We start from the raw sequence: 43,139 nt of genomic DNA, 5'->3' as shown, positions 1-43,139 counted from the left end.
CCCTGGTTGCTGCGTCCCCTGCGCTTCGCTCCGGGGCAACCTGCGGTGCTCGGTCCAGACGGGGTCAAAAACAACTCGCCTGCGGCTCAAACAAGTTTTTGCCCTGATCCGTCTGGCCCTCCGCTCCTCGGCGCATCCACAAGGGGTGGAGACAGGAATACTGAACAGCCAACAGCCCAAGACAAAACCCGAATACCTGAAGAAACAAGGACACGCCATGGCGTGTCCTTGTTTGTATTTGTCTTCTGTATTCCTGTATTCGGTTCCCGATCCCGATTGCCCCTTGTGGATGCGCCGAGGAGCGCAGGTTCAGGCGGATCAGGGCTGGCGTTGTCTGAGCGTAGCGAGTTTAGCCAGACCCCGCCTGAACCGAGCACCGCAGGTTGCCCGCAGCGAAGCGTAGGGACGCAGGAACCAGGGTCGCCTTTTCTTTGGTGACTTTCTTTTGGCGAAGCAAAAGAAAGTTACTGGCCGCCGGGCCACTCCCGGCCAGCCACCCTCAGCAGAGGGCAAGGGCGCGGGGAGCCGGCGCAAGACCCGACCCTACAAATCCGTCCGCAATTTCCAGATCTCCGGAAACAGCACCACGTCCAGCATCTTGCGCAGGTAGCTGACACCGCCGGTCCCGCCGGTGCCGCGCTTGAAGCCGATCACGCGCTCCACGGTGGTGACGTGCCGGAATCGCCAGAGCCGGAAGGCATCTTCCAGGTCGGTGAGTTCTTCGCCGAGCTGGTAGAGGTCCCAGTACTTTTTCGGGTCGCGGTAGACCACCAGCCAGGCCTGCTCGACTTCGTCGCTTTCGGCATAGCCCTGGGTCCAGTCGCGCTGGGTGTGGCTGGCGGGCACGGGTAGGCCGCGGCGGGCCAGCAGGCGCAGGGCTTCGTCGTAGAGCGACGGGGCTTCGTAGGCGGCTTGTACTTGCGCGAGCAGGTCGGGCCGGTGCGCGTGGGGTTTCAGCATGGCGGCGTTTTTGTTGCCGAGTGCGAATTCGATGCAGCGGTATTGCGCGCTTTGAAAACCGCTGGAGTTGGCGAGGTAAGGGCGTATCGCGCTGTACTCGGGCGGGGTCATGGTGGCCAGCACGTCCCAGGCGTGCACCAGCTGCTCCATGATGCGGCTCACGCGCGCCAGCATCTTGAAGGCGCCGCCGAGTTCGTCGCTGGCGATGTTGGCGATCGCGGCGCGCAACTCGTGCAGCATCAGTTTCATCCAGAGTTCGCTGGTCTGGTGCTGGATGATGAACAGCATCTCATTGTGGTCGGGCGAGAGCGGTTTCTGTGCGCCCAGGATGGCATCGAGCTGCAGGTAGTCGCCATAGCTCATGGACTTGCTGAAGTCGAGCTGCGCTTTTTCGTCGCGCACGATGTCTGCCGGCCGTTGTGTGTTCATGGATGATCTTTCACGGAAAAGCGATCTGGGTATTGAAACAAGCAGGGGCCGCGGAACCGGCTTTGCCGGGCCGCAGGCGTAGCGGCCCCTCTTGTGATGAAAGGGGCAGGGAGAAGCCGCAGGCTACACGCAGTGGACGACCGTGGGGGCCATGTCATCATGTGACCGCGTGCTTCCGGTTGAATTCGGCTTTCCGCCATTCGCTGGTTTCAAGGACCTGCTTCAAATGCTCGACGGCGTTCCAGACGTCTTCAAAGCCGATGTAGAGCGGCGTGAAGCCGAAGCGCAGGATGTCCAGGTGCTTGCCGGCTGCGCCGTCACCGGCGCGGAAGTCGCCGATCACGCCGCGCGCAATCAGCGCCTGCACGATGGCGTAAGCGCCTTCGGTTCTGGTGAGGCACACCTGCGAGCCGCGACTGGCATGTTCGCGCGGCGTCGCCAGGCCCAGGCCGTGGCCTGCGCAGCGTTCTTCGACGAGCTGGATAAACAGGTCGCTCAGCGCCAGCGATTTTTTGCGCAGGGCCTGCATGCCGCCCAGGGCTTCGGCGGCCAGCACGGTGTCCAGCCCGCACTCGAGGGCGGTCATGCTCAGGATGGGCTGGGTGCCGCACAGGTAGCGGGCGACGCCGGGGGCGGGGCGGTAGTCGGGCGTGAATTCAAAAGGCGCTGCATGGCCCCACCAGCCGGCCAGCGGTTGCCAGAAGCGGTCGGCGTGCTTGGGGTTGACCCAGACAAAGGCCGGCGCGCCGGGGCCGCCGTTGAGGTATTTGTAGCCGCAACCGATGGAGAAGTCGGCTTTCGCCGCATTCAGGTCCACCGGTACGGCGCCCGCGCTGTGCGCCAGGTCCCAGACGGTGAGCACGCCGGCGGCATGCGCGGCGGCGGTGACGACGGCCATGTCGTGCATGGCGCCGGTGCGGTAGTTGACGTGGGTCAGCATCAGCACGGCGACTTCGGCAGTGAGCGCTGCGGTGATCTCTTCAGGCTCGACGAGCTGCAGGCGAAAGCCGCGTTCGCGGCACAGGGCTTCGGCGATGTAGAGGTCGGTCGGGAAGTTGCTGCGCTCGCTGACGATGAGCTTGCGGTCGGGCGCGTCCTGGGCCGCGATGTGCAGTGCGGCGCTCAATACTTTGTAGAGGTTGATGGAGGTGCTGTCGGTGGCCACCACTTCGCCGGGGGATGCGCCTATCAGTTGCGCGATCTTGTTGCCCAGGCGCTGCGGCAGCTCAAACCAGCCCGCGCTGTTCCAGGAGCGGATCAGGCCCTGGCCCCATTCGGCCGTCACGGCTTGGGCAACGCGCGCGGCCGCGGTATTGGGCAGCACGCCCAGCGAATTGCCGTCAAGGTAGATCACGCCTTCGGGCAGCGTGAATTGCCGGCGCAGTTCGCGCAGCGGGTCTTGCGCGTCGAGGGCGCGGCAGTCTTGCAGAGTCGTCATGGTGGATTTCATATCAAGGGAGTTCGCGCAGGATTGCGCGCACGGGGGAGGCGTCGGCCTTGGTGAGTTTGAGCGGCAGGGCAATCAATTCGTAGTCGCCTTCGGCGACGTCGTCGAGCACCAGGTTTTCGAGCACGCGCAGGCCGTGGGCCAGCAACTGGTGGTGGCTGGGCAAGTCCTGGCTGGTCGATGGGTCCACGCTAGGGGTGTCAATGCCGATCAGCGTGATGTTTTTGCTGGCCAGCAGTTCCATGGTTTCCGGCGAGATGGCGGTGAAGGCGTCCCAGGCCTGGCTGGCCTTGCGAGACGTGCGCAGCAGCACGCGCGCCGGCAATGCGTTGAGCGCGTGGGCGACGTGCTCGGGCAGGACCAGAGGGCCGCAATCCATGCAGTGGATCACGCGGCAGGGGCCGAGGTAGGGGGCCAGGTCCAGGTCACCGATGCTGCTCTCGCCGTTGGCATAGTGCAGCGGCGCATCGGCATGCGCGCCGGTGTGCGGCGACAGCGTGATGCTGTTGACGTTGACCGGGCAATTCGGTGCCAGCGAAAAATGCAGTTGCTGCGAGTAGGCCGTGTCGCCGGGGAACACGGCGGCGTTTTCATCCACCGGGGGCGAGATGTCCCAGATCCTGAGCGAGGGTAATGCGCCGGGAGCGCGAATGCGGGCTGTCATGGTGCAAAGGTAGCACCGGCAAAAAAGGCGTGGTGTCGGTTATTTCCAACAATCTAAAAAATTGTTGAAACCTAAAGTATTTGAGGCGGCCTGCTGGTGGCGTAGGCCGGTCCGGCCGGCCGGTGCAATCCGCCGGGCTCGGGCACAATTCGAGCCTGCGGCGCGTGCGCTGCATCGATTTACCAAACCCTCCTGCAACCCTTCAAGAGAGACAAAGGCACACCATGAATCCCGACAACAAGTCCAACGGCAAAGTCGCACTCGTCACCGGCGCGGGCACCGGCATCGGCAAGGCCGTGGTGCTGGCCCTGCTGCGCGAGGGTTACAGCGTGGCACTGGTCGGGCGCCGTGCGGAGCCGCTCAATGAGGTCGCCAAGGAGTCGGGTACGGACCGCGCGTTCGCGCTGCCCACCGACGTGAGCAAGCCTGAGTCCGTGGCGGCGGCGTTTGCCGCAGTGAAAGAAAAGTTCGGCCGGCTTGACCTGCTGTTCAACAACGCCGGTGTGGGTGCGCCGCCCGTCAACCTTGAGGACATCACCTTCGAGCAGTGGACCAATGTGGTCAACATCAACCTGACGGGTTCCTTCCTCTGCGCGCAAGCGGCCATCCGGCTGATGAAGGACCAGTTGCCCCAGGGCGGCCGCATCATCAACAACGGCTCGATCTCGGCGCATGCGCCGCGGCCCAATTCGGCGCCTTACACCTCCACCAAGCACGCCATCACCGGCCTGACCAAATCGATCTCGCTGGACGGGCGCAAGTACAACATCGCCTGCGGCCAGATCGACATCGGCAACGCCATGACGGAGCTTGCGGCGCGCATGGCCAAGGGCGTCCCCCAGGCCAACGGCGAAATCGCCATTGAACCCATGATGGATGCGAAGGAAGTGGCCGAGGCGGTGGTGCACATGGCGTCGCTGCCGCTGTCGACCAACGTGCAGTTCATGACCATCATGGCGACGAAGATGCCGTTTGTGGGCCGCGGATAAGCGCGGGCTTCAGCCGGCCTTCACCACCCCGGCCTTGCGCGGCATCGCCATCGCCATCGCGTAATAGACCACGCCCCCGATCGCCACACCGAAGAACCAGCCGTAAATGCCCCACCAGGAGGGCAGCAGGCTGGTGAAGTTGGGCAGGATGCTGGAGAACAGCGCGCCCGCGGCGGTGGCGACCAGCGCGTTGACGTTCCAGCCGCCCTGGTAGCGGTATTCGCCGTCCTCGTGGTAGAGCGCCTCGACGTTCACCTCGCCCTTGGCGATCAGGTAGTAGTCGACCAGGATGATGCCCAGCAGCGGCCCCATGGTTGCGCCTATCGCACCCACAAAGGTGGCGGCGTTGCCTTCCCAGGGCGCAAAGGGGTAGAGCACCAGCGCGATGCCGGCCGCGATGTAGCCGCCGGTCTTGAAGCTGACCTTGCGTGGGAACACATTGGCAAAGTCAAACGCCGGTGAGACGAAGTTGGCCACCACGTTGATGCCCAGTGTGGCCACCGCGAAGGTCAGCGCGGCCAGCAGCGCCAGGAACCAGCTGTCGAACTTGGCGGAGATCTGCTCGGGGTGCAGCAGCACCTCGCCATAGACCTTGAAGGCGGCGATGGTGGTGACGCCGGCCACCAGCGAGAACAGCACCAGGTTGATGGGCAGGCCCCAGAGGTTGCCTTTTTTGACGGTGGACTTGTCCTTGGCGTAGCGCGAGAAGTCGCAGAAGTTGAGGTACAGCGCCGCGAAGTAGGTGATCCAGGTCGCGCCCACGGCCATCAGCGCCCAGAACGAGCCGGGCTCACCGGGCACGCCGGCGTCCTTGGTCTTGGCCAGCAGCACGTCCTGCGGGATGCCGTGGTCGAATGAAAAACCGCCGGCCTTCACGCACAGGCCAACGGCCAGCACCAGCATGGCGATCCAGACGGCGGGGCCGGCCCAGTCCTGGAATTTGCGCACTGTTTCCATGCCGTTCTGGATGATCAGCAGCTGCAGCGCCCAGACCACGACAAAACAGATCACCTCCAGCCCCGAGTGTCCCAGCAGGTGCGTCGATTTGTGGAAGGCCATGATGGCATCCGAGCGCGTGAGCAACGCCACGATGGCGCCCGAGGCGGCCGCCGTCTGCGCGCCGTACCAGAAGCAGGCGACCACCGCGCGCACCAGCGCCGGCAGGTTGGCGCCCCAGATGCCGAAGGAGGCGCGCGCCAGCACGGGGTAGGGCACGCCGGTTTTCACGCCGGCGTAGCCGACCAGGTTCATCAGGAAAAAAATCACCAGTGAACTCAGCCCGATAGCATTCAAAAAGTTGGTGAAGCTGCCGCACAGCAGGAACAGGCTGGCCGCGAGGTAGTAGCCCCAGAGGCTGTGCACGTCGGACGTCCAGACGTTGAAGATGCTGAAAGTGCCCCAGTTGCGCTCCTTGGCGGGCGCCAGGTCTTCGTTGTACAGATCGGGCGATGGGTTGCGAATGTCCACGTGTGATCTCCGGTACGGTGGGCGAGTGCCCCTGGCCAGGGCTCCCTCGGCGACGCCTGAAAGCGTCATGAAGGAGTGTTCAGTTTTGTATACAGGACTGTACTCAATGCTTGGAACTTCGATTTGCGGGTTTACCCGAGGTTCTGTGGTATGCGCGGTCAGGTTGAGGTCGCGGGTTCAATGCCGTCCTGCCGGGGCGTGCACGCTCACGCCGCCGGATGGGCGGCGGTTTTGTTTGGGCGGGGGATTTGGGCACCGCAAGGGGGCCCGAGGGGAAGGCTTAGCTAAGTTGCCCAAGCAGCAGGAACTCCATGAGTGCCTTCAGCGCGTGCATGCGGTTTTGGCTGCGGCACGCGGCCTGTGGCCGCTTCACGCGCGCGTTGCGCACATGAGCCTGCGCCGAAACAGGATGCCGGCGCTATCGCGCCGACGCTCGCGTGTTACGCGAGCTGCCCCAGCAGAAGGAACTCCATGAGTGCCTTCTGCGCGTGCATCCTGTTTTCTGCTTCATCCCAGACCACCGATTGCGGGCCGTCGATCACGTCGGCTTCGACTTCCTCGCCGCGGTGGGCGGGCAGGCAGTGCATGAAAAGTGCGTCCGGCTTGGCCGCGCGCATCATGTCGGTGTCCACGCACCAGTCGGCAAAGGCCTTCTTGCGCGCTTCGTTTTCGGCTTCATAACCCATGCTGGTCCAGACGTCGGTGGTGACCAGGTCGGCGCCGGCGCAGGCCTGCATCGGGTCCTTGAAGACCTTGTAGCTGTCGGCCGAGCGTATGCCGGCGATGGACTGGTCCACCTCGTAGCCGCCGGGCGTGCTCACGTGGACCTTGAAGCCCAGTATTTCGCTGGCCTGCAGCCAGGTGTTGGCCATGTTGTTGCCGTCGCCCACCCAGGCCACCGTCTTGCCCTTGATGGAGCCGCGGTGCTCGATGTAGGTGAAGATGTCTGCCAGGATCTGGCAGGGGTGGAATTCGTTGGTCAGGCCGTTGATGACCGGCACGCGCGAATGCTCGGCGAAGCGGTCTATCTTGGTCTGCTCGTAGGTGCGGATCATCACCAGGTCGACCATGCGGCTGATGACCTTGGCGCTGTCCTCAATCGGTTCGGCGCGGCCCAGCTGGCTGTCGCCGGTGGTCAGGTGCACCACGCTGCCGCCCAGCTGGTACATGCCGGCCTCGAAACTCACGCGTGTGCGGGTCGAAGCCTTCTCGAAAATCATCGCCATCGTGCGGTCGACCAGCGGCTGGTGTTTTTCGTAGGTCTTGAACTTCTTCTTGATGATGGCGGCGCGCTCGAAAAGATAAGCGTATTCGGCGGCGTTGAGGTCACTGAATTGCAGGTAATGCCGCACGGGCGCGGGCGTGGAGGGGATCGCAGTGCTCACGCGTTTTTCTCTTTCAAAAGCTGCTTGATCAAAGGCACCAGGATGGCCACCGCCTCGTCGGCCTCAGCCGTGGTCATGATCAGCGAGGGCACCATGCGGATCACGGTATCGGCGGTCACGCTCAGCAGCAGGCCGTTCTCGGCGGCGCGGCCCAGCAACTCGCCGCAGGGCACGGTCAGTTCAATGCCCAGCATCAGGCCGCGGCCGCGGATTTCTTTCAGGCCTTTTTCGCCGGCCAGTTCGCGCGTCAGCGCCGCGCGCAGGTGGTCGCCCACCTTCGCGGCATTGGCCAGCAGGCCTTCTTCTTCCATGATGCGCAGGGTTTCCACGCCGGCCCGCATGGCCAGCGGGTTGCCGCCGAAGGTGGTGCCGTGGTTGCCGGGGCCGAAGATGTGGGCGGCCTTGGGGCCGGCCACGACGGCGCCTATCGGCACGCCGGATCCCAGGCCCTTTGCCAGCGGCATCACGTCGGGCTTGATGCCCGCCCACTGGTGGGCAAACCACTTGCCGGTGCGGCCCATGCCGCACTGCACTTCGTCGATCATCAGCAGCCAGTCGCGCTCGTCGCAGAGCGCCCGCACCTCGCGCAGGTAGTCGTCCTTCATGCTGTTGATGCCGCCTTCGCCCTGGATGGCTTCAAAGAACACGGCGACCACGTTGGGGTTGTTGGCGGTGGCAGCTTTCAGTGCGTCCATGTTGTTGAGCGGCACGCGGATGAAGCCCTCAACCAGCGGGCCGAAGCCGGCCTGCACCTTGGGGTTGCCGGTGGCGCTCAGCGTGGCGATGCTGCGGCCGTGGAAGGCTTTTTCATAGACCACGATTTCCGGGCGCTCGATGCCCTTGTCGTGGCCGAACTTGCGCGCCAGCTTGAGCGCGGCCTCGTTGGCTTCCAGGCCGGTGGAGCAGAAAAATACGTTTTCCAGGCCCGACAGCTCCACCAGTTTGGCGGCCAGGGTTTCCTGCAGCGGCACATGGTAGTAATTGGAGCTGTGGATCAGTTTGGCGATCTGCTCCTGCAGGGCCGGCACCAGCTTGGGGTGGTTGTGCCCCAGGGTGTTGACGGCGATGCCGCCCAGCGCGTCGAGGTAGACCTTGCCGTTGACGTCCCAGACGCGGCAGCCCTGGCCGTGGTCCAGCGCGATGGGCAGGCGGCCGTAGGTGTTCATCACGTGGGGCGAGGCGGCTTCGATGTGCTTGGGCAGGGCTGCGGTCATGGAAAACTCCGGAACAAGGGCTGTGACAGTGCGGAAAATCCGAGGCCCGCAGCAGGTGATGCGGGCCTGGACTGATTTTAGGCGCAGACTTTGCGGGCTTTTGTGACGTTCCTGCATTACTGCGATGCAGGCGCCCGGCGTACCCCGGCAGTCCCGGGTGTTGAAAATTTACGGCCAAGTCTTATATAAGAGTCTGAGTTAAGCTAGAATCGTTGTGCGGTGCAGCATGGGTGAAATCCGATCCCTTTCCCACGTTGGCCATCGCAAAAAACCCTCCACCCGATGGTCTCCAACACCGCCAAAGAAGTCTTCATTCAGGGCATTACCCGCGACGGCAAAACCTTCCGGCCCAGCGACTGGGCCGACAGGCTTTGCGGGGTGATGAGCCATTTCCGCCCGGGCGGCCCTCAGCCCGGCAGCCACCTGAACTATTCCCCCTGGTGCGTGCCCACCGTCATCAACGGCGTGAAATGCGTGGTCGTCAACTCCGAACTGCGCGAGGCAGAGCCCATGGCCTGGGACTTCGCCATCAATTTCGCCAAAGACAATGACTTGCAGGTGGCCGAAGCCTGTTTAATCCCCGACCCTCCGCGCAAAGACTGAACAGTTTTTTGAAGCGCCAACAAAAAAGCCGTCTTTCGACGGCTTTTTTGCTTTGCTGCAGCGCACCCTACAAAACGGCGGACGGTATCTTCCTTGGGGAAAATGCCGCCCGGGCGATTTGCCTAATTGCTTAGGCGGCCTTTGCGGGGGCCAGTGCCAGGGCTTTCACCTTGGCGGACAGGCGGCTCTTGTCGCGCGCTGCCTTGTTCTTGTGGAAGATGCCCTTGTCGGCAACCGTGTCCACAATGCTTTGGGCCTTGGCGAACAGGTCCTTGGCTTTGTCTTTGTCACCGGCTGCAACGGCTTTTTCGACGTTTTTCACAGCGGTGCGGTATTTGGAGCGCAGCGAGGTGTTCGCGGCGTTGAGTTTGACGTCCTGGCGGACGCGTTTACGGCCTGATGCAAGGCGCGGGTTCTTTTTCTTGGGTTTGGCGGTAGCCATATATGTATTCCTTTAATCCTGGGGAGGAGTCTGTGGATGTTGCAGCAAAGCCCACGATTATATACCCCCACGGTCGCTCACTGCGTGTAGCTCCCTGCCCCCAGAGGGGGCCGCCCGCCTGCGGCCCGGCAAAGCCGGTTCCGCGTCTCTAACTTGGTTTTAGGCGGCTCGCTTCGCATCGCGTCTGATTTAGGCCGCCTTGGAGGCAAAACTTTATCGGGTTCTGGGCTTTTGGCCGCATAAACTCCCGGGGTGTCATTATTCAAAGCCGCCTCCACCGTATCCCTGCTGACGCTGGCCTCGCGCGTCACGGGCCTTGTCCGGGACCTGCTGATGGCCTCGGTCTTTGGCGTCAGCGCCATGACCGACGCCTTCAACGTTGCCTTCCGGATACCCAACCTGTTCCGGCGGGTACTCGGCGAGGGGGCTTTCAGCCAGGCTTTTGTGCCGGTGCTGGCGGCCTGCAAGGCGGAGCAAGGCGAGGAGGGTGCGAAGCAGCTGATCGACCACGTGGCGACACTTCTGACCTGGGCGCTGGTCGTGCTGTGCGTGGCGGGCGTGGCGGCTGCGCCGTTGATGGTGTGGGCCATGGCGAGCGGCCTGAAGCCGCAGGGCTACAACGCCGCCGTGGTGATGACCCGGTGGATGTTCCCCTATATCGGCTTCATGTCGCTGGTCGCGCTGGCCGGCGGCATCCTCAACACCTGGCGCAGGTTTGCCGTGCCCGCCGCCTCGCCCGTGCTGCTCAATGTGGCGTTGATAGGCTCCATCACCCTGGGCGCCCCCTGGTTTGCAAGGCATGGCATCGAGCCGATTTACGCCCAATGCGTGGGGGTCATGGTGGGTGGGATCCTGCAGTTGGGCCTGCAACTGCCGGCGCTGCGCAAGCTGGGCTTGCTGCCGCGGATAGGCGCCAGTTTCGCGGCCTTGCGCCAGTCCTGGAACGACCCGGGCACGCGCAAGGTGCTGGGCCTGATGTTGCCGGCCTTGCTGGGAGTCAGCGTCGCGCAGATATCGCTGCTCATCAACACCCAGATTGCCTCGCACCTGGCCACCGGCAGCGTGAGCTGGATCACTTATGCGGATCGTCTGATGGAGTTTCCCACCGCCATGCTGGGCGTCGCCCTGGGGGTGGTGCTGATGCCGCAACTGGCTGCGGCGCGCGGCAGCCAGGATGAAGAGCGCTATTCGGCCATGCTCGACTGGGGGCTGCGCCTGGTGGTCCTGCTGTCGGTGCCTTGCGCCGTGGCTTTGCTGGTTTTCGCGCAGCCCCTGGTGGCGGTGCTGTACCACTACGGCGCGTTCAGCGACCTCGACGTCCAGCGCACGACGGCCGCATTGAGCAACTATGGCGTGGGGCTGATGGGCATCGTGGCCGTGAAGGTGCTGGCCCCGGGCTTTTATGCCAGGCACGACATGCGCACGCCGATGCTGATCGCCGTGTGCGTGCTGGTGTTCACGCAGGTGCTGAATTTTTTCCTGGTGCCTTTGCTGCAGCACGCGGCCTTGACGCTCTCTATCGCCATCGGCGCGTTGATCAACGCCCTGTGGCTGTTGCTGGGGCTTTTGCGGCGCGGCAGTTACAAACCGCTGCCGGGCTGGGGCAAGTTTGCGCTGCAGGTGGGCGGCGCCAGCGCCTTGCTGGCGGCCTTTTTGCTGTGGGCCGCCGGGGCGGTGAACTGGGTCGGCCTGAAAGGACACTCCCTGGAGCGCATCGGCTGGCTGGCGCTGGTGTTGCTGGTATCGGCGCTGCTGTATTTCGCGGCGCTGTGGCTGTCCGGCCTCAAGGTGGCCAGGCTCCTGAGACATTGACGGGCGGCGTGCTCCGGGCACCGAGCGGCATTTCCCGGATGCCTTTTTGCGCCGGTTTGTGAGAAAGTAGGGGTCATGCAATTAAATCTGGCTGTACCGTCACCATTGCAATATTTCTCCAGCCTGGTGGAAAGCGACGAGCATTTTCCCCTGCTGGAAGCCGCCATCAGCCTGGCGCAGGACGAATACCCCGACCTGGACGTGCAGCAGGTGCTGGGCGACGTCGACCAGCTGCTGGCCCGCCTCAAGCGCCGCCTGCCGGCCGACGCGCCGGCGCTGCAGCGTCTGCGCGCGCTGAACCAGTTCTTTTTCCACGACCTGAACTTCGGCGGCAACGTCAATGACTACTACGACCCCGACAACAGCTACCTGAACGCCGTGCTGCGCACGCGCCGCGGCATCCCCATCACGCTGGCCGTGCTGTGGCTGGAACTGGCCCTGGGCCTGGGCCTCAATGCGCGCGGCGTGGCCTTTCCGGGCCACTTCATGGTCAAGGTCAACCTGCCCAAGGGCCAGGTGGTGATAGACCCCTTCAGCGGCCAGTCGCTGAGCCGCGAAGAGTTGTCCGAGCGGCTCGAACCTTTTCGCCAGCACGGCGGCAGCCCAGGCGACGAGTTCGAGGTGCCCATGGGCCTGTACCTGCAGTCGGCGCCGCCGCGCGAAATCATCAGCCGCATGCTGCGCAACCTCAAGGAAATCCACAAGACGCAGGAAGACTGGGCGCGGCTGATCCCGGTGCAGGACCGCCTCATCGTGCTGCAGCCCGAAGCCTGGATCGAGTACCGCGACCGCGGCCTGGCCTGGGCCGCCAACGGCGAGCCCGAACGCGCGGCGGCCGACCTGGAGATCTACCTGGCCAATGCCGACGACGCGCTCGACATCGATGCCATGGCCGAGCGCCTGGCCCAGCTACGCCGGGGCCGGCACTGAACGCTCAGGCGCTGCCTGGCTATCCACTTTGGGTTTTATCCGTCGCCTGAAGGCGAAGGAGGGCGGCGCTTCAGGTGCCGCGCTTGAGGAACTGCGGAATCTGCAAGCCGTCGGGCGAGTTCACATTGCGAGACATGGCCGGCGCACTGCTGACCTGTACCGGCCGGCCCACGGCGCGGGCCGTGCTCTGGGCGGACATGCGAGCACCATGCACCAATGATTCCTGCGCCGGCATCAGGCTGCCGGGCAGGGAGCTGCCCAGGCGTGATGCGGCTGCCTTTTGCGCGGGGGGCGGATTGAGCAGCCTGGCGCCCAGCGTCGCGGCGACCGAAGGCCGGGGCGCGATCGCCTGGGCCGGGGCCTTGGCCACCGTCCTGGCCTGCGCGCGCTCGGGGGCGTCGTTGGCCGCCTGCGGCGGGTACAGCGTGGGCCTGATCCAGTTGAGGATGGGTTGCCACTGCTGCAGGTCTTGCGCGGTGGTGCTGGCCGGCAGGTCAAAAATCGTCATCCCGCGCTCCAGGCTGCGCACATACAGCTGGGTTTCGCGCAGCGCGCCCAGGAAAGGCATGCCCAAGCCTTCCGACCAGTCTTCCAGGGTTTTGGCGGCGCTGGTGCGCCCGTCGATGCGCATGCCCACGGTGGCCAGGCGGCAGCGGCCGCTGGCTACGCGCGGCAAGGCCATCAAGTCGGCATGGCACTGCGCCGCCGACTCGCGGTCGAACATGGAATTGCACACCGGCATGATGATGGCGTCGGCGAACATCACGACGCGCGCAAGTTCGAAACCGTGCATGCCGCCGGGTGTGTCAAGCACCACGTGTGTGATGCCCGTGGGGACGCGCAACATGTTTTTCTGGTCGACGGCCCAGGGGGCGATGGCGGGGAGTTCGGCGGCGCGGCGCTTGAGCCAGCTGCGCGCCGATTGCTGGCGGTCCACGTCGCCCAGCATGACCGAGCTGCCATTGCGCGCGCACCACGCGGCGATGTGCGCGGCCAGTGTGCTTTTGCCACTGCCTCCCTTGCGGTTGACGACTGCGATGACCGGCATGAGTGCTCCAAAGACGGACCAGTGGAACAGTTTGATACAGAAGACACGAAAAGTCTAGTGGCGCCTTTCGGCATCGGTCTCAGCCGCTAGTGTTTTTGTAGCGGGGTGGAATATCGGTTGCGAAGGTGTGGGAGCCGTCCAACCCCATCAGGGAGCGAGGGCCTGCAGCCGCAGGGAGTTGCGCCATGCCCACAGCAGCGCCAGCGCCGCCAGGCTGAACACGGCGCCTGCGGCGAAGGTGGCGGGCGCACCCAGCTGGTCCCACAGTACGCCGGCCAGCGTGCTGGCCAGCAGCAGGGCCAGGCCGCTGACGAGGTTGAAGAAGCCGAAGGCCGTTCCGCGCAGGTCGGCCGGCGCGGTGTCGGTCACCATGGTGGCGAGCAAGCCCTGGGTCATCGCCATGTGCAGGCCCCACAGCGCGATGCCGGCCCCCGCCGTGCCCCAGTGGCTGCCGGCGGCCAGCAGCAAGTCCGCGCCCACAAGCACCACCAGGCCCCAGGCCAGCAGGGCGATATGGCTCACGCGGTCGGCCAGCTTGCCGAAAGGGTAGGCGCCCAGGGAATAGACCAGGTTCATGGCGACCAGCACCAGCGGTGTGTAGGCCACCGGCAGGCCGCCTTGCAGGGCGCGCAGCAGCAAAAAGGCCTCGCTGAAGCGCGCCAGCATGAAGACCGCGCCCAGCAGCGCCACACGCCAATAGGGCGCGCCCAGGCGCTGCAGGTTGGCGCGGGTGACGGGATTCAGGCGCGGAGCATCCGGCGCGCGTTCGCGTTCGGGCTCGCGCACTCCGAACACCAGCAGCGCCACGGCCAGGAAACCCGGGATGACGGCGACCCAGAACACCGCCCGGAAGTCGTTGGCCCAGAGCAGCATCAGGCCCATGGCCAGCAACGGTCCGACGAAGGCGCCCACGGTATCCAGCGACTGGCGCAGCCCGAAAGCCGCGCCGCGCATGCCAGCCGGTGCCAGGTCGGCCACCATGGCATCGCGCGGGGCGCCGCGCAGGCCCTTGCCCACGCGGTCCACCAGGCGGGCGGTGAGCACCAGCCCGGTCGTCGCGGCCAGCGCGAACAGCGGTTTGGAGGCCGCGCCCAAGCCGTAGCCCAGCAGCGCCAGCGGCTTGCGTTTTCCCCAGTAGTCGCTGAGCACGCCCGAAAACACTTTGACGATGAGGGCTGTGGCCTCGGCCAGGCCTTCGATCAATCCGACGGCCCAGAGGCTGGTGCCCAGCACCGTGACCATGAAGACGGGCAGCAGGCTGTGGATCATCTCGGAGGAGATATCCATCAGCAGGCTGACAAAACCCAGCGCCCAGATAACCGCCGGGAGGCGGCGGGGCGGGGTTGAGGGGGTGGGCTGCGGCATGGGGTGCTGGCTTGCCGCGCCGGAAGTGCCGGGGGTGTTAGCCCACCGTGACGGCGGCGCCGTCGCCCTTGGCGGCGATCACGCCGATCTCATAGACCTGCTCACCGGCATCGCGCAGGGTTTTGGCCGTGGCCTGGGCGTTGGCGGCATCCACCACCACCACCATGCCGATGCCGTTGTTGAAGGTGCGGTTCATCTCGACGTCGTCGATGCCGGCGGTCTTTTGCAGCCAGGCGAACAGCTCGGTTTGCGGCCAGCTGCCCTTTTTGAGCTGGGCGGCCGTGCCTTCGGGCAGCACGCGCGGGATGTTTTCGAGCAGGCCGCCGCCGGTGATGTGGGCCAGCGCCTTGATGGGGTGGGCGGCCAGCGCGGCCAGCACGTTCTTCACGTAGAGGCGGGTGGGCTCCATCAGGGCCAGCTTGAAGGGCTTGCCGTCCAGCGTGGCGGGCGTGTTGCCGGCCGCGCGCTCTATGCATTTGCGCACCAGGCTGAAACCGTTGGAGTGCACGCCGCTGCTGGCCAGGCCCAGCACCACGTCGCCGGGTTTGACGTCCTTGCCGGTCAGGATTTTGGATTTTTCGACCGCACCCACCGCAAAGCCGGCCAGGTCGTATTCGCCGGAAGGGTACATGCCGGGCATTTCGGCGGTTTCGCCGCCTATCAGGGCGCAGCCGCTCAGTTCACACCCCCGGGCGATGCCGCCGACGACCGCCGCGGCCGTGTCCACGTCCAGCTTGCCGCAGGCGAAGTAATCGAGGAAAAACAGCGGCTCGGCGCCCTGCACCAGCACGTCGTTGACGCTCATGGCCACCAGGTCTATGCCCACGGTGTCGTGCATATTCCATTCAAACGCCAGCTTGAGCTTGGTGCCCACGCCGTCGGTGCCGCTGACCAGCACAGGTTCCTTGTAGCGCTTGGGCACCTCAAAGAGGGCGCCGAAGCCGCCAATGCCCGCCAGGACGCCTTCTCGCATGGTTTTTTTGGCCAGCGGCTTGATGCGCTCGACCAGCGCGTCGCCCGCATCGATGTCGACGCCCGCGTCTTTGTAGCTCAGGGGGGTGGGGGAGGTGGTGGTCATGGTGTCGGCTTTGCTGCGGGTAGGGGCGGTGGAGACGTGAGGACGGATGAGGATCTGGAAGGCGGGTTTGCGGCGCTGAACGGGCCTGCAAGCCCGATAGAATTCAGCCTGAGATTCTAAAGGCTACCCATCCGGCCTCTTTCCGGCTTCTTCCGGCCAGCTCAACCCAAGGCTTTATGCAATTCACCACCACCCAAAAACGCGCCGCCGCCTGGTGCCTGATCGCCGCCGTGGTCATCCTGGCGCTGTGGCTGCTGGGGCCGGTGCTGGCGCCTTTTGTCATCGCCGCCGTGCTGGCCTATGCGCTGACGCCGCTGGTGAACCGGCTGGACGACATGGGCAAGGGCAGGCTGCCGCGCGTGGTGGCGGTGATCCTCGTCGAATTCCTCTTCATCGTGGTGCTGCTGAGCGTCTTTTTGCTGATCGTGCCCATCATGGCCAAGGAATTGCCCGTGTTGCGCGAGCAGGTGCCCTTGCTGGCGGACAAGCTCAATACCAGCCTTGCGCCCTGGCTGGCGAAGTTCGGCATTCATGTGGCGCTGGACGTGGGCAGCATCAAGGATTTTGTTTTGAAGTACCTCAATGCCAATTTTGAGGACCTGTTCGGCTCGCTGATGTCCTCGCTCAAGCTGGGCGGCAGTGTGGCGCTGGCCATCGTCGGCAACGCCGTGCTGATCCCGGTGGCGCTGTTTTACCTGCTGATGGACTGGGACAAATTCGTCGCCCGCATCCTGGAACTGGTGCCGCCCCACCTGCGCGGCGGCTTCGACAGCTTCACCGACGAGGCCGACTCGGTGCTGGGCCAGTACCTGCGCGGCCAGTTGCTGGTGATGTTGATCATGGCGGTGTTTTATGCCGTGGGCCTGGCGCTGTTCGGCCTGGACCTGGCCGTGCCTATCGGAGTCTTCACCGGCCTGGCGATGTTCATCCCCTATCTCGGTTTCGGCCTGGGCCTGATGCTGGCCGTGCTGGCCGGCCTGCTCGAATTCGCCTCGCTCAAGGCGCTGGTCATGGTGGCCGTGGTCTATGGCTTCGGGCAGGTGCTGGAAAGCCTCTACCTCACGCCGCGCCTGGTGGGCGAGCGCATAGGCCTGCACCCGCTGGCCGTGATTTTTGCCTTGCTGGCCTTCGGCCAGATGTTTGGTTTTGTCGGCGTGCTGGTGGCCTTGCCGGCCAGCGCCGTGCTGCTGGTGGGCATACGCCGCATCAAGGCCAGCTACATGGCCAGCCGGCTTTACACGGCCGGGTGATGTCGATGGGGCCGGGATAACAACATGGCAGGCATGAAACAGATTGCGCTGGACATCGGGCTGGCCTCGGCCCCTTCGTTCGCCAATTTTTTTGGCGGGCCGAATGAAGCCGCGCTCAAGCACCTCGAGCTCTGGGCCGGCAACACGCTGCGCTCGCCGGTTCCCACCTACCTCTGGGGCGACACCGCCAGCGGCAAGACCCATCTGCTCAAGGCCGTGCGCGAGACGCTGCGGGAGCAGGGCGCCTCCAGCGGCTGGATGGACGCCTCGCTGCTGGAGCCGCCGGAGTTCAATGAATCCTGGGCGGCCGTCATCCTCGATGACTGCCATCTCTACACCGCGGTGCAGCAGCAGGCGGCCTTCAACTGGTTCGTCAACGCGCTCAGCGCCCCCGACGGCCGGCCGCGCTGGGTGCTGGCCGCCGGCAACGTGCCGCCCGCCGACCTGGTGCTGCGCGAGGATTTGCGCACCCGCCTCGGCTGGGGCCACGTGTTCGCGCTGCAGGCCCTGACCGAGCCCGAGCGCCGCGCCGTGCTGCGGCGCGAAGCCGATGCACGCGGCGTGTTCCTGAGCGACGAGGCCATGGATTTCATGCTGACCCGCTTTTCGCGCGACCTCGGCAGCCTCATGCAACTGCTGGACCAGCTCGACGGCTACGCCCTGCAAACCAAGCGCGCCATCACCATCCCCCTGATCAAGTCCATGCTGGAGAGTGAATGACCGGCAAGAAGAAAATAGCCTTGTTTGACCTGGATCACACGCTGATCCCTATCGATTCCGATTACGAGTGGGGCGAATTCACGATTGCGCTGGGCTGGTGCGACAGCACCGAGTTCAAGCGCCGCAATGCCGAGTTTTTCGAGCATTACCGCGCCGGCACGCTGGACATCCACGATTACGTGCGCTTCGCCACCCAGGCCATCCGCAAGCAGGGCGCCGCCAACTCCGCAGCCGCCCATGGCCGTTTCATGCGCGAAGTGGTGCAAAAAGCCATCACCCCGCAGGCCCAGGCATTGGTGGACGGGCACCGCGCCGCCGGCGATGAGCTGGTCATCGTCACCGCTACCAACGAGTTCGTCACGCGGCCCATCGCCGAGGCTTTCGGCGTCAAGGAGCTGATCGCGGTCGAGCTGGAACGCGACGCCCAGGGCTGCCTGAGCGGTGAAATCAGGGGCACGCCCTCGGCCCGCGAAGGCAAGGTTACCCGCGTGGAACAATGGCTGGCGGCCCGAAACCTGGCCTGGGACGACGTGGAAACCACGTTTTACACCGATTCCCTGAACGACCTGGCCTTGATGGAGAAGGCGACCCACCCGGTCGCCACCAACCCCGACGAGCGCCTGCGGGCGCTGGCGGCGGAGCGCGGATGGCGCATACTTGAGCTGTTTATCTAGTTATCCATGATCAAAAAATTTATCGACAAGCTGTTTGGCAAATCAGACGGCACGCAGCCCGGTGCGACACGGGCCAAAAAATCTCCCTTTGGGCAGCGCCAGGACGTAGGCGTCAAGGAACACGGCATAGACGTCAAGCTGGTGGACGACCGCGCCATGGACGTGGTGCACACGCTCCAGGACGCCGGTTATGAGGCCTACATCGTCGGCGGCGCGGTGCGCGACCTGTTGGTGGGCCTGCGTCCCAAGGACTTCGACGTCGCCACCGACGCCACGCCCGAGCAGGTCAAGTCCCTGTTCCGCCGTGCTTTCATCATCGGCCGGCGCTTTCGCATCGTCCACGTCATCTACGGCCGCGGCCGCGAGCATGAAGTGATCGAAGTCTCGACCTTCCGCGCCCACCTCGACAGCAGCCTTGCCGAGCAGGTCGGCGGCAACGAACGCACCAGCAAGAGCGAACTCGCCGGCATGAAGCACGCGGTGGACGCCTCCGGCCGGGTGCTGCGCGACAACGTCTGGGGCCCCATCGAGCAGGACGCCGCGCGCCGCGACTTCACCATCAACGCGATGTACTACGACCCCGAAACCCAGGTGGTGGTCGACTATCACAACGGCATCAAGGACGCCAAGAAGAAAATCATCCGCATGATCGGCAACCCGGCGCTGCGTTACCGCGAAGACCCGGTGCGCATCATCCGCGCCGTGCGTTTTGCCGCTAAGCTCAGCGCGCTGGGCTTCAAGTTTGAAGACAAGACGGTCGCCCCGCTGCGCGAGATGAAGGGCCTGCTGGCCGACGTGCCGCAGTCCCGCCTCTTCGACGAAATGCTCAAGCTGCTGCAGACCGGCCATGCGCTGGCCAGCATCGCCCAGCTCAAGTTCCTGGGCCTGGGCACCGGCATCTACCCGCTGCTCGACGTGGTGGTCGAAAACGCCGACGAACCCTTCCTGAAACTGGCCCTGCAGGACACCGACCGCCGTGTCGGCGAAGGCAAGCCGGTGGCGCCCAGCTTCCTGCTGTCCTGCGTGCTGTGGTCCGACGTGCGCGAAGGCTGGGAACGGCGCCAGAAGCGCGGCGAGCACCTCATGCCCGCGCTGCAGGACGCGATCGACGACGCCTTCAACGCCAAGATCGGCGACGTCTCGGGCCGCGGCAAGCTGGGCACCGACATGCGCGAGATCTGGACCATGCAGCCGCGCTTTGAAAAACGCGTCGGCAGCGCGCCCTATTCGCTGCTCGAACAGCCGCGCTTTCGCGCCGGCTTCGACTTCCTGCGCCTTCGCGCGCAGACCGGCGAGATCGACACGGAGCTGGCTGAGTGGTGGGAGAAATTCAGCACCGCCTACGACGACGAGCGCCACGCGATGATCGAAGAGGCGCGCCAGGCCCAGCTGCAAAAGCCGCAGGCGCCGCGGGTTCGCGTCAAGCGCCCGGACGCTGAAGCAGGTGCTGGCCATACAGGCCATGCCGAACGCGGCGCGCCCGATGGTGCCGATGCATCCGCCGAACAGGGCGATGCAGCGCCCGCCAAAAAACGCCGCCGCCGCCGCAAGCCGACCAATCGCGGTGGTGCCGGTGGAGAAGGCGCGGGCGGCGATGCCCCCTCGCCATCGACGGACACGGCCTCCAACTCCTGAGCGTCCATGGTTCGCGCCTACGTTGCCCTGGGTGCCAATCTGGGCGACGCGGCTGCGGCCCTGCGCCAGGCGGTCAAGGCCCTGGATAGCCTCCCGCTCACGCAAGTCCTCCAGTCTTCGAGTTTCTACAAAACAGCACCGCTGGATACCGACTCAGGCGAAGAATCGCCCGCACCGGGCGAGGACTACTTCAACGCCGTGGCCGAACTCGATACGGCCCTCAGTGCCCCCAGTTTGCTGGAGCATCTGCAGCAGATAGAGCATCACGCCGGCCGCGAAAGGCCTTACCGCAATGCGCCGCGCACCCTGGACCTGGATCTGTTGCTCTACGGCAGCGCCCGCATCGGGTCAGCCCGCCTCACGGTGCCGCATCCGCGCATGGCGCAGCGGGCCTTTGTGCTGGTTCCCCTCGCGGAAATAGCGCCTGAACTGGTCAGCGCCGCGGAACTGGCGGCGGTCTCGCAACAGCGGATTGAACGGCTGGGCCGGCTAAGCGAACAAGGCTAGGGCGCCAGCCGCTCACGCAACCAGCCGCCATCTTGCTGCGTATACCTCAACCGGTCATGCAGCCGGCTCTTGCGGCCCTGCCAGAACTGCCAGTTGTCGGGCTTCAGGCGGTAGCCGCCCCAGTGCGGCGGGCGTGGCGGCTGCAGCAAAAATTTCGCGCCGTATTTGGCGGCATTGGCCACCAGCACGCCGCGCCCGCTAATCACTTCGCTTTGCGGGCTGGCCCAGGCGCCTATGCGGGAATCCAGCGGCCGGCTGTTGAAGTAGGCGTCGCTTTCCTCGGCTGAGACCTTTTCGACCACACCCTCGATGCGCACCACGCGCTCGAGCTCCACCCAGTGGAACTGCAGCGCCGCATACGGGTTGCCGGCCAGTTCCTGGCCTTTGCGGCTGTCGTAGTTGGTGAACCAGGTGATGCCGCGCTCGTCATAGCCCTTGATCAGCACGATGCGGGTCGACGGGCGCAGGTTGCCGGCCACCGTGGCCAGCGTCATGGCGTTGGGCTCGGGCACCTCGGCCGCGATGGCTTCCTGCAGCCATTGTTCGAACTGTTTGAGCGGGTCGGCCTGTGAGGCGTCTTCGTTGAGTTCGGCGCGTTCGTAGCTTTTGCGCAGGTCGGCGATGGAAGGAGTGGGCTCTGACATACTGGAAGTATAAAGAGAGCGCCGTTTTTGCACGTCCCTGGATGCCATATCGCATGTCCCTGTCCGGTCTTCCTGTTGTGATGGTTCTGGCTTCCGGCCGGGGCGAGCGCTTCGCCGCATCCGGTGGCGGCACGCACAAGCTGCAGGCCTTGCTGGCCGGCAAGCCGGTGCTGCAGCACACATTGCAGGCCGTGGCCGCCAGCGGGCTGCCCTGGCACCTGGAAGATGCGGGCCATCCCGGCATGGGCGACTGCATCGCGGCCGCCGTGCGGGCCACGCCCGGTGCTTCGGGCTGGTTGGTGCTGCCGGGCGATTTGCCGCTGGTGCAGGCCGCCACGCTGCGGGCGGTGGCCGATGCGCTGGCGCGGCATTCGGTGGTGGTGCCCCTGTTCAAAGGCGCGCGCGGCCATCCGGTGGGTTTTTCAGCCGCGTGCCGTGATGCGCTGCTGGATTTAAAGGGCGATCAGGGCGCGGCGTCGGTGGTCAGGGCGCAGGCCGCGCTCAAGGCCGTCGGCTTTATCGATGTGGTCGATGAAGGCGCGGTTACCGACATCGACACGCTGGAAGACCTGCGGCGGGCTGAAGCGTTGTTCAGACCCGCGCAATGACCGCGCAGGCCAGGCGCGGGCCGGCGTTGCCGGTGGGCTGGGTTTTGTAGTCGTCCGGGTCGCGGTGAACGATCAGGCCCTTGCCCACGATGTCGTTCATGCCGCTGCCGACGGCGATGGTTTTTGATTCAAAGCTGAACTTCGCCACACCGGCCGCGTCGGCTTTCAGGCTGGGGATGTCGCCGGCATGGTGGGCCATGTCCGAATGGCTGCCGTGCGGCTGGCCGCCGGGGTTGAAGTGGCCGCCCGCGCTCATGCCGTCGCCGCTGGAGCAGTCGCCTTTTTCATGCACGTGAAAGCCGTGCTCGGCATTCGGCTTGAGGCCGCGTATTTCGCCCGAGACCAGCACCTTGTCGCCGCTTTGCGTGAAGCTGACCGTTCCGGCGGTGGTGTTGCCGGTGGTGCTTTGCAACTGGGCCACGGCGCGCGGGCCGCTCATGGTAGATGCGCAGGCGCTGAGCACGAGGGCCGCGGCAAGCGGCGCCAGACGGTAATTCATGATGGGTCTCCTGATGTATGGGTAGGACGGGAAGGGCCACTGTAGGCCGCGCGGCCCCGGCTGGCAAGGCTCAGCGGCTGACCAGCGCCAGCAGCTTGCCCAGCGCATGGTCGTGGATGCCCAGCGTGCGCAGCTTGTCATAGGTCAATTGCGCATATTCGCGCGTGGTGCCGTAGCGCCCGCACGAATCCGAAAAAATCCGCCGGTAGACGTCTTCACTGAGCACGCCGGTGTGGCTGGGGCTGCGCTTGGACAGCGTGAAGGCCAGCGCCCGCACGTCACCCTGGACGGTCTGGCAGCGCAGCCATCTGGGGTCGTACACGCCGTTGGGCATCTCGCGCTTCCACAGGGCGGGCAGGGCGCTCGCCACCTGGTCCCGCGGGATGCGAAAAACCATGCCCTTGCAGCTGCCGCCGTGCAGCAGGCCGAACACCAGGCCCGGGCATTCCGGCGTGCCGCGGTTCACGCGGCTCCACATCTTGAGCGCGCGGTGGTAGCCGTGGATGGTGGCGAAGCGCTCCTCCGCATGCTCGAACTCCGGCCGCCAGATCAGTGAGGCGTAGGCGAAGATCCAGAGGTCTCGCTTGCCGCCCCATTCGCGCATGACGGTTTCCAGCATGTGATCGGGGTTGCGGGGAACGGAAAGGCCGGGGCCGGCCAGTTGCTTTGCTGAAGTGTCCACAGCCGCACTTTACAATGGGCGGAGTTTTTGTGACGGATTTTGTGACGGGAGTGGGTCAATGTTTTCTCGGGACGATGAAGGCCAGCAGGGCCTGGTGTTGGCGGTCGTTCTTGGCCTGATTGTTTTTGTCACCACGCTGGTCATAGGCATCAGCCTGCACCGGCTGCATCGCGCCCAGCCTTCCGGCCCGCCCCCTGTTCCCGCAATCGCGATCGCCGCCGTGGCCCCTGCGCCTGTGGCTTCGGAGCCCGCCGTTCCCCCCGCCGCGCTCATTCCGGAAGTCAGCCAGGCCATCCAGGCTTCCCAGGCCTCGCAAGCCGCGGCCGACGCCGCCAGCGTGAAGGTCGAGCAGGGCGTGGTGCGCTTCTACTTCGCGTCAGGCAGTGCCGACCTCGCCGCCGGCGCGGTCGACGCCATGGCCGACCTGGTCAAAGCCGCCAAGGGCGGGCGCATGCTGGTGATCTCGGGCTTTCACGACGCGACGGGCGACGCCGCCAAAAATGCGGCCCTGGCCAAGCAGCGTGCGATGGCGGTGCGCGATGCGCTCAAGGCCGCGGGTGTTTCCGAACGTCAGATCGAACTGAAGAAACCCGAGCAACTGGCCGGGGGCAGCGACGCCGAGGCGCGGCGCGTCGAAATCTCGCTGCAATAAAGGCGGCAGTAGTGCGTCGCTGACAGGCGAAGGGGCGGGGCGCCGACTTCGGGCCCGCCGCCTGGCGATCAGACTGGGTTTGGTAACCGTACCGTAACCACACACGCGTGATATCGCCCGGTAACCCGTTACCATAGAGTCAGTAATAAAGTTACATCGACCCCGGCTTCCCACGTTTGCCACCCCCTACAAAAAGCTCCACCATGGCCCTTCATCCCAAAGTCTCAGAGATCACGGCCCGCATCGCCGCGCGCAGCCGCCCCACGCGCGAGGCCTACCTCGCACAATTGCATGCGGCTACCACGCGCGACCCCGGCATGGACCGAATGGGTTGTGCCAACGTGGCTCATGCTTTCGCAGGCATGCCGCTGGACGACCGCTTCAAGGTGGTGACGCAGCGCGCGCCCAACATCGGCATCGTCACCGCCTACAACGACATGCTGTCGGCGCACACGCCTTTGCAGGCCTACCCGTCCTTCATCAAGGACGAAGCCCGCAAGCTGGGCGCCACGGCCCAGGTGGCCGGCGGCGTGCCCGCCATGTGCGACGGCGTGACCCAGGGCACCAGCGGCATGGAACTCAGCCTGTTCAGCCGGGACGTGATCGCCATGGGTACGGCGATAGCGCTTTCGCACGACATGTTCGACGCGGCGCTGATGCTGGGCGTGTGCGACAAGATCGTTCCGGGCCTCTTGATAGGCGCCCTGCAGTTCGGTCACCTGCCCACGGTCTTCGTGCCGGCCGGGCCCATGACTTCCGGCATCCCGAACAAGGAAAAAGCCCATGTGCGGGAGCAGGCCGCGCAGGGCCTGGTCGGCCGTGATGCCTTGCTGGATTCCGAGTTCAAGTCCTACCACAGCCCCGGCACCTGCACTTTCTACGGCACGGCCAACAGCAACCAGCTGCTGCTCGAAGCCATGGGGCTGCATGTGCCCGGCACCGCCTTTGTGAACCCCGGCAACGCGCTGCGCGAGGAACTCACGCGCGAAGCGGCGCGCACCGTGCTGGGCATCATCAAGGCCAAACGCTTCGCACCGATCGGCTTGATCGTCGATGAGAAAGCCATCGTCAATGCCATGGTCGCGCTGCTCGCCACTGGCGGCTCCACCAACCATTTGATCCATTGGGTGGCCGTCGCGCACTCGGCGGGCATCGTGATCGACTGGAATGATTTCTCCGACCTCTCCGACGTGGTGCCCACGCTGGCCCACGTCTATCCCAACGGCAGCGCCGACGTGAACCAGTTCCAGGCCGCGGGAGGCCCGGGGCTCATCATTCGCGAACTGCTGGACGCTGGCTTCATGCATGAAGACGTGCTCACCGTGCGCGAAGGCGGCATCCGCGAATACACGCGCGAACCGGCGCTGGCCGGCGATGCATTGGCCTGGCATGAGCTGGGCGCGTCGAAAGACGAATCCATCGTGCGGCCCGCCGCCCAACCCTTTAGCGCGACCGGCGGCCTCAAGCTGCTGCAGGGCAACCTGGGCCGCAGCGTGATCAAGGTGTCCGCCGTGCCGGACGACCGCCACGTCATCGAGGCGCCGGCCCGCGTGTTTGATTCGCAGGAAGCCCTGCACCTGGCCTTCAACGCCGGCGAACTCGACCGCGACGTGGTCTGCGTGGTGCGCTGGCAGGGCCCGCAGGCCAACGGCATGCCCGAGCTGCACAAGCTCACGCCGCCGCTGGCCGTGCTGCAGGGCAAGGGTTTTAAAGTTGCGCTGGTCACCGACGGCCGCATGAGCGGCGCCTCCGGCAAGGTGCCGGCGGCCATCCACGTTTCGCCCGAAGCCGCCGCCGGCGGCCCGCTGGCCAAGGTGCGTGACGGCGACCTGATCCGTGTCGACGCGCTCACCGGCGAACTTGAAGTACTGGTGGCCGGGGCGGAATGGGCCGCGCGGCCTGTGGAGACCATGCCTGCTGAACTGCGGGCAAGCAACGCCGTCGGCATGGGCCGTGAACTGTTTACCGGCATGCGCCGCCACGCGCTGACGGCTGAAGAAGGAGCTTTATCGTGGATGTGAACATGAATATCAGCGGCAAGCTGACCGCCCTGCAGGTGATGCAGGATGCGCCGGTGATTCCCGTCATCGTGCTGAGCGACGTCAAGCAGGCCGTGCTGCTGGCGCGCGCGCTGGTGGCCGGCGGCATCCGCATGCTGGAAGTCACGCTGCGCACGCCGCAGGCGCTGGCCTGCATCGAAGCCATCGCGCGCGACGTGCCCGAGGCCGTCGCCGGCGCGGGCACGGTGCGCAGCGCTGCCGACGCCCAGGCTTGCGCCATGGCCGGCGCGCGTTTCGCCGTGAGCCCGGGCTATACCCACGCCGTGGGCCAGGCGTGCCGCGATGCCGGCTTGCCCCTGCTGCCCGGCGTGGCCACCGGCAGCGAAATCATGATGGCTCAGGAAGACGGCCTGACCGAACTGAAATTTTTCCCCGCGATGCAGGCGGGCGGCCCGGCCATGCTCAAGGCCTGGAGCGGTCCCTTCGGCGACGTGCGTTTTTGCCCAACGGGCGGTGTCTCCACGGCCAATGCCGCGGAGTTTTTAAGCCTGCCCAACGTGGTCTGCGTGGGCGGCTCCTGGCTCACGCCGGCCGATGCGCTGGCGCGCGGCGACTGGGCACAGATAACGGCGCTGGCGCAGCAGGCCTGCCAGCTGCAGCGCCGCGCCGGCTGAACGGCTGCCGGGTTTTTCCGCAGTCCGGTGGCATGCCGCCGATGAAAGGGAGATGAGCGGCGGGAATTGGTTAGTATCCATCGACTACCAAGGACCTCCGCATGTTTGCTTCCGCTATGCGCCATGGCGCTGTGTTTGTATGCCTGGCGCTTGCGGCCATGGCGGTCCGGGCCCAGCCGGAGAGCGCGCCTTCCGTTGAGAGCTTCAGCCCGCAGGGTGAAATACGTTCCCTTCAGCAGATAGCGATGCGCTTCAGCCACGATATGGCGAAGCTGGGAGAGGCCGATGCCAGCCCGCCCGTTGTCCTGAGCTGTGAAGGCACGACGCTGCCTGCCGTCACCATGCGCTGGGTGGATACGCGGCGTTGGGTGGCCGAATTCAAGACGGCCCTGCCCGCCGGCGTGCGTTGCAAGGCGCAACTGCGCGAAGGCCTGCAGTCGCTGGCCGGGACGGCGCTGCGCGAGCCGCAGCAAGCCTGGCACTTCACCACCGGCGGGCCCAAGGTGGACTGGTTTGAACCGGATGCGGGCGCCCGTATCAAGGAGGACCAGGTTTTCCTGCTGCATGCCAGCGCAGCGACAAGCCGCGAAGCACTGGCGCAGGGGCTGCGCTGTGTCGTGGGCGCGGAGCAGCATCCCGTCAAAGTGCTTTCGGCCGAACGGGCACGCGAGGCATACCAGCCGGCCGCCCAGCGGCGGCGCTATCAGGTGCCGCGTTTTTCGGAGGCTGATACGTTTGCGGTCAGTTGCGCGCAACCGCTGCCAAACGGCGCAACGGTGCGGCTGTTGTGGGGCAAGGAGATTGCCTCGCAGCAGGGCGTGAGCAGCCGCGAAGATCAATCACTCGGAAACTACGCCGTGCGGCCGCTGCTGCGCGCTGACCTGCGCTGCGTGCAACTCGATGCGACGGAAGGCTGTGACCCGCGGCAACCCATCCGGATCGAGTTCACCGAGGAAGTGGCGCTGGCCTGGTTGAACCAGGTCGTGGTCCGGGATGCCGCCGGCGCGGCACTGCCGGTCAAGGTGGAGCGTGGCTGGAACAACCCGGACGCTGGCCGCTCATTGGCCACCGAGCGCTCGCCATCCATCCCGTTGCCGGCGGAAAACTCGGTGCTGGTGGTGACCCTGCCCGAGGGCCTGACCGACATCGACGGCCGGAACCTGTCGAACCGGGACGCCTTTCCCCGGCGTGTGAAAACTTCCACGCTGCCGCCTTATGTCGGTTTTGCGCAGGGCAGCGGCGTGCTGCCCTTCGAGGCCGGCAAACCCGCGCTATGGCCCCTGGCGGTGCGGCGCACCGAGAAGGCCGTGCCGGTGAAGTTGATGCGCATTGGCGGCGAGAGCCTGGACGGCAAGGTGCCGGGCGATGCGCTGGCGGTACGGGCGGCGAGCTCGGCAAGTGCCCTGGCGCTTTGGCGCAGCATGCAGGACTGGCCGCAGGCTTATGAGACGCCGCCGCGGCCTTATCCCGTCAGCGCGCAGCAGCATAGGGACTGGGCGGCAACCAGCCTGCAGAACGTGCCTACGCAGGGCGCCGCGATGGAATTCGTGCCGCTGGCCCTGAGCGAGCCCGGCTTGTACCTCGCGGAGGCTCACAGCGGCGCCTTTGCCGACCAGATGGCCGGGGCGGCGGGCGCGCCCGGTGCGGAGCAGCGGCGGCCCCAGCAGCGCGCGGCCCTGGTCGTGGTGACCAACCTCAACATCAGCACGCGCATTGGCCATGGCGGCCAATCCCTGGTCTGGATCACCGCGCTGGACAGCGGCCAGCCGGTGGCCGGCGTGTCGGTCGACGTGATGAGTTGCAAGGGCCGTGCGCTGGCCCAGGGTGACACCGATGCGAATGGCTTGCTGAGGCTCAGCGAAGCCCTGACCGAGCTGCCGCAGGCCGATACCTGCGCTGACCGCTATGGGCAGGGCCGGGACCGGGTCCTGGTGGTCGCGCGCAAGGGAAAGGACCTGGCCTTGCTGGTCGATGACAGCGGCAGCTATCGCTACACCCAGGGCAACCTGTCGAGTGTCGGCCACACCATCCTGGACCGCATGCTCTTCAAGGCGGGCGATACGGTCCATATGCAGCACCTGGTGCGAAAGAGGCTTGCCGGCGGCTTTGGAAACTTCCCGGCCGGGACGGGCAAGGTCGAACTGTATTTTGAGCGCGACCTGGTGGCGTCCCTGCCGCTGGCCTGGGATGCGGCGGGCCAGGCGCTCAGCCAATGGACGGTGCCGGCCAACGCGCGGCTGGGAACCTACAGGGCAACCGTGACGGGCCCGGACGGATCCACCTACGGTCTGCACTTTGTGGTGGAAGAATTCCGCGCTCCTGTGTTCGAAGCCGCGCTCAAGGGCAAGGCCGTCTGGCGCGCCGGGAAACAAAGCCTGCCGGCGAGCCTGAGCCTGGCTTTCATGGCCGGTGGCGCGGCGGCGCAGCACAAGGTCGAGCTTCAGGGCCGCTATATATTGAATGCGACGGCACCGGTGCCGGGCTACAGCTTTGCCGATGCGCTGTTGCCGAGAGCGCAGGAGCCGCCTTTCAGGTCCATCACATCGCGCCTTGATGCCAAGGGTTCGAGGCTGCTTGTGGTCGAGCCGCCGGTGTTCGACCGCCCCGCCACGCTGCTCGCCGAGATGAAGTTCGCCGACCCCGGCGGCGAGGTGCAGACCATCGCGCAGCGATTTGTTCTCTGGCATTCGGACACCCGGCTGGGGGTGCGCGTGGTGCCACGCCCCGATGTGGCGAAAGGCACGGCTGTCGCGGTCGTGGGCGGCCTCGTCCTGGACGCCACCGACAAGCCGCTGGCCGGGCGCAAGCTCGCTGCATCCGTGCGGCCGGCGTGGCAGATCTATGAAGATGGCTACAGGATTGAGCTGGCCGGTAATGAGCAGCCGGTCTGCAAGGCTCAGACGGACACCAAGGGACAAATCGAGTGTGAGGCGGCCGCGATACCGCCCTTGCCCGAGCCGCGCGAACGGGCAAGTTCGGGCTGGCTGTTCCGCATCCAGGGCACAGACAGCGCCGGCAAGGCGATCAGCAGCAGCGTGTTTGTGAGCCAGTACGAATTGCATCCGCGCAACGAGCAATTGCTGGCCTTGGCCGGCACGCAGCCGGTGGATGCGGCGCGGCCTGTGCAGGTCTCGGTGCGCGCGCCGTTTCTGCCGGCGACGCTGTTGCTGACCGTCGAGCGCGAAAGCGTGCTGGACGCGGCCATCTACACGCTGACGCAGCCGGTCACCACGCTGCCGATCGCTGTGCGGCCTGAGCAGGCCCCGAATGTGCAGGTCCACGCGCGCTTCGTGCGCGGCCTGGCCGGCTTGCCTGATCCGGTGGAAGGCAAGGCGCAGCCGCTTGCCAACAACGCGCTACTGAGCGTCGGCATTCAACCCGCGGTGTTCGCGCTGGACGTCAAGGTCGAACCCGCGAAGGCCGTCCTGCCGCCGCGCACGGCGGTGAGCGTGAAGGTCACCGCCGTCCAGCGCAAGGACCAAAGCCCGGCGGCAGGCGCGAAGCTCACCATGGTGGCGGTCGACGAAGCCCTGCTGGCGCTGTCCCCCAATCCCAGCTGGAACCTGCTGGTTGCCATGATGCGCCCGCGCGGCATCCAGGTCCATGGCGCCGGCCTTGAAAGCCAGCTGGCGCGTTCGCTGGCGTTTGGCGCCCAGCCCGGCTTCTGGCCTCAAGACGACCGGGGCCGTTTTGTGACCCCGGCCAATGCGCCGGTTGCCGCTCCGGCTGCCATGATGCGCACGTCAGATGGATCGGAAGGCGCTGAAGGTGCGGCGGTACGCAACCAGTTCAGCACGCTGGCCTTCTGGAGCACCGGGCTGGTGCTGGATGCGCGGGGCCAGGCGCTGGTGACGGTGCCCTTCAACGACAGCCTGACACGCTGGCGCATCGTCGCCGTCGTGCAGCAGGGCGCGCAGCAGTTCGGCACCGGCGAAGCCGGCGTGCAAACCACGCAGCCGGTGCAGATTTTTTCGGGACTGCCGCCGGTGGTGCGCAGCGGCGACCGGCTGGTCCAGCAGGTGACAGTCCGCAACGGCGGGCCGGCTGCGGTGTCCTTGCAGCTCAAGGCCCAGGTCGCGGTGAAGAGCGGCGCCGGGGCGGCGGAAGCAAAAACCATTGTCGCGGAGCGCACGGTCCGCCTGGCGCCGGGGCAGTCGCAGCCGGTCTCCTGGAGCATGGCGGTGCCGCAGGGCGCCAGCGCGCTGGCCTGGAGCATTTCGGCCGCCACACCGGACGGCCGTGTGGCCGATTCCCTGGAGCTCGAGCAGGCTGTGCGGCCGGCGCTTCCCGTCACCGTGCGGCAGGCCACCCTGGTGCAAATCAAGGGCCAGGCCAGCCTGCCCGTGTTGATGCCGTCCAATGCGCAGCCGCGTTCGGCGGCAGTCGGCGTGGCCTTGCAGGACAGCCTGGTCGACGCGTCGCTGGCCGAAGTGCGGCAATGGATGGCCGCCTACCCTTATGCCTGCCTGGAACAGGACAGCAGCAAGGCCGTGGTGGCCGGCGACGTGAAGGCCTGGGATACGCTCATGGGCGAGCTTCCGCGCTACCTGGATGCCAATGGGCTGGCCCGGTACTTCCCCGAGAACAGCCTGGCCGGCAGCGAGACGCTGACCGCGCACCTGCTGGACGTGGCCGCCGCCAGGGGCTGGGCCATCCCGGCCGCTTCACGCACGCGCATGCTGGCGGGCTTGCAGCAAATCCTTCTGGGCCAACTGCCCGGCCAGGACTGGATGCCCAGCGGCAGCGACCCGGTCGCCCGGAAGCTGTCCCTGCAGGCCACGCTGATCGAGCAGCGCACGCTCAGTCATACTGCGGCGCTGCCGGTGCGCCCGGAAGATCCGGGAGGCCTGCCCACGGTCGCGCTCACCGACTGGGTGCGTGCCCTGCTGGCGCAGGCGCCTGAATCGCGCTCCGCTGCCGACCTCGATGCCGCGGCGGCGCTTTTGCGCAGCCGCTACGACGTGCAGGGAACACGGCTGAACTGGCGCAATGAGGACCGCGAGAACTGGTGGTGGTTCATGTGGAGCGGCGACCTGGCCGCCGCGCGCACGGCGCTGGTCTTGCAGCAATGGCAAGCGATAGACCCGGGCTGGAAAGACGATGTTCCGCTCGTCATCGCGGGTTTGACGGGCCGCCAGCAGCAGGGGCGCTGGTCGACCACGGCGGCGAACGCCTGGGCCACGATTGCCCTGCAGCGATTTGCCGCCAGCGTTGAGAGGGGTCCCGTCAGCGGGAGCACGCAACTGAGCCTGGCAAGCGAACCGAAATCGGCCCTGACATTGGCGTGGCCCAAGCCGCCTGAGGCGCTGCTGCGGCTGGAGCCGCAGCGCGGCGGCGACACGCTGCTCATCGCGCACCAGGGAAGCGGCGCGCCGTGGGCGACGGTGAGCATCAAGGCCGCGGTGCGCCTGGACAAACCCCAGAACGCCGGCATGCAGGTGGAAAAAACCATCACGCCCGTGGAGCAGAAGGTCAAAGGCCAGTGGTCGGTGGGCGATGTGGCGCGGATACGCCTGACCATGCATTCGCAGGCCGACCTGACGTGGGTCGTGGTGCACGACCCCGTGCCTTCGGGCGCCACGATACTGGGCCGCGGCCTGGGGCGCGAAAGCGCATTGGCCCAGCGCGACCAGCAGAACGGCGGCGCCGTCTGGCCTTCCTACGTCGAGCGTGCGGCAGACAGCTATAAAGGCTACTACCGTTGGGTTCCCCGCGGAAGCTGGAGCACGGAGTACACGGTCCGCATCAACAACGCCGGCGAGTTCAGGTTTCCCGCAACGCGGCTCGAAGCCATGTATGCCCCCGAAATTTTCGCGGAGACGCCGAACGCGGAGTGGGTTGTCAAAGAGGGGCCTGCGGGACGCTGAACGGGGCCGCACAGCCGCGGCGCCCGAGCCTCGTTCTAGCGCAGGCCCGCGCCCGAAGCGTTTTCGGCGCGCTGGATCAGCTCGATCTTGTAGCCGTCCGGGTCGGTCACAAAAGCGATCACGGTGGTGCCGCCCTTCACAGGGCCGGCTTCGCGCGTGACGTTGCCGCCCGCGGCCTTGATCTTTTCGCAAGCCGCATACGCATCGGGCACGCCCAGCGCGATGTGGCCGAAGGCCGTGCCCATGTCGTAGCTTTCGGTGCCCCAGTTGTATGTCAGCTCGATCTCGGCATGGTCCGGGTTGTTGCCGTAGCCGACAAAAGCCAGGCTGTATTTGTATTCGGGGTTTTCCGAAGTGCGCAACAGCTTCATGCCCAGCACCTGGGTGTAGAAATCGATGGAGCGCTGGAGATTGCCAACGCGCAGCATGGTGTGGAGGAGTCGCATGGATGTTCTATAGGAGTCGTGGAGGGTCAATTGTCGCCAATCTCCGCTTCCTGTGCCGGCTGAATTCTTCTCGGGCTACTCTTGCGTTGCCGCGAGGGCCTCAAGCATTTTTCCTTGCAGCAGCTTCATGTCGCCATTTTTCAGGACGTAGCCGTTCATGCCCGCTTTCAGGGCGGTCCTGACATCCAGCTCTTCGGAGTTCCCGGACAGTGCGAGGATAAAAACGCCCTGGTGCTCCCAATCCCGCGAGCGGATAGCCTGAGTCGTTTGCACGCCGTTCAGGCCGGGCATATTCATGTCCATCAGGATCAAATCGACACCTGGCGTGTTGTTCAAATGGGCCAGAACCTGGCGCCCCCCTTCGGCCTCCAGCACGTTCAGGCCCCAGCTTTTCAGGCAGTCCCCCACCATCAGGCGGTTCAGTTCGTCGTCTTCGGCCAATATGACGGTTCGGCCTTCCAGCACATCGCTGGGGATGACCGGCCTGGCGGCGTGCAGCGGGGTTTGCAAGGCGGTGGCGACCTCGCTGATCTCGGTTTGCGGCAACAGGGGAAAGGTCAGCGTGAACTGCGTAAATTCACCCACCACGGAGTCGCAATGAATATCACCGCCAAAGCTTTGCATGGTCCGTTTGCAATAAGACAGCCCAAGGCCTGTCCCCCCGGCTTTCCCCGAGGTCATGAAGGACTCAAACAGGTGCGCCAAAACCTCCTTGTCGATTCCGGGCCCCGTGTCCCTGACGGTCACCTGGTGGTCGTCCACCGTCAACACAATGGTCGCGTCGGCCTTCTGCCCGAGGTAATAGAGCGCGTTCTTGATCAGATTGAAGAGCACAAAAACGTAGGGCGTTTCGTCCCCGTAAAAAATGAAGTCCTTGACGACACGCACGGTGACGCGGTCGCGCAAATTGCCGCGGTCATCGGGAACGTTCCGCTCGACAAAACTGTATTCGTCCACAGCCTTCTGGGTGGCCTTTGCGGCGGACAGGTAGGCAAACCTGCTGCGGTCTACCGTGCTGGATTTCAGGGAGCCCAGAATCAGGTCTATCACCTGGTGGCCCCTGTGCACCGCGATTTCTCCCATGCTGACAAACTGGCGCATGCGGGAGATGTCTTCGGCAGGGATCGCGTTGCCGTTGGCGGGCAACATCTGCCCGATGCTTTCCAGGCTCATCTTGGCCTGCCCCAGCGGGTTGCGCATTTCATGGGCAATGGAGCCTGCAAGAGAGTTTGCGATGCGCAGTTTCTCGGCGTCGATTTGCCTTTCCGAGAGCTTGAATGCGGCGCCGCCGACAAGAATCAACAGGTAGGCCGGAAGTTGGGCCACCATGTCCATGGGTATGGCGGGATGAGGCGTGATGGCCCTGTAAAGCAGTGTTGCCGCGCCGCCCCCGATCAGCAGCATGACAATCGTATTGCGCCAGTCGGTCAGCATGACCAGGAAACTCAGCGCGATAAAGCAATTCGAAATCGACGGGATGCCTCCGTGCCTCACCAGCGATAGAAAGACATTGACAAATGGCAGGCAAAAAATCAGCGCCCAATAAGAGTAGACGAAGTAATATTTTTTGAGTTTGTCGGGCCAGCGGCTTCTCATGGCCAGCACGGTGAACAGAACGACCACCAGCGCCCGGATTGCCAGGTCGTCATAGGGGCGGGGATTGGGTTTGGTGAACCGTATCAGGTAAAAAAGCACATAGGTCAGCGCACCGATGATGCCGATGTATTTGAGCAGCGGCCTGCCGTGCGCATGGTAGGCCTCGTAGTAGCCAAAGAGTTTTTTAAACCAACTCATATGTGTGTCAACTCTGTTGGTGCGGAAAGATCGTTGATGCTGGTTTCTTTCGATATCACGCGAAAGAGGGCCGGCCACGATACCCGGAATCCCCAGGGGCACGGCGGGTCAGCATGCAGATGCTTTCAGAACGTCCGATACGCGTCCCCGCATCAGGACATACGATTCGTCCGTTCCATCCACGCGCAAATTGTTGACGATGGTGGAAAGCCCGAAGCGCCTGTACAGCCGGCTCAGCACGGGCGAGCAGGACGCAAAGAGGTCTTGCCCATCGGTATGCTGGGCGAAATACGACACGCCGAGAAATACGCATTTCTTCACGAGGTCGGGGCCGCTTCTGTAGTCGGGATTTAACACCAGGCGTCCGATTTCCCAGTGGCCCTGGCAGGGTTCCGGGTCCATCAGCTGCTTTTGCGCCAACAGCTTTTCAAGTGATGTCAGCCCTCTGTGCATGGGGACCAGCCTCAAGGTGCCGATCACGACGCGGCGGAACTCGAAGGCAAACACAAAACCCAATTCGTCTCTTTTTTTTCTTGTTCAAAAAACTGCGCGTCACGGCATCCGGACGGCAGGTTGATGTGCTCGCGCAGGGCCTGGACTTTCTCCATCTTTGACGGGGCGTCCAGGTGGCAAAGCGTGATTTCATCGATGAAATTTTCCGGTTGGCGCGGAATGAAGGAGGTTCCCCCGGTGGGAAAAATGGCTCCCGCAGCATCCATCGCGCCGTGCAAGGCCTGAAAGGGGGGCTGCACATGGTTATTCAGACAGGTCATCATTGCGGTGCATCTCCGGGTTAAACGGTTACCTTCGCCAAATGCTTTTTTCTGCTTTTTTCCCGGGCGGATCGATGCCCGGCTTTTTGGCGTCCTCACATATTTTTTCATCCCACAAGCGTCGCTTCTTCTGGTTGTTCCGAAGTCTATGCGCCGCGCGAGGCTGAATCAACCTCTACCCTGTCAGATATGACAGGGGATTCCCGGTCTGTTTGGCTTGAATCGCGGTTCGCGTCCAAAACAAAACATATATTGCCGCGTGCAGGCAGTCCATCGCGGTGTCTGGTTTCGATGCGGGCCGGTTTCCGTGGAGGCCGGCAGATCGTCCAATTGGCGTCCAGGGCCGCGCCGGCCATCAAACTGTGGTCGGAAGGACCCAAGGGAATGAGTGCTTTCGCTGTATATCGGCGACCGGGCCTGACCATCCGCAGCCGCCACAAGGCTGTGGCCGCCGCACTTCGCCAGGTTTACTTCTGCGCCGGCATCTCAAACACCAGGCAGGTGGTGGTCGCATGCGCGTACAGCTTGCCGTCCGGCCCGACGATGCGGCCTTCGGCCGTGGCCAGCTGGCGGCCGCAGTGGATCACCGTGCCCGTGGCGCGCAGCGGCCCGGTCTTGTGCGAGGCGGCGCGCACGATGTTGATGCTCAGCTCGGCCGTGGTGTAGCCCCGGCCCGCGGGCATCATGGTGTGCACGGCGCAGCCCACGGCGGAATCCAGCAGCGTGGCGTACCAGCCGCCGTGCACCGTGCCCAGCGGGTTGTAGTGCTTGAGCTGCGGCGTGCCCTGGAACACGGCCTTGCCGGGCTCGATTTCGATCAGGGAGAAGTCCAGCGTTTCGGCGATGTGGGGGTAGGGCAGCTTGCCGGCCAGCATGGCGTTCATGATTTCCATGCCGGTCTTGCCGGCCACGTCCTCGGGCCGCGCCAGGCCGGGCCTGCCGCCGCCTTTTTCCATGCGGGCGCGCACCGCGGCGCTTTGCTCCATCCACTGAGTCAATGTGTCTTGCAGGGTCATGGCATCCAGATATGGTTGTATGTACAATAGTTGTAGCTACAATTAAATTATGCCAGATAAAACAACCCCCTCCAAAAAGACCTCTATCGCCAGCATCGCCGGTGAGGCGGCGGTGCTGGCCGAGCTCAAGACGCGCGGCTGCACCAACCTGCGGCTGCGCCAGCTGGTGCGCCGTGTCGACCAGCATTACGACCTCGAAATGGCCAAGGCGGGCCTCAAGACCACCCAGTATTCGCTGCTGACCGATGTGCTGCGCTTCGGCCCCTTGCGGCCGGGCGAACTCGCGCAGGGCCTCAAGCTCACGGCGTCGACGCTGTCGCGCAACCTCAAGCCGCTGGTCGACGCGGGCTGGCTCGAACTCTCGGCCGGCACGGACGCGCGCAGCCGTCTCGTCAGCCTGACCGACGCGGGGCGGGACAAACGCGAGGAAGCGCGCCATCACTGGCGGGCCGCGCAGGACGCGCTCAACACGCAGCTGGGCGCGGCGCGCGTGCTGGCGCTGCACAACATGATTGAAGAGGCCATGGGCATTCTTTCGCCCGCCGAAGCTCCGGCCTGCGACATCTGACGCTCTACGTCCCGGCCATCCAACACCGAAACCCCATAACAACGCCTGACAAGGATTTTCATGTTCGCCTCCCAACTTTCCGCCTGGCTGCAGCGCCGCGGCATCCACTACAGCTGGGTGATCGCGGCGGTCACCTTTTTGACCATGCTGACGATGTCGGCCGCGCTGGGACTGCCCGGCGCCATCCTGCAACCGCTGAGCCAGGAGTTCGGCTGGTCCAATGAGCAGATCTCGTCGGCGCTGGCTTTGCGCTTTGCGCTGTTCGGCCTCATGGGGCCTTTCGCGGCGGTGCTGATGGAACGCTACGGCCTGCGTGCCGTGATGTTCACCGGCCTGGCCATGGTCGGCATCGGCATGGCGCTGGCGACGCAGGCGACCCAGCTCTGGCACCTGTTCATCCTCTGGGGCGTGGTGCTGGGCCTGGGCACCGGCATGACGGCGCTGGTGCTGGGTGCCGTTGTCGCCAACCGCTGGTTCACCGCGCGGCGCGGCCTGGTGATAGGTCTGCTCACGGCCAGTTCGGCGACCGGCCAGCTGGCTTTCCTGCCGCTCGCGGCGTGGATCATTGAACACGCGGGCTGGCGTTATGCGGTGATCCCGCTGTTCATAGGCTGCCTGCTGATCGCGGTGCTCGCACTATGCCTGGTGCGTAACCGGCCTTCGGACATCGGCCTGGCGCCGTACGGCGAAACCTTTGTACCGGGCAGCACGCCCGCACCGGTTGCCGCGATGAATTTCCGTACGCCCTTCGTCGCGCTGCGCGAAGCCTCGGGCAACAAGACCTTCTGGATCCTGGCAGGCACTTTTTTCATCTGCGGCCTGAGCACCAACGGCCTGGTGCAGACGCATTTCATCTCGCTGTGCGGCGACTACGGCATGACGGCCGTGCCGGCGGCTTCAGTGCTGGCGATGATGGGCGCCTTCGACTTTTTCGGCACCATTTTGTCGGGCTGGCTGTCGGACCGCTATGACAACCGCAAGCTGCTGTTCTGGTACTACGGCCTGCGCGGGCTCTCGCTGTTCTGGCTGCCGCATTCGGTGTTCTCGCTCTACGGCCTGTCGCTGTTCGCGGTGTTCTACGGCCTCGACTGGATCGCCACCGTGCCGCCCACCGTCAAGCTCGCGGGCGCGACCTTCGGCAAGGAAAAAGTCGGCCTGGTGTTCGGCTGGATTTTCGCGGCCCACCAGATAGGCGCGGCAACCGCGGCCTACGGCGCGGGCCTCACCCGCACCGTGCTGCTGACTTACACGCCCGCGCTGTATGCGGCGGGCGGCGCCTGCCTGGTCGCGGCCGTCATCGTCATGGCGATTCGCAAACCGCAGCCGGCCGTGGTGGCGGGGCCGTTGCGTGCCGGCGTATGAGCACGCTGGATGGGCGCACGCGCCTGCTGCTCGAGGCGCCCATAGGCCGCACACTGCTGCGCCTGGCGGCGCCCAATGTGCTGGTCATGGTGGCGCAGGCGGCCGTCGGCCTGATCGAAACCTATTTTGTCGGCAAGCTGGGCACCGACGCGCTGGCCGGCATGGCGCTGGTGTTCCCCATCGTGATGCTGATGCAGATGACCTCGGCCGGTGCGATGGGCGGCGGCATCGCCTCGTCCGTGGCACGCGCATTGGGGGCAGGGCGGCGCGATGACGCGAACGCGCTGGTGTTGCATGCGGCGGTGGTCGCGCTGGGCTTCGGCCTGGCGTTTTCGCTGGCGTTGCTGCTGGGCGGCCGCTGGCTGTACACGCAGATGGGCGGCAGCGGCGCTTCGCTGGACGCGGCCCTCAGCTACTCGCACTGGGTGTTCGCCGGCGCGATCCTGGTGTGGCTGTTCAACTCGCTCGCGGCCGTGATTCGCGGCACGGGCAATATGTCGGTGCCGGCCAATGTGACGGTGGCGGGTGTGGTCCTGCTGGTGCCGCTCTCGCCGCTGCTGATCTTCGGCTGGGGCCCGGTGCCTGCGCTGGGCATCGCCGGCGGTGCGATTGCGCTGCTGCTGTATTACCTGGTGGGCACGCTGGTGCTTGCCGCTTACCTGTGGTCGGACAACAGCCTGCTCAAGCCTTCGCTGGCCACCGCGAAGCTGCGCTGGGCCTTGTTCCGCGACATCCTTCGCATAGGCCTGGTGGGCTCGATTTCCACTGTTGCCACCAACCTGGCCATAGGCGTGGCGACCTCGCTGGCCGGTGGCTTCGGCCCGGCGGCCATCGCGGGTTACGGGACGGCCTCGCGGCTCGAATACCTGCTGGTGCCGCTGGTGTTCGGCCTGGGCGCGCCGCTGGTGGCCATGGTCGGCACCTGCATGGGCGCAGGCCAGCATGACCGTGCGCTGCGCGCGACCTGGATAGGCGCGGCCATGGCTTTCACCTTGACCGAAGCGATAGGGCTCACGGCCGCCGCGTTTCCGCATGCGTGGCTTTCGCTGTTCGGCACAGACCCGGCCATGCTGGAGGCCGGCACGCTTTACCTGCGCGCGGTCGGGCCGTTCTATGGTTTCTTCGGCGTAGGGCTGGTGCTCTACTTTGCCTCGCAAGGGGCGGGGCGCCTGTTCTGGCCGGTGGGCGGTAATATGGCGCGGCTGGCCGTGGCGGCCGTGGGCGGCTTGCTGGCGATACGCTGGGGCGGCGGCCTGGCCCAGGTCTTCCTGGTGCAAGGCGCGGCCTTGGTGGTGTATGGCGTGGTGAGCGCCTCCGCCATTGCGGGCGGCGCATGGTTCGGCCGCGTCGGCTGGCCCTGCAGCACGGCGGCATTGCTGCGGCGCATACGGCCTGCCTGAAGTTTCAACACAGCGAAAAGGGAAAAAGCATGAGCGCGATTCCTCCAACCGGCGCCGCCACGCTGCGCTACCTCGACGACCTGCAGCCCGGCGACCGCTTTGTGAGCGGCGAACACACGCTGGACGAAGCGCAGATCACTTCCTTCGCCAGGCAGTTCGACCCCCAGCCTTTCCACCTCGACCATGAAGCGGCCAAGGCCACGCTGTTCGGCGGCCTGGCCGCCAGCGGCTGGCACACGGCGGCCATCACCATGCGCCTGCTGGTGGGCGACGGCCTGCCGCTGGCCGGCGGCATCATAGGCGCGGGCGGCGAGATCAGCTGGCCCAAACCGACCAGGCCCGGCGACGTGCTGCACGTGGAGACCGAAGTCGTCAGCGTCATGCCTTCGCGCTCACGGCCCGACCGCGGCATGGTCGTGGTGCGCAGCGAAACGCGCAACCGGCACGGCGACGTGCTGCAGCAGTCGGTCTACAAACTCGTGGTGCCGCGCAAGCCCGCCTGAACCAAAGGCTCTGAGCGGCTCTCGCTGTGCCAGAATCCACGCAGGCAAACCAATTTGCCGGCTTGCGGGATACATCAGATGCTTATCAATTGCGTGGTTTACCAGAACGGCACCAAGCTCGCCGACATCCCGGTCAGCGAGATCAGCGACTACATCTGCCGGCCCGATGCGTTTGTCTGGGTGGCGCTGCAGGACGCCACGCCTGAAGAACTCGAGGAAATGCAGCACGAGTTCGGCCTGCACGAACTCGCGGTCGAAGACGCCCGGCACGGCCACCAGCGGCCCAAGATCGAGGAATACGGCGCCTCGCTGTTTTCGGTGCTGCACCTGGTCGAGCCCTCCACCGAAACGCCGGGCGAACTCCACGTCGGCGAGGTCGACGTGTTCACCGGCAAGAACTATGTGCTCTCGGTGCGCAACCGCAGCAACAAGGGTTTCCTGGGCGTGCGCGAGCGCTGCGAGCGCGAGCCCGAACTGCTGCGCAACGGCTCGGGCTTCGTGCTGTATGCCCTGATGGATGCGGTGGTCGACCGCTACTTTCCCATCCTTGACGAACTCGAGACCGAGCTGGAGCTGATCGAGAAGGAAATCTTCACGCCCGGCGCCGCGCGAAAAAACATAGAGCGGCTCTACGAACTCAAGGGCAGCGTGATGGTGCTCAAACACGCGGTCGCGCCGTTGCTGGAAGGCGCCGGCAAGCTCTACGGCGGCCGGGTGCCGCAGATCTGCAGCGGCGTGCAGGATTATTTCCGCGACGTCGTCGACCATTTGACGCGAATCAACGCGCTGATCGAAGGTATGCGCGACACGATTGGAACGGCCATCCAGGTGAACCTGGCGATGGTGACCATCGAGGAAAGCGAGGTGACCAAGAAGCTCGCGGCCTGGGCCAGTATCTTTGCGGTCTGCACGGCGTTCGCCGGCATCTGGGGCATGAACTTCGAAGCCATGCCCGAACTCAAATGGCGCTACGGCTACCTCATGGCCATCAGCATGATTGTGGTGGCGTGCTCGCTGCTCTACTGGCGCTTCAGGCGCGCAAAGTGGTTATAAGAGCCCGTCAGGACACACGCGGCGGGGTGAAAGCCTTGCGCGCCGCCAGCGCCGCCTTGCGGCTCGCGCAACCCTCGATGTGGTCGTTGACCAGGCCCATGGCCTGCATGAAGGCGTACATCGTCGTCGGCCCCACAAAAGTCCAGCCGCGCTTTTTGAGGTCTTTGGACAGGGCGGTGGAGGCCGGCGAGATCGGCATGGCTTTGACGGCTTCGTGCGTGATGCGAGCGGGCCGGCTTTTGGCCTCAGGCTCCAGCCGCCAGACGAAGGCACCCAGCGAGCCGAACTCCTTTCGCAACTCGATCACACGCTGCGCATTGTTGATGGTCGAGGCGATCTTGCCGGCGTGGCGGACTATGCCCGCGTCGTTGACCAGTCGCTTGATCTCGGGTGCGCCGAAGCGGGCCACCTGTTCCGCGTCGAAGCTGGCGAACGCGCTGCGAAAGGATTCACGCTTGTTCAGAATGGTCAGCCAGCTCAGGCCGGCCTGAAAGCCTTCGAGACATATCTTCTCGAACAAGCGGCGTTCGTCGTCCACCGGGAAACCCCATTCGCTGTCGTGGTAGTTGCGGTAGAACGGCGTCGCCTGGCACCAGGCGCAACGCGTGACGCGGCTGTCATCGGTAAAAAGGCCCGCGGCGGGCGATGCGGCAACTGCAGGGGGCTTGGGTGGGATGGCGGAAGGCATGGGCGATTTTAGGCAGATGCGGGCGGCCGGCGGTATCATGAAATCCAATCGCCCCTTCATGGCCCTCAACTCCGGAAACACGCACCATGTCCCTCCAGCTCTGGCTCGCTTTTGTCGCCGCTACCGCCATCCTGCTCATCATTCCCGGCCCCACCATATTGACCGTCATCAGCTACTCGATGGCGCATGGCAAACGGGCCAACATTCCGCTGGTCGCGGCCGTGGCGCTGGGCGATTCGACGGCGCTGGTGGTGTCGCTGTTCGGCCTGGGTGCCTTGCTGGCGGCATCGGCTTTCTGGTTCACGGTGGTCAAGGTAGCGGGCGGCCTGTACCTGCTCTACCTGGGCATCAAGCTTTTGCGCGCCGGCATTTCGCCCATGGAGGCGACCGCGCCCGAGGCGCCGGGCTCCCTGTGGAAACTGTTCGGCAACACCTACCTGGTCACCGCGCTCAACCCCAAGGGCATTGTGTTTTTTGTGGCCTTCCTGCCTCATTTCATCAACCCCGGCGCCGACGTGACGCGCCAGCTCTGGGCGCTGGCAACGACCTTCGTGGTGATGGCCAGCCTGAACGCCACGCTGTATGCGGTGTTTGCCGCGTCGGCCCGCAGCTTGCTGGCTTCGCCGCGGGCGCAGAGGCGGTTTAATTTTGCGGGTGGGTCGTTGTTGTCGATGGCTGGGGTTTGGGCTTTGTTGGCGAAGCGGCCGGTTTGAAGCCGGGTCTTGCTCCGGCTGCGCGCTCTTCTCTGAGATTTGCTGGCCGGGTCTCGCCCCGGCGGGCGAGGCACTTTTCTTTGCTTCGCCAAAGAAAAGTACCCAAAAGAAAGGCGACCCGCAGTCTGGGTCCCTACGCTTCGCTCCGGGGAACCTGCGGTGCTCGGTCCAGCCGGGGTCAAAAACAACTCGCCTGCGGCTCAAACAAGTTTTTGCCCTGATCCGTCTGGCCCTGCGCTCCTCGGCCCAGCCAGGACGGGGCAATCGGAAACGGGGACAGCAGACAAAGAAACCAATACCGATACAAACAAGGACACGCCATGGCGTGTCCTTGTGGATTTTGGTGTTCGGGTTTTTGTCTTCGGCTGTTGGCTGTTTGGTACTCCTGTCCCCACCCCTTGTGGATGCGCCGAGGAGCGGAGGTCCAGACGGATCAGGGCTGGCGTTGTCTGAGGTTCTATGGTTCGCGTCAAGCCATCGCGCGGGCAATCAGGGCTTCATCGAACGGTTTGCCGCTCTTCCACACCGCAAACGCCACCCGCAACAGCTTGCGCGCCATGATCACCAGGGCCTGCGTG

At 65.2% G+C, this 43,139-nt stretch carries 39 protein-coding genes; 20 read left to right on the top strand and 19 right to left on the bottom strand.

Annotated elements, in window-relative coordinates; genetic code table 11:
- Positions 1-543 precede the first annotated feature (543 nt).
- The 3 genes from kynA to kynB all read right to left on the bottom strand — a co-directional run bounded on the left by kynA (position 544) and on the right by kynB (position 3,500).
- Entirely contained in the window at positions 544-1,389 is an 846-nt protein-coding gene (gene kynA, locus ACLV74_RS22425) for a tryptophan 2,3-dioxygenase (RefSeq protein ID WP_411881635.1), read from the bottom strand.
- Positions 1,390-1,546: 157 nt separating this feature from the next.
- Positions 1,547-2,827, bottom strand: a complete 1,281-nt coding sequence (kynU, locus tag ACLV74_RS22420) for a kynureninase (protein ID WP_411881634.1) — start codon at positions 2,825-2,827, stop codon at positions 1,547-1,549.
- A gap of 13 nt (positions 2,828-2,840) precedes the next feature.
- Positions 2,841-3,500 carry an arylformamidase gene (kynB, locus tag ACLV74_RS22415; RefSeq protein ID WP_411881633.1) on the bottom strand — a complete coding sequence of 220 codons (660 nt, stop codon included), beginning with the start codon at positions 3,498-3,500 and terminating at the stop codon, positions 2,841-2,843.
- Positions 3,501-3,724: 224 nt separating this feature from the next.
- On the opposite strand from kynB, the gene ACLV74_RS22410 reads away from it, so the two are divergent.
- Positions 3,725-4,489: an SDR family oxidoreductase gene (locus ACLV74_RS22410; RefSeq protein ID WP_411881632.1), complete on the top strand. Its 765-nt coding sequence runs from the start codon at positions 3,725-3,727 to the stop codon at positions 4,487-4,489.
- A gap of 9 nt (positions 4,490-4,498) precedes the next feature.
- Here ACLV74_RS22410 and ACLV74_RS22405 read toward each other — a convergent pair whose 3' ends face one another.
- The 3 genes from ACLV74_RS22405 to ACLV74_RS22395 form a co-directional block, all read right to left on the bottom strand.
- Entirely contained in the window at positions 4,499-5,956 is a 1,458-nt protein-coding gene (locus ACLV74_RS22405) for an NCS1 family nucleobase:cation symporter-1 (RefSeq protein ID WP_411881631.1), read from the bottom strand.
- Positions 5,957-6,396: 440 nt separating this feature from the next.
- The gene (gene argF / locus ACLV74_RS22400) at positions 6,397-7,341 is read right to left on the bottom strand and encodes an ornithine carbamoyltransferase (protein ID WP_411881630.1); all 945 of its coding nucleotides are present in this window, start codon (positions 7,339-7,341) and stop codon (positions 6,397-6,399) included.
- On the bottom strand, positions 7,338-8,555 hold the full coding sequence (locus tag ACLV74_RS22395) for an aspartate aminotransferase family protein (RefSeq protein ID WP_411881629.1): 1,218 nt from the start codon (positions 8,553-8,555) through the stop codon (positions 7,338-7,340). The genes argF and ACLV74_RS22395 overlap by 4 nt, the downstream gene beginning before the upstream one ends.
- Positions 8,556-8,837: 282 nt before the next feature.
- Here ACLV74_RS22395 and ACLV74_RS22390 point away from each other — a divergent pair, with 282 nt between their 5' ends.
- Positions 8,838-9,158, top strand: a complete 321-nt coding sequence (locus tag ACLV74_RS22390) for a DUF3579 domain-containing protein (RefSeq protein ID WP_411881628.1) — start codon at positions 8,838-8,840, stop codon at positions 9,156-9,158.
- A 130-nt stretch (positions 9,159-9,288) separates the two neighbouring features.
- Here the strand turns inward: ACLV74_RS22390 and rpsT are convergent, their stop codons facing one another.
- Complete coding sequence (rpsT, locus tag ACLV74_RS22385; RefSeq protein ID WP_007864125.1) at positions 9,289-9,600, bottom strand: 30S ribosomal protein S20; 312 nt, start codon at positions 9,598-9,600, stop codon at positions 9,289-9,291.
- A gap of 252 nt (positions 9,601-9,852) precedes the next feature.
- On the opposite strand from rpsT, the gene murJ reads away from it, so the two are divergent.
- On the top strand, positions 9,853-11,412 hold the full coding sequence (murJ, locus tag ACLV74_RS22380) for a murein biosynthesis integral membrane protein MurJ (protein ID WP_411881627.1): 1,560 nt from the start codon (positions 9,853-9,855) through the stop codon (positions 11,410-11,412).
- 75 nt (positions 11,413-11,487) lie between these two features.
- A complete protein-coding gene (locus ACLV74_RS22375; RefSeq protein ID WP_411881626.1) occupies positions 11,488-12,342 on the top strand; it encodes a SirB1 family protein in 855 nt (284 codons plus the stop codon).
- Positions 12,343-12,412: 70 nt separating this feature from the next.
- On the opposite strand, the gene ACLV74_RS22370 is transcribed toward ACLV74_RS22375, so the two are convergent.
- The 3 genes from ACLV74_RS22370 to purM form a co-directional block, all read right to left on the bottom strand.
- Positions 12,413-13,390, bottom strand: coding sequence for a division plane positioning ATPase MipZ (locus ACLV74_RS22370; protein WP_411881625.1), 978 nt, complete (start codon positions 13,388-13,390; stop codon positions 12,413-12,415).
- Between the two features lie 147 nt (positions 13,391-13,537).
- The gene (locus ACLV74_RS22365) at positions 13,538-14,755 is read right to left on the bottom strand and encodes an MFS transporter (protein WP_411881624.1); all 1,218 of its coding nucleotides are present in this window, start codon (positions 14,753-14,755) and stop codon (positions 13,538-13,540) included.
- Between the two features lie 37 nt (positions 14,756-14,792).
- Positions 14,793-15,833, bottom strand: coding sequence for a phosphoribosylformylglycinamidine cyclo-ligase (gene purM / locus ACLV74_RS22360; protein ID WP_411881623.1), 1,041 nt, complete (start codon positions 15,831-15,833; stop codon positions 14,793-14,795).
- A gap of 176 nt (positions 15,834-16,009) precedes the next feature.
- On the opposite strand from purM, the gene ACLV74_RS22355 reads away from it, so the two are divergent.
- The 5 genes from ACLV74_RS22355 to folK are packed head-to-tail and all read left to right on the top strand — an operon-like array spanning position 16,010 to position 20,619.
- On the top strand, positions 16,010-17,083 hold the full coding sequence (locus tag ACLV74_RS22355) for an AI-2E family transporter (RefSeq protein WP_411881622.1): 1,074 nt from the start codon (positions 16,010-16,012) through the stop codon (positions 17,081-17,083).
- A gap of 33 nt (positions 17,084-17,116) precedes the next feature.
- On the top strand, positions 17,117-17,803 hold the full coding sequence (hda, locus tag ACLV74_RS22350) for a DnaA regulatory inactivator Hda (RefSeq protein ID WP_411881637.1): 687 nt from the start codon (positions 17,117-17,119) through the stop codon (positions 17,801-17,803).
- Positions 17,800-18,477, top strand: coding sequence for an HAD family hydrolase (locus ACLV74_RS22345; protein ID WP_411881621.1), 678 nt, complete (start codon positions 17,800-17,802; stop codon positions 18,475-18,477). The genes hda and ACLV74_RS22345 overlap by 4 nt, the downstream gene beginning before the upstream one ends.
- Before the next feature lie 6 nt (positions 18,478-18,483).
- On the top strand, positions 18,484-20,112 hold the full coding sequence (pcnB, locus tag ACLV74_RS22340) for a polynucleotide adenylyltransferase PcnB (RefSeq protein WP_411881620.1): 1,629 nt from the start codon (positions 18,484-18,486) through the stop codon (positions 20,110-20,112).
- Between the two features lie 6 nt (positions 20,113-20,118).
- Positions 20,119-20,619 carry a 2-amino-4-hydroxy-6-hydroxymethyldihydropteridine diphosphokinase gene (gene folK, locus ACLV74_RS22335; RefSeq protein WP_411881619.1) on the top strand — a complete coding sequence of 167 codons (501 nt, stop codon included), beginning with the start codon at positions 20,119-20,121 and terminating at the stop codon, positions 20,617-20,619.
- On the opposite strand, the gene pdxH is transcribed toward folK, so the two are convergent.
- Positions 20,616-21,263, bottom strand: a complete 648-nt coding sequence (gene pdxH, locus ACLV74_RS22330) for a pyridoxamine 5'-phosphate oxidase (protein ID WP_411881618.1) — start codon at positions 21,261-21,263, stop codon at positions 20,616-20,618. The two genes, folK and pdxH, sit on opposite strands and share 4 nt — an antisense overlap.
- Before the next feature lie 53 nt (positions 21,264-21,316).
- On the opposite strand from pdxH, the gene ACLV74_RS22325 reads away from it, so the two are divergent.
- A complete protein-coding gene (locus tag ACLV74_RS22325) occupies positions 21,317-21,871 on the top strand; it encodes an NTP transferase domain-containing protein (RefSeq protein ID WP_411881617.1) in 555 nt (184 codons plus the stop codon).
- Here ACLV74_RS22325 and ACLV74_RS22320 read toward each other — a convergent pair.
- Positions 21,855-22,370, bottom strand: coding sequence for a superoxide dismutase family protein (locus ACLV74_RS22320; protein ID WP_411881616.1), 516 nt, complete (start codon positions 22,368-22,370; stop codon positions 21,855-21,857). The genes ACLV74_RS22325 and ACLV74_RS22320 overlap by 17 nt on opposite strands.
- 70 nt (positions 22,371-22,440) lie before the next feature.
- A complete protein-coding gene (locus ACLV74_RS22315) occupies positions 22,441-22,989 on the bottom strand; it encodes a gamma-glutamylcyclotransferase (RefSeq protein ID WP_411881636.1) in 549 nt (182 codons plus the stop codon).
- A 121-nt stretch (positions 22,990-23,110) separates the two neighbouring features.
- On the opposite strand from ACLV74_RS22315, the gene ACLV74_RS22310 reads away from it, so the two are divergent.
- The 4 genes from ACLV74_RS22310 to ACLV74_RS22295 all read left to right on the top strand — a co-directional run bounded on the left by ACLV74_RS22310 (position 23,111) and on the right by ACLV74_RS22295 (position 32,245).
- Positions 23,111-23,704, top strand: a complete 594-nt coding sequence (locus ACLV74_RS22310; protein ID WP_411881615.1) for an OmpA family protein — start codon at positions 23,111-23,113, stop codon at positions 23,702-23,704.
- Between the two features lie 203 nt (positions 23,705-23,907).
- Positions 23,908-25,725, top strand: coding sequence for a phosphogluconate dehydratase (edd, locus tag ACLV74_RS22305; RefSeq protein WP_411881614.1), 1,818 nt, complete (start codon positions 23,908-23,910; stop codon positions 25,723-25,725).
- 2 nt (positions 25,726-25,727) lie between these two features.
- The gene (gene eda / locus ACLV74_RS22300; protein WP_411881613.1) at positions 25,728-26,378 is read left to right on the top strand and encodes a bifunctional 4-hydroxy-2-oxoglutarate aldolase/2-dehydro-3-deoxy-phosphogluconate aldolase; all 651 of its coding nucleotides are present in this window, start codon (positions 25,728-25,730) and stop codon (positions 26,376-26,378) included.
- Positions 26,379-26,479: 101 nt separating this feature from the next.
- On the top strand, positions 26,480-32,245 hold the full coding sequence (locus ACLV74_RS22295) for an MG2 domain-containing protein (RefSeq protein ID WP_411881612.1): 5,766 nt from the start codon (positions 26,480-26,482) through the stop codon (positions 32,243-32,245).
- Positions 32,246-32,280: 35 nt separating this feature from the next.
- Here ACLV74_RS22295 and gloA read toward each other — a convergent pair whose 3' ends face one another.
- The 5 genes from gloA to ACLV74_RS22270 form a co-directional block, all read right to left on the bottom strand.
- A complete protein-coding gene (gloA, locus tag ACLV74_RS22290) occupies positions 32,281-32,691 on the bottom strand; it encodes a lactoylglutathione lyase (protein ID WP_411881611.1) in 411 nt (136 codons plus the stop codon).
- Positions 32,692-32,766: 75 nt separating this feature from the next.
- Positions 32,767-34,587 carry a hybrid sensor histidine kinase/response regulator gene (locus ACLV74_RS22285; RefSeq protein WP_411881610.1) on the bottom strand — a complete coding sequence of 607 codons (1,821 nt, stop codon included), beginning with the start codon at positions 34,585-34,587 and terminating at the stop codon, positions 32,767-32,769.
- Positions 34,588-34,593: 6 nt separating this feature from the next.
- A complete protein-coding gene (locus tag ACLV74_RS22280) occupies positions 34,594-34,992 on the bottom strand; it encodes an N-acyl amino acid synthase FeeM domain-containing protein (RefSeq protein ID WP_411881609.1) in 399 nt (132 codons plus the stop codon).
- The gene (locus ACLV74_RS22275; RefSeq protein ID WP_411881608.1) at positions 34,962-35,369 is read right to left on the bottom strand and encodes a hypothetical protein; all 408 of its coding nucleotides are present in this window, start codon (positions 35,367-35,369) and stop codon (positions 34,962-34,964) included. Before ACLV74_RS22275 ends, ACLV74_RS22280 begins: the two co-directional genes overlap by 31 nt.
- Before the next feature lie 356 nt (positions 35,370-35,725).
- Entirely contained in the window at positions 35,726-36,274 is a 549-nt protein-coding gene (locus ACLV74_RS22270) for a PaaI family thioesterase (protein ID WP_411881607.1), read from the bottom strand.
- Between the two features lie 49 nt (positions 36,275-36,323).
- Here ACLV74_RS22270 and ACLV74_RS22265 point away from each other — a divergent pair, with 49 nt between their 5' ends.
- From ACLV74_RS22265 to ACLV74_RS22245, 5 genes are all read left to right on the top strand, one after another.
- Entirely contained in the window at positions 36,324-36,842 is a 519-nt protein-coding gene (locus tag ACLV74_RS22265) for a MarR family winged helix-turn-helix transcriptional regulator (RefSeq protein ID WP_411881606.1), read from the top strand.
- A 60-nt stretch (positions 36,843-36,902) separates the two neighbouring features.
- Complete coding sequence (locus ACLV74_RS22260; protein ID WP_411881605.1) at positions 36,903-38,204, top strand: MFS transporter; 1,302 nt, start codon at positions 36,903-36,905, stop codon at positions 38,202-38,204.
- Positions 38,201-39,604, top strand: a complete 1,404-nt coding sequence (locus tag ACLV74_RS22255; RefSeq protein WP_411881604.1) for an MATE family efflux transporter — start codon at positions 38,201-38,203, stop codon at positions 39,602-39,604. Before ACLV74_RS22260 ends, ACLV74_RS22255 begins: the two co-directional genes overlap by 4 nt.
- 29 nt (positions 39,605-39,633) lie before the next feature.
- Positions 39,634-40,107 (top strand): MaoC family dehydratase, encoded by a 474-nt coding sequence (locus ACLV74_RS22250; protein ID WP_411881603.1) that lies wholly within the window; start codon positions 39,634-39,636, stop codon positions 40,105-40,107.
- Positions 40,108-40,185: 78 nt separating this feature from the next.
- The gene (locus tag ACLV74_RS22245; RefSeq protein WP_411881602.1) at positions 40,186-41,160 is read left to right on the top strand and encodes a magnesium and cobalt transport protein CorA; all 975 of its coding nucleotides are present in this window, start codon (positions 40,186-40,188) and stop codon (positions 41,158-41,160) included.
- Between the two features lie 7 nt (positions 41,161-41,167).
- Here ACLV74_RS22245 and ACLV74_RS22240 read toward each other — a convergent pair whose 3' ends face one another.
- Complete coding sequence (locus ACLV74_RS22240; RefSeq protein WP_411881601.1) at positions 41,168-41,848, bottom strand: DNA-3-methyladenine glycosylase I; 681 nt, start codon at positions 41,846-41,848, stop codon at positions 41,168-41,170.
- Between the two features lie 86 nt (positions 41,849-41,934).
- Here ACLV74_RS22240 and ACLV74_RS22235 point away from each other — a divergent pair, with 86 nt between their 5' ends.
- Complete coding sequence (locus ACLV74_RS22235) at positions 41,935-42,561, top strand: LysE family translocator (RefSeq protein WP_411881600.1); 627 nt, start codon at positions 41,935-41,937, stop codon at positions 42,559-42,561.
- Positions 42,562-43,139: the final 578 nt, after the last annotated feature.

It is taken from the genome of Polaromonas sp. YR568, assembly GCF_943369415.1.
Lineage (GTDB): Bacteria > Pseudomonadota > Gammaproteobacteria > Burkholderiales > Burkholderiaceae_C > Polaromonas.
Note: the sequence above shows the minus strand (reverse complement) of the source record. Positions and strands in the feature narration are given on the sequence as shown.

What these genes read in the sequence shown, in the direction of transcription:
- ACLV74_RS22370 (WP_411881625.1), bottom strand. Translation starts at nt 13,390, where the DNA reads ATGCCGGTCATCGCAGTCGTCAACCGCAAGGGAGGCAGTGGCAAAAGC.
- rpsT (WP_007864125.1), bottom strand. Translation starts at nt 9,600, where the DNA reads ATGGCTACCGCCAAACCCAAGAAAAAGAACCCGCGCCTTGCATCAGGC.
- ACLV74_RS22245 (WP_411881602.1), top strand. Translation starts at nt 40,186, where the DNA reads ATGCTTATCAATTGCGTGGTTTACCAGAACGGCACCAAGCTCGCCGAC.
- ACLV74_RS22275 (WP_411881608.1), bottom strand. Translation starts at nt 35,369, where the DNA reads ATGAAAAAATATGTGAGGACGCCAAAAAGCCGGGCATCGATCCGCCCG.
- hda (WP_411881637.1), top strand. Translation starts at nt 17,117, where the DNA reads ATGAAACAGATTGCGCTGGACATCGGGCTGGCCTCGGCCCCTTCGTTC.
- ACLV74_RS22395 (WP_411881629.1), bottom strand. Translation starts at nt 8,555, where the DNA reads ATGACCGCAGCCCTGCCCAAGCACATCGAAGCCGCCTCGCCCCACGTG.
- ACLV74_RS22265 (WP_411881606.1), top strand. Translation starts at nt 36,324, where the DNA reads ATGCCAGATAAAACAACCCCCTCCAAAAAGACCTCTATCGCCAGCATC.
- ACLV74_RS22295 (WP_411881612.1), top strand. Translation starts at nt 26,480, where the DNA reads ATGTTTGCTTCCGCTATGCGCCATGGCGCTGTGTTTGTATGCCTGGCG.
- ACLV74_RS22325 (WP_411881617.1), top strand. Translation starts at nt 21,317, where the DNA reads ATGTCCCTGTCCGGTCTTCCTGTTGTGATGGTTCTGGCTTCCGGCCGG.
- purM (WP_411881623.1), bottom strand. Translation starts at nt 15,833, where the DNA reads ATGACCACCACCTCCCCCACCCCCCTGAGCTACAAAGACGCGGGCGTC.
- ACLV74_RS22235 (WP_411881600.1), top strand. Translation starts at nt 41,935, where the DNA reads ATGTCCCTCCAGCTCTGGCTCGCTTTTGTCGCCGCTACCGCCATCCTG.
- ACLV74_RS22250 (WP_411881603.1), top strand. Translation starts at nt 39,634, where the DNA reads ATGAGCGCGATTCCTCCAACCGGCGCCGCCACGCTGCGCTACCTCGAC.
- kynB (WP_411881633.1), bottom strand. Translation starts at nt 3,500, where the DNA reads ATGACAGCCCGCATTCGCGCTCCCGGCGCATTACCCTCGCTCAGGATC.
- ACLV74_RS22345 (WP_411881621.1), top strand. Translation starts at nt 17,800, where the DNA reads ATGACCGGCAAGAAGAAAATAGCCTTGTTTGACCTGGATCACACGCTG.
- ACLV74_RS22270 (WP_411881607.1), bottom strand. Translation starts at nt 36,274, where the DNA reads ATGACCCTGCAAGACACATTGACTCAGTGGATGGAGCAAAGCGCCGCG.
- folK (WP_411881619.1), top strand. Translation starts at nt 20,119, where the DNA reads ATGGTTCGCGCCTACGTTGCCCTGGGTGCCAATCTGGGCGACGCGGCT.
- ACLV74_RS22390 (WP_411881628.1), top strand. Translation starts at nt 8,838, where the DNA reads ATGGTCTCCAACACCGCCAAAGAAGTCTTCATTCAGGGCATTACCCGC.
- ACLV74_RS22320 (WP_411881616.1), bottom strand. Translation starts at nt 22,370, where the DNA reads ATGAATTACCGTCTGGCGCCGCTTGCCGCGGCCCTCGTGCTCAGCGCC.
- edd (WP_411881614.1), top strand. Translation starts at nt 23,908, where the DNA reads ATGGCCCTTCATCCCAAAGTCTCAGAGATCACGGCCCGCATCGCCGCG.
- kynA (WP_411881635.1), bottom strand. Translation starts at nt 1,389, where the DNA reads ATGAACACACAACGGCCGGCAGACATCGTGCGCGACGAAAAAGCGCAG.
- pdxH (WP_411881618.1), bottom strand. Translation starts at nt 21,263, where the DNA reads ATGTCAGAGCCCACTCCTTCCATCGCCGACCTGCGCAAAAGCTACGAA.
- eda (WP_411881613.1), top strand. Translation starts at nt 25,728, where the DNA reads ATGAATATCAGCGGCAAGCTGACCGCCCTGCAGGTGATGCAGGATGCG.
- pcnB (WP_411881620.1), top strand. Translation starts at nt 18,484, where the DNA reads ATGATCAAAAAATTTATCGACAAGCTGTTTGGCAAATCAGACGGCACG.
- ACLV74_RS22315 (WP_411881636.1), bottom strand. Translation starts at nt 22,989, where the DNA reads ATGCTGGAAACCGTCATGCGCGAATGGGGCGGCAAGCGAGACCTCTGG.
- gloA (WP_411881611.1), bottom strand. Translation starts at nt 32,691, where the DNA reads ATGCGACTCCTCCACACCATGCTGCGCGTTGGCAATCTCCAGCGCTCC.
- ACLV74_RS22260 (WP_411881605.1), top strand. Translation starts at nt 36,903, where the DNA reads ATGTTCGCCTCCCAACTTTCCGCCTGGCTGCAGCGCCGCGGCATCCAC.
- ACLV74_RS22255 (WP_411881604.1), top strand. Translation starts at nt 38,201, where the DNA reads ATGAGCACGCTGGATGGGCGCACGCGCCTGCTGCTCGAGGCGCCCATA.
- kynU (WP_411881634.1), bottom strand. Translation starts at nt 2,827, where the DNA reads ATGACGACTCTGCAAGACTGCCGCGCCCTCGACGCGCAAGACCCGCTG.
- ACLV74_RS22365 (WP_411881624.1), bottom strand. Translation starts at nt 14,755, where the DNA reads ATGCCGCAGCCCACCCCCTCAACCCCGCCCCGCCGCCTCCCGGCGGTT.
- ACLV74_RS22240 (WP_411881601.1), bottom strand. Translation starts at nt 41,848, where the DNA reads ATGCCTTCCGCCATCCCACCCAAGCCCCCTGCAGTTGCCGCATCGCCC.
- ACLV74_RS22310 (WP_411881615.1), top strand. Translation starts at nt 23,111, where the DNA reads ATGTTTTCTCGGGACGATGAAGGCCAGCAGGGCCTGGTGTTGGCGGTC.
- ACLV74_RS22375 (WP_411881626.1), top strand. Translation starts at nt 11,488, where the DNA reads ATGCAATTAAATCTGGCTGTACCGTCACCATTGCAATATTTCTCCAGC.
- ACLV74_RS22410 (WP_411881632.1), top strand. Translation starts at nt 3,725, where the DNA reads ATGAATCCCGACAACAAGTCCAACGGCAAAGTCGCACTCGTCACCGGC.
- ACLV74_RS22355 (WP_411881622.1), top strand. Translation starts at nt 16,010, where the DNA reads ATGCAATTCACCACCACCCAAAAACGCGCCGCCGCCTGGTGCCTGATC.